Origin of the sequence: Aeromicrobium sp. Root344 (assembly GCF_001425755.1) — a bacterium.
GTDB lineage: Bacteria > Actinomycetota > Actinomycetes > Propionibacteriales > Nocardioidaceae > Aeromicrobium.
Genome location: NZ_LMDH01000001.1, coordinates 3,693,614 through 3,748,278 on the forward strand (window position 1 = coordinate 3,693,614; position 54,665 = coordinate 3,748,278).

Below are 54,665 nucleotides of genomic sequence, written 5' to 3' on the forward strand. Positions count from 1 at the left end.
GGGCCGCTCGTCGGCAGCGTGCTCGGCAACATCAGCTGGCGCGGCCCGTTCTACGGCGTCTCGGCGCTCATGGCGATCGCCCTGGTCGCCACCGTGTTCCTGCTGCCGGCCACGCCCAAGCCCGAGCACCGGACGTCGCTCAGCGCGCCGCTGAGGGCTCTCGGGCATCGCGGCCTGCTCACGATGAGCATCACGGCGCTGCTCTACAACTGGGGCTTCTTCACGATGCTCGGCTACGCCCCGTTCCCGATGGGCCTGTCGATCACGGCGCTCGGCTGGGTGTTCTTCTGCTGGGGAGTCTTGGTCGCGTTCTTCTCCGTCATCGGGGCGCCGTGGCTGCAGCGGCGATTCGGCACGGCCGCCTCGCTCTACGGCTCGCTCGGCCTGTTCGCGATCGACCTCGCAGTCATGGCGATCAGCCCGACGAGCCAGGTGCTGATGATCGGCTGCGTCATCGCCGCAGGCATCTTCATCGGCATCAACAACACCTTGATGACACAGGCCGTCATGACGGTCTCTCCCGTCGAGCGTCCGGTGGCGTCAGCCGCCTACGGCTTCGTCCGCTTCATCGGCGGCGGCCTGGCCCCGTTCGCCGCCGGCAAGCTCGTGGAGCACTTCAACGTGCACGTGCCGTTCGCCATCGGCGCGATCACGGTGCTCGTCGCGATCGCCGTGCTCGCCTCCGGGCGCCGGCTGCTCGCCGAGGCGGACGCCAGCCTCGCAGGTCACGACGACGTCAGCGGCGAGGTCGCCGACGAGTTCGGCGGCGCCTCGGGTGCCATCGACGAGGTCGTACGCACCCACTGAGCTGCCGCGGCGCCCCCTTCCCAGGTCAGAGCGGGCGCCGCGGCTCCATGCGGGCACAGTGAGGGGCGCGCACCCCCTGATGCGCGCCCCTCAGTCTGTGGCTCCTCAGATCAGTTGAACCTGACCTTCAGCGAGGTGCCGTCCTCCTCGAGGACCTTCACCTTGACGCCCACCGCCGGCAGCTTCACGCCGTGGCTCGGCAGCTCGGCGTACCAGTACTTCTTGGTGTCGTCGAACAGCGGCTTGGCCGCCTGCCCACGGATGTAGCTCGGGACGCCGTTGGTGTGCAACGTCATCGAGTCCGCCGTGTGCAGCGAGAACGGTGCGTCGTAGACCTGGATCCGAGGACGCCACGGTGCACCCGTTGCGAGGTTGATGATCGGCCTCGGGTTGGCGTCGATCGGCAGGTTGCGGCCCGATCCCGGGTGAAGGCTCGTGTTGTTGTCCTTCATCGAGGTGTCCCAGTACGAGATCAGCAGGCCGTGACCGTACTTGTAGTGCTCGACCCAGTCCGGCTTCGTGTTGGTGAAGCCGAAGTTGTACGGGCCGGTCAACAGGTACTTGTCGTAGCCCGCGTAGGAGCGGTGACCCATGACGTAGTAGTTGTCGGCGAGGCTCGACGTGGTGGCTCCCACGATCGAGAACCCGTCGAACGTCCACGCCGGTCCACCGGCCTCCGCGCCGTCGGTCAGCAGCGTCTCGCTGCCGGCCTTGATCGCGATGTCGTCGACAAAGAGACCCGCCTTGGCCAGACCGCCATCGGTCTTGTAGTAGAACCGCAGCTTGATCTTCTGGCCGTCGTAGGCCCCGAGCGGGACGTTGAGGTCCGCCCAGGCGGCCTGGTCACCGCTCAGACCCGGGTTGCCCGACGTGTCGTCGCCGATCGCCGTGCCACCGACCGTGCCGTCGAGTGACTTCCACGTGTCGCCGCCGTCGGTCGAGGCCTGCACGTACGCATAGTCGTAGCCGAGCTCGATCGAGTAGCGGACCTTGGCCGTCAGCACTCCGCCGGACTTGCCGGTGAGGTCGACGTCGGTGGTCAACGAGTTCGCCAGGTCATCGCCCGAACCGGAGAAGAACTGCTTGGCACCGGACGCCGGAGCGCCGTTGTCCGTGATGACGGTCTTCTTCGGCAGGACCACGACCGCGCCCTGAGCCTTGCTGGTGTTGTACTCCTGCGGGCCCATCGCCAGCGTGCGCTTCTCCTTGGCGCCGATCGCCTCGTAGTCGAGCCAGCCGAGCTGCAACTTCTCCCACGCGCCGAGGTCGCCCGGTCGCATGCCGAGCGGCTCGCCCTTGGCGTTCAGACGGCTCTGTGCCATGAGGGTCCAGTACTCGTTGGAGTTGTCCCCACCGCCCTGGGTCGCGTACGCGTCCGGCAGGCCGAGGTCGTGTCCGTACTCGTGGACGAAGACCGAGAGGCCGCCGTTCTCCGGCTGCACCGTGTAGTCGGAGATCCAGATGCCGGTGTCGCCGATCTGCGTGCCGCCGAGGCGGTTGTAGGCCGGGCCGGTGATGCCGGCGTCGGTCAGGAAGGCGTTCCAGCGGTGCGACCAGATGGCGTCCTCACCCTGCTGCGGGTCACCGTCGGCCTCGTCGCCGCCGGCGTGCACGATCTGGAAGTGATCGATGTAGCCGTCGGGCTCGTTGAAGTCGCCGTCACCGTCGTAGTCGTAGCGGTCGTACTGGTCGTACGCCTGCAGCGCCGTCTTGATCTGGGCATCCGTCTTGCCGCCGGCCTTCTGCTCGGCGATCCAGGCGGTCACCGCGTCCTGGATGAGGTACCAGGTGCCGGAGTCCTCGCGGCCGTAGCGCGCCTCGTTGTAGGGCACCTTGACCCAGTCCGAGACCGTGCCGTCGACCGAGTAGCGGCCTGACGACTGCACACGGTAGTAGGTCTTGAGCGACTCGGCGTCCGTCTTGAAGTACATGTCCTGGTAGTGCTGGCGGTTGAAGTCCGCCTGCCAGACCGTCGAGTTGTCCTTGGTGCGGTCAGGCGCAGGGATCTTGTTGTGCAGCGGGCCCTCGAACGTCGTGGGCCCAGGGGTGTCGGGGTCGGTGTCGACGTCCGGGTAGTCCGGGTGCCGCTGGTTGCCGAACTCAGCGAGGATCACGAAGATCTTGTCGGCGCGCTCCTGCGAGAGCTCGACGTACTGGTCCTGCTGCTTGGCTCCGGCGCGCGCCTGGAAGTTCTTGCGGAACTTCTTGTTGCCTGCGCGAGCGGCGTCGGCCGGGCTGGTGCCCCGACCGACCTTGACCACGGTGCTGCCGTCCTTCTGGACCGGCTTGAGATCACCGTTGAGCACGCCGGTGATCGCGGACTCGCGCAGCTCGCGGCGCTTGTCCTCCATCGGGCTCTTCAGCTCGTCCTGCTTGTTGGTGACTCGATCGCTGCCGGCGACCGGCGGTGCTGCTGACGCGGAGCTGGGAGCCGTATAGGCCGTCCCGAATGCTGCCGCGAGTGCGAGGCCGACTAGGCCTGACGTCACACGCTTCACTGTTCCCCTCGTTCCCTTTGATGGAGCAGCCGGGTGGTTTGCCCGGCCTGCGGTGCGTACGCCCTCGTGAGGCGCCCTGCACAACGGGGTCAACTTAGGTAATTTTCAGGTAGAAAGGCAGTCTTGACATTTAGCCCGAGCTGACTATAAGGGCCTAGTCCTTCAGGACTAGGCCCTGCACTTCGGGGTTCTGCCTCCCCGCTCCCCGCACCTGTCTTATGGTGTGGGTGGGAGGGAGAACCCATGAAGAAAATACTGAACCCGCGCGCTCTTGCGGGAGCTGTGGCAATGGTGCTGTTGGTCCTGGCGTCTGCACCGGCATCTGCCGTGACGTCGACGACGTACGAGAGTGACGTCATCAAGTGGACCAACGTCAAGCGAGTCGACCGGGACAAGGTCGCAGTGAAGTCCCAGTCGTGCGTCGACCGCTATGCGGAGAAGCAGGCCGCATGGATGGCCAGTCACGGCGAGCTCAAGCACCAGAGCATGTCAACCATCCTCAACGCCTGCGGCCTGTCGCTGGTGTCGGAGAACATCGCGTACGGCTACGGGACCGGTGGTCGCGTCGTCAGTGCGTGGATGAGGTCGCCGGGACACCGGGCCAACCTGCTGAACTCCAAGGTCCGCTGGATCGGCGTCGGCGCCGTCCAGGACGACGACGGAGTGTGGTGGGTGTCGCAGGTGTTCGGTCGAAAGCAGTGACCGTTTCCGGGTGGTGAATTTTTCAACTCACCACCCGGAAGGCTTTCCCTTTGGGGTTCGCTGTGCCCTAGGCTTGTCGGCAGTTGCACGACGTTGGGCCGTAAGAATGAATGAGTTCCTCTCGGGGTGTCTAGTTCTTCTCGAAGGTTGGATGTACGTCGCGACAGTCATTCGCGAAAGTCGTGAATGAACTCGCCAAGAGGAGTTAGACATGGCAACAGGAACCGTCAAGTGGTTCAACGCTGACAAGGGCTTCGGATTCATCGCCCCTGACGACGGCAGCGAAGACGTCTTCGCGCACTTCAGCGCGATCCAGTCGAGCGGCTACCGCTCGCTGAACGAGAACCAGAAGGTCGAGTTCGACGTCGAGCAGGGCCAGAAGGGCCTGCAGGCCGCGAACATCCGGCCCCTTTAAACAGGTCGAAGAGCTCGCGAGAGCAGAGTTGAAGAGCAGAACGCCACGACCCTCGGGTCGTGGCGTTCTGTCGTTCAGGCGTACGTCAGAGGTGGCCGCACTCGTCCCACGCGTGCCGGCCGTACTCGGCGCTCGGCGCGTTCTCGAGATAGCTGACGTCGGTGTCGGGCTTGGCGTGCCGCGGGGCAAGGCGATGAGCCGGGAACCTGGCCGAGGCCTCGGCCACCTGCTGCGAATCGATCTCGAACGTGGACTCGTCCATGGGGCTCTCCTCTGCTCACGGGCGTTGACCTGAGGATATCCTCATGTTTGCCCGCCGGGTAACCCTTACGCCCCGGTAGCTTCAGAGCGTCACGCGCAGGATCCGGTCGTCGCGGTCGCGCAGGTCTCCGCGGCCGTCGGTGTTGCTGGTGGTCACCCACAGAGCGCCGTCCGGAGCGGTCACGATCGTGCGGATGCGCCCATGGTCGCCGCTGAAGTACGCCTTGGGCTTGCCCGCCTCGGTCCCGTCGAGCGGTACCGCGAACATGCACTCACCCTGCAGTGCGCCGAGGAATGCGGTCGACCGGGTGATGGTGACGCCTGCTGGGGAGCACTCGTCGGTGCCCCAGGTGACCTTGGGGTTGACGAGGTCGTCGTTCTCGGACGTGCCCTCGACCTCTGGCCAGCCGTAGTTGCTACCCGGCTCGATGAGGTTGAGCTCATCCTTCGCCTTGTCGCCGAACTCGGTGGCCCACAGCCGGCCGTCCGCGTCGTAGGCGAGGCCCTCGATGTTGCGGTGGCCGTACGACCACGTGCGGTTGTCGAACGGGTTGTCGGCGGCTGCCTTGCCGTCCCGGGTGATGCGCAGGACCTTGCCGTTGAGCGAGTCCCTGTCCTGGGCCAGTGCGCCGTCACCGGCGTCGCCGGTCGAGACGAACAGGTTGCCGTCGCCGTCGAACAACAGGCGGCCACCGTGGTGCCGGGCGCCGATCGCGATGCCGGTCAGGATCGGCTTCTGCGAGGCGATCGACCCGCCCTTGAGCGTGAGACGTACGACCCGGTTGTCCGTGTCGGTCGTGACGAAGGCGAACAGCGTCGACTCGTCGTCTGGCGCCAGGGCGAGCCCCAGGAGGCCACCCTCTCCCCCGGCGCCGCCCGTGGCGCCGGCGACGTCGCCGACCTTGGAGACCTCGCCCGACGTCGAGATGCGGACGATTGATCCCTCGTCGCGCTGCGAGACGAGGGCGTCACCGCTCTCGAGGAACACGATGTCCCATGGCACATTGAGCCCGGACGCGATCGTGGAGGCGATCTTGGGTGCGACGCTGGTGGGGGTCGCGGTCGTGGTGGGACGCGCGGTCGGCGTACGTGTGGGGCTCGGCTTCTCGCCGTCACTGCCGCATCCCACAAGGGTCGCGGCACCGATCGCGGCGAGTCCGGTCAACAGGCTTCGGCGTTCCATGCACCGATCATGCCGGTCCCGGCCCGACTGCGACAGCCCGTCCGCGCATCCTCGAGATGTAGGTCGTGGGATACGCCTCTAATCTGGAGAAATGCCACCTCTCCTCGGCGGTCGATACCGTCTCGACAAGCTCATCGGTGGCGGCGGCATGGGCGAGGTCTGGCAGGGCCATGACGAAGTCCTCGACCGCTCCGTGGCCATCAAGATCATCCGCCCGCACCTCGCCGACGACGAGAACGTACGCGCGCGGCTGCGGGTCGAGGCGCAGCTGGCCGGCAAGCTGCACCATCCGGGCATCGTCGACGTGTTCGACTACGGCGAGGACGAGGAGGACGGCAAGCCGGTGCCGTTCCTGGTGATGCCGCTGATCGACGGCGCTCCCCTGTCGGCCCTGCTGGCCGAGCGCGGCGAGCTCTCGACCGGCGAGACGATGGCCATCGTGTCCGGCATCGCGGCCGCCTTGGAGGTGGCGCACGAGGCCGGCATCGTGCACCGCGACCTCAAGCCGGGCAACATCCTGGTGACGCCTGACGGACGGGTCATGCTCGTGGACTTCGGCATCGCGCACGCCGCCGGCGGCGAGCCACTGACCCAGACCGGCGCGCTGGTCGGCACTGCGGACTACCTGAGCCCGGAGCAGGCTGCCGGACGTACGGCGACCTCGGTGTCAGACCTCTACTCGCTCGGCGTCGTGGCGTACGCGTGTCTCACCGGAGGCCTGCCGTTCCACCGCGACAGCGACATCGCGACGGCGCTCGCCCACCTCCAGGACGACGTTCCCGACCTGCCGGAGACCGTGCCCGACGACGCCAGGACCCTCGTCGACGCGTTGCTGGCCAAGGAGCCCACCGCGCGACCGTCCTCCGCCCATGCGGTGTCCGTGGCGGCAGCCGCCATGGCCACGTCGATCCCCGCTCCCCCGGGTCATGCGCCCGAGATGAGTGGCGAGCCCACCATGCCCGACGCTGCGGCCCGGCCAGGCGGCACGCTGCCGGGCATCGTCGAGCGTCCGGTGAGCGTCGGCGCACCGGCCGACGACCCGGCAACGCTTGTGACACCGCCGACCAGTGGCAGCGTCGTGGCCGCGGAGCACGAGCGCCGTCGTCGCCCGCGTCGCATGGTCCTGCTCAGCTCGGCACTCATCGTCCTGGTCGCCGCCGCTCTCGGCTGGATGCTTCTCGGCGGTGGCGCCGACACGGTGACCGTGCCCAATGTGGACGGGAAGTCCCAGGGCGCAGCCACGGCGCTGCTCGAGAAGGCTGGGCTCGACGTCGACATCCACAAGGTCAACGTCGCGCATGCCAAAGCCGGAGAAGTCGTCCGCCAGACGCCGACGGCGGGCACCGACGTCGACAAGGGCGCGACCATCACCCTGTCGGTCGCCACCGGACGCGTACGCATACCGGTCGACCAGCTCAAGAGATCCACGTACGACGAGGCCGTGGCGATCCTCGACAAGCTCGGGCTCGAGGCTGAGCCCACCTATGCCACGGACGACGCAGCCGCCGGCACCGTGATCGCGGTCGACCCGAGCGGCACCGCCAAGATCGGGTCGACCGTGATGCTGACGGTCTCCAACGGGTTCGGCGCACCGAAATCGTCCGATGAGGACAAGGGGAAGGGCAAGGGCAAGGACCCGAAGGACGAGAAGAAGCCGCCGGCCAAGGACACCAAGGGGTCGACGAAGCCCACCAAGGAGCCGCCCTCCCCCGCGCCCACGACGACGCCCACCGAGGAGCCGTCCACCGCCCCGTGAGGCAGTCGGGGAATGCCCACCAACCTCGTACCGTTGAACATGACGTACGGAGTTTTCCTATGAGAGGCAGTCATGAGCACCGTCACCCTGACCAAGGACACCATCGACGACGTCATCGGCGCTGAGGGCATCACCCTCGTCGACTGGTGGGCCGAATGGTGCGGACCCTGCAAGCAGTTCGGCCCGGTCTTCGAAGCCGCCAGCGAGCAGCACACCGACGTCGTCTTCGGCAAGATCGACACCGAGGACCAGCGTGAGCTCGCCGCTGCCGCCCAGATCACCTCGATCCCGACGCTGATGGCATTCCGTGACGGCGTCCTGGTCTTCTCGCAGCCCGGTGCGCTTCCGGCGGCCGGCCTCGAGCAGATCATCACCGCGGTCAAGGACCTCGACATGGACGACGTGCGCCGTCAGATCGCCGCCCAGGAGGCCGAAGCGCCCGAGGCTCAGCAAGCCTGACGGCTAGGCGCCTATTTCTTCTCGCACGCGATCCCGTCCTTGTCGCGGTCGCGCTTGGTGTTCTTGTTGTAGACCGCCTTGTTGCGGGTGAAGTTGGTGACGGGAGTCCCCGACGTGTGGTCGTGGGCCCCGGGCTTGCCGACGCCGTGCTTGTAGTCCTTGTTGAGCTTCTTGCAGCTGCTGTAGGACTTGACCGCGGCCTCGGCCGGGTAGGACGTCGCGGCGACCACGCCCAAGCCAAGGGCAGTGGTGCAACACGCGACGACGAGCTTCTTGATGATCATGGGTTCCCTCCCGTGAAGACAGTGACTCTCGAATCCTCGGTCACGTCGCCGCGGCACGGGCGGGTTTGGTCAAAGATGGCTCCAACGGGCCATGCTCAGGCTACGACTGTCGTCGAAGCCCCCGGATCGACCCAGGTGACCCGATCGGCGTACGCCGAAGTGGCAAGCACCTGCTCCGCGACGTCGCGGCCCTGCTGGAAGTGCGACCACCCTTCGTAGTGCACGGGTACGACCGCGGCCGGCTTGACGAGGTCGAGCAGCTCGGCACCCTGCCGGGCGTCCATCGTGTAGCGGAACCACCCGGTGAGGTAGCGGAACCGCACCGAGCCGAGATGCATCAGCAGCGTGCCGATGTCGAGCCGCGACGCGACCTCGCGCAACCCGCGGTAGAGCACCGTGTCGCCGGTCATCCAGAACGCACCGTGCTGCTGACCCGCCCACTGCAGGGCGAAGCCGATGACGGGGCCGGTGATCGGGTTGAGGCCGACCGGACCGTGCTGGCACGGCGTCGCGGTGACGGTGATCGTCTCCTTGCCGGGCGCCTCCAGCGTCCAGGTGTCCCACGGTGCCAGGCCGATCGCGCCACCACCGAGCTTCTTGGCCGCCTTCGTGGTCGTCAGCACGGTGCCGAGCTGCGGCAGCATCGAGACGCCCGTGGGGTCGAGGTTGTCGGCGTGATGATGGTGGCTGATCAGCACGGCATCGATCGGGCCGAGCTCATCAGGTGTCACCGAGGGGCCGACGAGCTTGCTCGACATCGTGCCCCAGCCGAAGAAGTAGCGCCGCCCGGGCGGGTCGAACGTCGGATCGGTGAGGATGCGCCATCCGCCGAACTCGAGGAGGGCGGTCGGACCGCCGATGTGCGTGATGGTGACAGCTGTCATGACGGCTCCGTTCAGGTGCCGAACAGCATACGAGCCCCGCGCCGTCAGGCGGAGATGAACGACCTCATGCCGACCGAGCCCATGTCGATCGCCTCGTTGAAGAACTCGATGTCCTCGCCGTCCTCGAGCAGGCTCAGGGCCGCGACCATCGGGCGGTAGTGGTCGTCGGTCGGCACCGCGATGCGGGCCTCGGACCATGTCGCGTAGGGGTTGACGAGCTTGCCCACCTCGCGATCGCGCAGGGCTGCCGCGGTGTCGGCGTCGAACTGCTCGGCCCAGTCCCATGCGGAGCCGCCGTCCCACTTGACCCGGCCGAGCGCGTGCACGATGTTGCCGCTGCCGATGAACACGACCCCGCGACGGCGCATCGCGCGGAGCCGGCCGTAGAGCTGGTAGAGCTCGGGCAGGGGCATCGCGTAGTCGATGCTGATCTGCAGGATCGGCACCTCCGGCGTCGGTGCGAGGTGCTTGAGCACGCTCCACGTGCCGTGGTCGAGGCCCCACTGCTTGTCGAGCTCGGCCTCGTAGTCGACGAGCTGCTTGGCAAGGAGCCTTGCGACATCGGTGTCACCGACCGAGTCGTACTGGACGCGGTAGAGCTCGTCGGGGAACCCACCGAAGTCGTAGATGATCTTGTTCTTCGGCGCGTCGGTGATGTGGGTCTGGCCGGGGGTGAGCCAGTGGGCGCTGATCACGACGATCGCCTGCGCCTCGGGCAGGCCGCGGCCCACCTCGGTCCACTTCTGGGTGAACGAGTTGTCGGCGATGGCGTACATCGGGTTGCCGTGGCCCACGAAGAGCACGGGCATCAACGGGCTGGGCTGCAGCCGGTTGTCCAGGTCGGAGATCGAGTACGTCGCCATGATGCAATTCCTCTAGTAGTTGATGCTTCAACTATAGCATCACCACTGGGGCCCTGGCTCCTGCTTGAAGCGATCGGGCATTTGCTGCGCCCATGCGTCGGGCTCCTGCGCGGCTGAGCGCCTCGTGAGCTCGACGCGCGCGTGCTTGACCGCGGCTTCGGCATCCCAGAACGCACACGCGAAGAGGGAGAAGTCGATCAATCGCCTGCGGCTCAGGTGGCTGAGCAGCCGCGACACCAGGCTGATCTGCGTACGAGCCTCACCAAGGCTGTCGGGCAGCCATGGCTCCTGGAGGAAGCCCGGCAGCACGCAGACCAGCTCGTCGGGGCCGAACAGGTGCCAGAACGCCCCGCGCTCGTGGAACTCGCGCTCCGCCGACAGCACCGTGCCGGGGTCGGTGCCGAGCCACCGACCCATCTCGGCGGTGTCGAGGTAGTGGGTGAGACGGTCGCGCACGCGGACGTAGCGGCGCACGGTGGGCTCCGCGCGACCCGACGCCTCGCCGGCGAAGAAGTCGTCGATCAGCGGCCATCCGGGTTCGTCGGGATCCATGCCTCGACTCAAGCACCGGGGTCTGACAGTCAGCCGGGCCAGGCGTTGTCGGCGAGCAACTCGGTCAAGGGGCGTACGAAGGTCCAGCTCTCCTGCTCGAGCATCGGTCGAGGATAGAACTCGGTGACGGGTCCGAGGCACAGGATCGCGACGGGCTCGGCGCCGGCGGGCGCGCCGATCAGCTCGGCGACATGGTCGGGCACGAACAGCGACACCCAGCCCATGCCCAGCCCCTCGGCGCGTGCGGCCAGCCAGAGGTTCTGGATGGCGCAGGACACCGACGCCAGGTCCATGTGCGGCATCGTGCGACGCCCGAACACGTGCCGGTCACGGTCGTCGCCCAGGGCCACGACCAGCACCTCGGCGCAGTCGAGGATGCCCTGCACCTTGAGCCGCATGAACTCGTCGCCGCGCTCCCCCATCGCTGCGGCGGTGTGGCGACGCTCGATCTCGACGTGGTCGTGGAGCGATTGGCGCAACGCGGGATCGGTGACCCGGACGATGCGCCACGGCTGCATCAGTCCGACGCTCGGCGCCTGATGTGCGGCGGCGAGCATCCGGGCAAGCACGTCCTCGTCGACCGTGCCGCCGGCGAAGTGCCGCATGTCGCGCCGCTCGGCGATGACGCGATAGACCGCGTCGCGGTCCTCCTTGGCGTACGCGTGCTCGGTCACTCGGCTCCCTGCTTCCAGGCCTTGTCCGGGAACTCGGCGGGTGGTGGGCTGATCGTCAGCACTCCCCCACGATGTCAGACGCGGTGCAGCTCGGCGGCGCGGGCGAAGGCGTTGATCGTCAAAGCACTGTTCCTCACGCCGGAGACCGTCGCCTGGTGCCAGGCGAGCGGACTCGGGTGCGGTGCGGTCAGCACGTCGTAGCCTGGCGGATCTATGACCTGCCAGGCCCGCTGCGCCTGCTTGCCGAGCAGCAGGACGACCGAGACCTTCGGAAGCAGGTCGAGCAGGGCGTAGAAGTCATCCCGCACCCGCCGGGTCTGCGCCATGAGGGTCCGCGGGCCGCCCGAACGGCGGACGGACCGGTTGCGCACCCACCACGGGACGATGTTCCAGTGCACCGACACCTCGTACGGCAGTCCGCCGCTCGCATGCGCGATGGACGTGTGCTGAGCCGCCAGGTCGTTGTTGTCGATGCTGACGAACCCGGAGCCCTCCGAGGCCAGGCACCGCGGCTCCTCGCGCAGGACGAGCACCCTCGCCCCGGCACCTCCACTGCGCGGATCGAAGGACGGGACGGACTCCCCCGTGCGCGAGGCGAGCTCGCGGGCCCAGGCCTCGAGGTCTCGTACGTGTGATCGGTCGAGCTCGCTGCGTCGACGCGTGATCGATCCCGGCACGACGTCCTCGTCCAGCAACGTGCCCGCCTCGGCAGCGATCTTGTTGCGAACCCGCACGGCCTTCCTCCCCTCCTACCACCGAGCCCTGTCTGCCCCACAAGCGGCGCGTTGAATCGTCCGTGCAGCAACACGCGAGCCGCGGGGCACGCCGGACCGCATGACCGCAACTTGGAGGCGTGAGCGACAATGGAGGGATGCCCACGTCCACGGATCTGCGCCGGTTCCTGCGCTTCCCCGTGGAGTTCGTGGCGCGCGAGGATCCGGCCGAATCACGCTTCGTCTTCCACGCCCCGGACGGCGACCACGAGGCCACCGCCAACGAGTCGATCGGCGCGCTGAGCCAGGGCATCCGCGTCATGTCGGCGGACCCCTCCGTACGCGCATGGGCGACGCCGGCGATCCTCGCACTGCGCATCATGGCCCGTGGCGCCCTCGGGTCCCCCGACGCCGCCGAGCTCAACCAGCTGCAGAGCGCGGCCTCGTCGATCGGCCCCAACGCCGGCGCCGGGCAGGCCGCGATCAACGCGTTCCTCAAGGCGCTCGCGGTCGATGCGCCCGCTGCGGCGTCGACACCGCAGCGCCAGCCGTACGTGTCGCCCCAGGCGAAGCAGCCGCGCCAGCGCGAGACCACGTTCTCGTGGTCGCTGATGGTGTCGTTCCTCGAGCGCCCGACCGCCGACCAGGCCGCAGTCGTACGCCTGAGGGTCCAGCCCCGCTCGGGCTCGTGGGCCGCGTTCGACGCCGGCGACATGTTCGGCGGCACTGCGTCACACCCGCTCGCCCAGGACGCCAAGGAGCCGACCGCGGCGATGCTGCGCCGGCTTGAGCCGTGGTGGTCCCCCGCAGAGCGGTTGCGCGACCCGCACACCCGCGGGGCGGCGACCGTCAGTCCCGACGAGCTGGCCCGGCTCGGCGACCGCGCTCTCGCGCCGACGCTGATGGCCAACCGCATCGAGATCCGCTGGCCACCTGAGCTCGTCCGCGAGCTGTCGACGTCCGCTGTCGTACGTCGTGACGAGACGCCGCGATCGGACCGACCGTCGGCATTCACGCAGGGTCAGCTGTTCTCGTTCGACTGGCAGGTCGCACTCGGCGACGACGTGCTGTCGGCCGCCGAGCTCGACCAGCTGGCCCGGTCGCAGACGGGGCTGCTGCGCCTGCGCGACCGATGGGTCTTCGTCGACAAGTCGCGCCTGCAGCGCGTGCTCGACAGGCGTACGCGCGAGATCTCGCCACTCGAGGCGCTGCGGGCCACGGTCACCGGCGAGCTGGAGATCGACGGCCGGATGACCGAGGTCGACACGGTCGGCTGGCTCGAGGACGTCCGCAAGCGGCTCGCCGTGCAGGACCGCGACATCGCGCCGGCCGTGCAGCCGGACGGGCTCGAGGGCACGCTGCGCGACTACCAGCTGCAGGGCCTGCGCTGGATGACGCAGCTCGTCGACCTGGGCCTCGGCGGCATCCTCGCCGACGACATGGGCCTCGGCAAGACCGTCATGCTGATCGCCCTGCACCTGCAGCGCACCGCGATCTCCTCGTCGCCGACCCTCGTGGTGTGCCCCGCCTCCGTACTGGGCAACTGGGAGCGCGAGATCAAACGGTTCGCCCCGGGCGTCAACGTACGCCGCTATCACGGGCCCAAGCGGCGCCTCGACGGCGTGACCGACGGCTTCCTCGTGACGACGTACGCCACGATGCGCTCCGACGCGATCGAGCTGTCGGAGCACCAGCCGGGCTGGGGCCTGGTCGTCGCCGACGAGGCGCAGAACATCAAGAACCCCCACGCCCGTACGGCCCAGGCCATCCGCGGCATCCCCGCCAAGGCGCGGCTCGCACTGACCGGCACGCCCGTCGAGAACAACCTCGGCGAGCTCTGGGCGATCCTCGACTGGACCACGCCGGGGCTCCTCGGCACCTACCAGCAGTTCCGCAACACCTGGTCACGCGCGATCGAGTCGCGCCGCGACTCCGGCAAGGCGACCGGGTTGTCGCAGCTCATCCGGCCGTTCGTGCTGCGCCGCCGCAAGTCCGACCCCGGCATCGCGCCGGAGCTGCCGCCCAAGATCGAGACCGACCACCGCATCAACCTCACCCGCGAGCAGGTCGGGCTCTACGAGGCGGTCGTCCGCAGCACGATGGCGCAGATCGAGAACGCACAGGGCATCCAGCGCCGCGGACTCGTGGTCAAGCTGCTGACCCAGCTCAAGCAGATCTGCAACCACCCGGCGCAGTTCCTGCGCGAGCCCGACGGCCGGCTCGGTGGGCGTTCGGGCAAGCTCGGCGTGTTCGACGAGCTGGTCGAGGAGATCGTCGCCGAGGACGGCGCGACCCTGGTGTTCACGCAGTACGCCCAGATGGGCCGGCTGCTGACCCGGCACCTCGAGGAGAAGAAGATCGGCCACCAGTTCCTCCACGGCGCCACGACCGTACGCGCCCGCGAGAAGATGGTGCACAAGTTCCAGGGCGGCGAGATCCCGGTGTTCGTGCTCTCGCTCAAGGCAGCCGGTGTCGGCCTCAACCTGACCAAGGCCGACCACGTCATCCACTACGACCGCTGGTGGAACCCCGCCGTCGAGGACCAGGCCACCGACCGCGCGCACCGCATCGGCCAGACCAAGAACGTCCAGGTGCACCGCCTCATCAGCGAAGGCACGATCGAGGAGTCCATCGCCGAGCTGATCCGGTCCAAGCGCTCACTCGCCGACGCCGTCGTCAACGGCGGCGAGGGCGCGCTCACCGAGCTCTCCGACGCCGCACTGGCCGACCTCGTACGCCTGCGGAAGTAGGACCTTCGACGGGCTCAGGGAGGATCGCCCCCTGAGCCCGCCGAAAGCGGGCCGAGGTCAGGCCTGCGCACCCCCGCGTCGACGGATCAGCACGACACCGGCGAACGTGGCGAACCCGGCGACGAGCAGCAGCCACGGTGACGCCGGCGAACCGGTGTCGGGCAGCGCCTCGTCGCCGTCGTCGGAGTTGCCCCCGTCGCCGCTCTCGCAGGCGGTGACGTGGATCGTGACGGTGGCGGCGTTGGACACGACGCCTTGGGTCGCGAACGTGTAGGTGAAGGTGTCGTCACCCACGAAGTCGTCGTCCGGGTCGTAGATCAGCGCGCCTCCCGCGAGATCTTCGGGATAGGTCAGCGTGCCGTGCTCCGGCGGCGCGATGATCGTCGGGACCGACCCGAGTGGGTCGACGCCGGCATCGTTGGCGAGCGGGGTGAACGTGCGGTCATCGCACTGCTGCGCGCTGACCTCGTCGTCGACCGCAACCGGAGAGACCGTGATCGTCACGGTCGCGACGTTGCTGTCGAGCTCCGTGCTCTGGAACGAGTAGGAGAACGTGTCCACGCCCGCGAACCCCGCATCCGGCGTGTAGGTGAAGCTGCCGTCGTCGTTCAGGGTCAGCGTGCCGTCGTCGACATCGTCGGTCACGCTCGGAGTCCCACCGCTCGTCGGCGTGTCGTTGCCGAAGACACCGGGGGCGTTGACGTTCAGCGTCGACTCCGCATTCGTCTGGTACGCGTCGTCGGCCGCCACGGGAGTGACCCTGAGGGTCACCGTCGCGACGTCACTGAGCGTCGTCACCGGATCTGTGAACCGGTAGGTGAACGAGTCGACGCCGACGAAGTCCGCCGTCGGCGCGTAGTCGAACGAGCCATCCGTGTGGAGGTCGAGCGTCCCGTGGGAGACGTCACCGGTCACCGCGACGGTGCCCGTGCCGGTGTCGTTGTCCCTCACCCCCGGTGCCGTGACGTGCAATGCGGAATTCGCGGCGATCGAGTACGCGTCGTCCTCGGCCACCGGCGGCTCACCGACGATGATCGTCACTGTCGCGGTGTTGCTGTAGGGACCGAACGGCAGCGGCCGGTAGCGATAGGTGAACGTGTCGACGCCGACGAAGCCGGGATCGGGTGTGTACGTGAAGCCGCCCGACGGCAGGAAGCCGGGCTGAGTCAGCGTTCCGTGGTCGACGTTGTTGGTGACCTGAAAGCCGAGGTAGGCGATCTCGCTGTCGTTGGACGACACACCGGGGACGCTGACCTGCAGCGCCGTGTCCGGGGCGGTCACGTAGTGGTCGTCGGTCGCGATCAGTCCGCCGTTGCCGACCACGATCGTCACCGTCGCGGTGTTGCTCTCGCCGTCATCCGTCGCGTAGCGGTAGTCGAACGTGTCGGTTCCGCTGTAGCCGACCTCGGGGACGTAGTGGAATCCGCCATCACCGTTCAGGTCGAGCGTTCCGTGGTCGACGTCGTTCATCAGCACGATCGAGTTGGGGGTCTGGTCGCCGCCGGCGGTCGGTACGTCGTTGCGGTAGACGCCGATGATGCCCGGCCGCAGCAGTCCGATGTTGCTCGGGAAGGCACCCGTGTTGGTGACCACGCTGAACACGTCGTCGTTGGCGACCGGCGCGGCGAGAGCTGCGGCGATCTCGGCGACAAAGCCCTCGATCGCAGGCTTGGCCTTGACGGTGGCGTCACGTCCGGGCCGGTCGGCCGGCTTGGTCGGCTGGTCCGTCGGTTCGACGCCCGGCTCACCGGTCGGCGTGCCGTCGCTCGGCTTCGGCTCCGAAGGCGTGGGAGTCGTCTCGGTGGGCGTCGGCTCGGACGGTGAGGGCGTCGTCTCGGTGGGCGTCGGCGCCGGATCTGTCGGCTGGTCCGAAGGCTCGGGGGTCTGGCTGGTCTCTGGTGTCCCTCCCCCTGGATCGTCGTCGGCGTGGGCGGCCGTGAACGTCAAGGACAGGATGACTGCAAGGAGCAGGGCGAAGAGCCCCCGAACTGCGCGCATGGTGTGACTTTCCTCCGGGACCCCCTCCCAGCAGACACCTTAAAGCGATATGAGACGCGATGTGGCAAATCGCCGCAAAATGTCCCGGACGGGTGCCGGGCTCATGAGCCCACCGCCAGATGGATCTCCGTGTAGAGCTCGCCGTTGGAGAGGTTGAGCTCCTCATCGATCTCGAACGTGGTGTCCAGGAGCTTGATGACCCACACCCGCGCCAGGTCGAACGAGCGCCATGCCGGCGCCTCGAGCCCGGACGACGAGAACCCCGAGACCTGGACGGCGTGGAGCGACAGCGCGCCGGTCGAGGCGGTGAAGACCACGTGCGGGTTCACCACCCTGGGCCCGCGGGACTGGGGCCCGACGACGTACCGGATCTCCAGCTGGCGCCGGTGCTCGATCGCGTACGCGATCCGCTCGTCGATCATCACCTCGGACGTCATGGCTCAGAGCAGGCAGCGCTTCAGCGCCGAGACTCGGTAGAAGTAGGGGTCGAGGTCGGACGGCGTGCACGAGCTGTTGAGCCGTACGGGCTGCTCGTTGTAGCGCAGCGTGACCAGCACTCCGCCACTCCTGGGGTTGCGATAGGCGACCCACTCGATGTTGCCGGCCATGCGCCCGGCGACGAAGCCGCGCCACGCGTTGTTGCCGTACGAGTAGGGAGTGCCGGCCGACGCCTGCTTGGTGCTGCCGGGCATGCGCGTCAATGCGGCGAACGGCATCGTCGTCTCGCCGTGGGCCAGGCGGAACACCGCTGCGGTGCTGCCGCCCGCGATGCGCTTGTCGAGCTGGCTGAAGAAGTCCGTGAGGATCGGCCTGGCCTGCTTGTACGAGCTGGTCTCGCCCTTGACGCCGGGACCGTAACGGTAGAAGTTCTGCGCGTCCTTGGCGAAGCCCAGGTAGTGCGCGTCCGTCAGCGGGACGTAGCGGCTGAACGTCACGTCGGTGTCGTCCTGCATGCCGGCGGCGAGCGCGTACATGCCGTAGATGTCGAGCGCCTTGCCGACCGGGTCGCTGAGGCGGTCGACGTACGCCGCGGAGTAGAGCTTGCGCAGCACGTGCCGTGCCGCGGTCCGCACGTCGGTGCGTCGCAGCACGCTGGCGATGGCGGCGTTGCCCTTCGCGGTCGCGCCGTTGGTGATGAGCATCCGGTCGTCGACCGTCCGGTCCTTGAGGTCGATGCCCGGGATCGCGGCGTTGAGTCCGCCGCGCAGCGCGGTCGCGCTCTGCTGGGTGCGATAGATGCTGGTCGTCCGGAACCGGATGTCGTCGCCGTCGGCGGCGGCCTTGGTCAAGAAGTCGTGGTAGTTCGCCGCCGTACGCCGGCCGATCCCGGCCCACTCGGCGCGTCCGATCGTGCTGAGGTGCCCGTAGCCGATCGTCGTCTCGGCGGCCCGGAACGCCTTGAGGTCGTCGTCGAACTGCTTGCCGGCGGTCGTCAGCTGGCCCTGCTTGGCGGCCGCGTTCCACACCGCGAGGGCACGCTTCTCGCTGTCGCTGTTGGTCTGGCTGCGTGAGCCGTGCCGGCCGACGTTCTCAATGAAGAACGCCTCGTAGTTTGGCGGCGGCGTCCTGATGTTCGTCGTCGCCGGATTCCCGTATGGCGTCTGGTTGGCGTACGAGTGCGCGTCCGTGACGATGTCGGCCTGCGCCGGCCCGATGAGGGCAGCCAGCGAGACGAGGACGCTGATGAGCTTGAGCATGGTCTCCCCCGGGTGGTGGCGCTGCTCAGTCTAGGTGGCGGGCCGTGACCCTCAGGTGCGTTCGGCGGTGTTGGCCGGCCCGGCCCCGTTGCCCGACGGCGGGGCGTCGTTGTACATGTTCATGACCTTGTCCTCGACCTTGGACACGGCATCCTTGACCGTCGGGCTGCCGGCGAGCTTCTGGTACGCCTGCCGGATCTCCTCGTAGCGTTCCCGCCCGGCCTTGGCACCGAGCACGTATCCGGCCGCGAAGGCCCCTGCCACCATCAGCTTGCTCATGCCGCTGCCATACCCCGTCGCGCACGCGGCAAGCACAGATCTGACTTGCGGGCGGGTTCGTCGAAGTTGTCGCGAACCCCTCGCAACGGGCGTAGCGTTCGAGCCACAAGCCAGGTATCCGCGATGGCCTGTCCGTTGAGCTCACTCGAGACGACGGGCACGGCGTCAGGTGGGGTCGAGGATTTGCACCGCAAGCGATTGGGGCAAACATGTTCGGCTCACAAGCTCTTGAGACAGCTATCGGGCTCGCACTCCTCTTCTTCGTTCTGGCAACCGCGGCCTCCGCCATTGCCGAAGCGATCTCCCGAAAACTGCAGAAGCGGTCCACCGATCTCGAGAAGGCCATCATGGTCATGCTTGAGACAGGTGACCTGACTGCGGAAACCCGTGGCGTCACGCCTCGGGAAGTCCAGTCCTTGCTGCAGACAGCCGCGGGCAAGGCCAGCGCGACATACCTTTCGGCCAAGGCTTTTGCTGATGCCGCCACGCAGCTCGTGTCCAAGGGACAGAACATCGGGTTCCTTCGCGAGCGCATGGACGGACTGGCTCGCGAGACAAGAGCCGATCTCGTCGGCGTCAAGGCGGGACTCGAGAATTGGTTCGACGAGGCGATGTCCCAAGCTCAGGCCCAGTACAAGAAGTGGGCGGCTGCCATCCTGTTCTCCATCGGGCTGGTGTTGTCAGTCTCCCTCAATGCTTCGACGCTCAACGTGGCGCACGATCTGTGGAGCGGCGTTGTTGTCCGCGAAGCCGTGGTGGAGGCAGCAGGCAACGCCCAAGAATCCGCAGACGCCTGCAGCAAGGGCACCGATATCGAGCAGGCGTCGTGTGCCGTCGAAAACGTGTCGTCGTCCCAGCTCCCACTCGGCTGGCGCGACGCGCAGCGAGACGGCGCGTGGAACAACGGCACAGACGACGCGATCTTTTGGTGGTTGAGCCACGTCGTGGGGTGGTTGCTCACCGCTTGCCTGATCATGCTCGGTGCGCCGTTCTGGTTCGACCTCGTCGGACGCCTGGTGAACCTTCGTGCCGGAGGCAGACGACCGAAGCAGGCACCAGAGGACGAGGGTTCCAGCAACTACCTGATGAACATCACCGGCATGACTGACCCGCGTCCCTCGAAGTACTGGGTCCCAACCCTGGAGGTTGTCCACCAACGGGCTGTTGCTCGGGCGCCTCAGCGCAAGTACACCGACCGCACCACGTGGGAGCCTGGGGATCTCGATGCAGCTTCGAATCCTCGCGACGTCGACTGGCTGGCAACCGCGCTGAATCTCGGTGAGCCGTTGGATCGAACGACGAGGAGCTAGACCATCGCACAGCGAGAGGGACCCCGGCCGGGTGGCCGGGGTCCCTCTCGCTCATACCTGGGTCAGACGCGGGTCGTACGCCGTCCGGTCAACGCCGAGGCGATCATCACGAGCACAGCGGAGACCGCGATCGCGACGATCCAGCGGACCCAGTCGACACCGTCGCTGCCGTCGCCGCCGAACGCGCTGTAGATCCCCCAACCGATGAGCACGCCGCCGATGCCACACACGACGGTCAGCCAGATCGGGATGTTGTCCTTGTCACCGGGAGCGACCAGCTTGCCGAGTGCACCGATGATGATGCCCGCAATGATGACGCCGATGATCTCCATGAGGGTTCCTCTTTCGTGTTGCTGATGTCACGGCGGGTGCGCCGCAGGGCATGGATACCCAGCGGCCTGCGGTTGATGCGCGGTCAGAGCGCGAGGGGGTAGGCGACGAAGAGGATCGCCGCCGCGCCCGCGCCGCCCAGGTGGATCATCGCCAGCAGCAGCGACCCGAGCCGCATCCTCAGCCGCGACACGCCTCGCAGGACGAGCGCCACCGCTGCCGCGGGCATCAGCACCCAGGCCAGGTCCCAGCTGGAGCTGAACAGGTCGTCCGGCCACTGCACGCCGACGCCCTTGGCCAGCTGGGCGATCAGCGCGACGTACCAGGGGAACAGGATCGGCAGCGAGCCACGGGAGGCCGCACCAGCGGCGACCCGCAGTCCCGAGCGCATCGATCGGTCGACGACGCGGCCCGGTTGCGGCTGCCCGACCGCGGGGCCGCCGATCGAGGCGAGGAACGCCCGACGGCGTACGAGGAGGTAGACGCCGGCGATCGCGACAGCGAGTGTCCACCACGCCGTCGCGGTGTTGCTGTCCATCGCGGGTGGCCGGTAGTCCGGTGCCACGAGCTCGGTCACCAGCCACGCGAGTCCTGGCACGAGCGCGACGATGAACGCAGCCAGCGCGAGCCCCACGGCGTACGCCTTGAGCCGCGTCACTCGCGTCACGAGCGGCCCGGCGGGTGTCCTTTCGGCAGGCTCAAGGACCGAGTGGTTGCTTGCGCCGACCTCCTCGCCCCTTGAGCTTGTCGAAAGGGAGTCCAGCGCACCGAGATCCACCGCGGCGAGCGCCGACAGCATCTCGGTCACGCTCTGGTAGCGCGCCGAGGGGTCGATCGCCATCGCCCGCGCGACCACCGCGGCCAGCGCCGCCGGCACCTGCGGAGCTCGCGCACGAGGATCGGGACGCGGGTGGTTGCGGTGCGCCAGCAGCTGCGCGGCCATCGTGCCCTCGAACGGCGGCGTGCCGGTCAGGCACTCGTAGAGCAGGCACCCGACGGAGTAGATGTCGCTGCGCTCGTCGGCCTTGCCGTCGAACTGCTCCGGCGCCATGTAGTGCGGCGTGCCGGCCACGGTCGCGGTCGTGTCGGAGGCGGCGCGCGCGATGCCGAAGTCGACGATCTTGACTCCCCCGCGCTGCGTCACCAGGACGTTCGCGGGCTTGATGTCGAGGTGCAGGATGCCGGCCTGGTGGCACGCCGCGAGACCTTCGAGGACGCCGCGGACCACGAGCACCGAGCGCAGGCTGGGCCCGCTGGTCGCCAGCAGGTCACGCAGCGAGGTGCCCTCGACGAGCTCCATGACCAGGTGCGGGGTGACCTCGCCGTCGCCGTCGGTCATGTGCACGAGGTCGTGCACCGTCACGACGTTGGGGTGCGACACCCGGGCCAGCGTCGCGACCTCGCGGGTGATGCGGCGCATCGCACGCGGGTCGTCGGCGAGGAAGTGCGAGAACCGCTTGATCGCCACCTCACGCTGCAGCTGGCTGTCGCGCGCGCGGAACACGACGCCGTGGTTGCCCGCGCCGATGCGGCCCAGCAGCTCGAAGCGCTGCTCGACCGGAACGGTGCTGGGTGGGTTCGGCGACGTGGCGAGAGGATCCGGCATCAGCGGTCCTCCTGCTCCAGGTCGACGAGACGGTTCCCATGACGGTACGACGTGCACGTCCATTGTCCCTAGTGACTGGTCAGACCCTGCAGATGCACGGTTCCCGACGTGTCGGTCACGGCTGTCACGCGTACGCCGGCGAGCGCGATGACCGATCCGGTACGCACGTCGGTCCAGTCGTCGATGCGCCGTCCGTCGACCGTCGTGCCGTTGGTGCTGCCCAGGTCCTTGACCTGCCACTGGGTGCCGCTGCGGCGGATCGCCGCGTGGCGATAGGACACCTCGGGCTCCGCGAAGCGCACGGGGCTCTCGGGCAGGCGGCCCAGCACGGTGCCGCCGAGCGGGATCGGCGTCGCCCGGCCGTCGCGCTCCAGGCTCAGGCCCGCAGCGACGTTCATGGTCGGTGCGGTGTCCTCGAGGTCGGGCACGAGGGCGGGGAAGTTCATCGTCGCCTCGGGATCGGGCCTCGCCGGCGCCACCGGTTGCCTCGACACCACCGGCAGATCGTCGGGCACGATGTCCCACCCCACGGGCGTACGCAACGGCGCTGCGGCGGCAGGCTCGGCGCGGCCGCTCCCCCGTGCCGGCGGCACCCAGCCGGACCGCAATCCGGGGTCGACCTCGACGACGACCGTGACCTCGTCCGGCAGCGCCCAGCCGGAGCGTTCGGCGTGCGCCAGATAGAGCTTCGCCCCGTCGTCGCCGAGTCGCTCCAGGTCACCGTCGGGGTCGAGCTTGTCCAGGTCCTCCGGCGCCACGCGCACGGTCAGCTCGGCGAACGCCAGGCGCTCACCGCTCGGCATCACGACGTGCTGGCTCGTCAGCGCACGTACGAACCGGCGGCGCAGCACCGCAGCGGAGCCGGTCGGGTACGACACGAGCTTGGCAGCGATCTCGCCAGCGGCAGCACGCTTGGACTCGACGCCGAAGATGCTCTGCGCGATCCGCAGGCCGGCCCAGACGACCACGACGAAGAGGACGAGGATCAACAGGTTGGAGGCGAGCGCCGACAGAGTCCCATACATGGCATCATCTTCAGGGTCGCGCGCCGCCGAGGTCGAGCCGCGGCGGAACGCATTCCACGAAGGAGCTCCGGTGCTGCACATCGCCTGGTCGGCCGGCGAGCAGTACGCGGGCGAGGCGCAGCTCGAGGCGGGTTCGGCCTTCGTGCTGGCGCGACGGATGAACCTGCCGGAGCAGCAGCCCCTCGTCGCCGAGCGCATCGACGGGTCGGCGTACGTCTTCGTGAGGCTCCCGTACGTCAGCGATCCCGCGCTGGTCATCACCGCGACCGCCGGGCAGCCCGTCGTGCACCGCGGCCAGCGCGCCAACGGCGCAGTCGTGCAGCTCACCGGCCCGACCGGCGAGTCGACGACGCCGGCGCCGGGCCAGAAGATCTCGTTGACCCACAGTGGCACGCGCATCGAGCTGCGCTACCCCGACCTCACGTTCGCCGCCGTCGTCGAGTTCGACCTGCCGGCGCAGCAGCCGGCGGGCTCCGGCACGGTGCAGCTCGGCGTCGACTCGCTGCAGCACGAAGACGCCTGGCTGGTCGCGGCGATCGCCGTGGCGCTGTCGCCGGAGCACGGCGTGGTCGCGCACGGCGAGCTCAAGCGGGCGTTCGCGCTGTGGCGCGGCACCGAGGAGCACAGCGACGGTGCGTTCGACCGCAACGTGCTGCGCCCGGCGCTGGCGTCGCGTGGCCTCGAGATGCCCGGCCCGCGGCTCAACAAGATCGTCTACCTCGTGGAGCGCTGCCGGCGTACGTCGGAGTTCCCTTCGCGCCTGCTCGAGGACGTACGTGCGAGGCTGCGCGCCGTCGGCATGGACGTCGCCTAAGCGCCGCGGAGGTCCGCCTCGTACGCCAGCGGGACGGCGAACTTGCGGATGTCGCCGGGGTGGTACTCGCGCGCGCTCGGGCTGGTCAGGGCGTTGGTGACGACCGACAGCACCCAGTCGAGGTCGTGCCCGGCGGCCTGCAGCTCGGCCTGGGTGATCAGGACCTTGGGGACGGGACCCGAGACGCCCTTGACCTCGATGTGGCGCACGCGCGGGCCCTTGGTCGCGGTGATGTCCCACCCGAGGCCGAGCGCGCTGACGTCCTCGACGATCCAGCCGTCGACCGCGTACTGCCCGCACACGAAGCTCATCGCGATGATCTCGACCGCACGGCTCTCGGTGACGCCGGAGTAGCGCGCATCCAGTGACTCCCCCGTCGCCGGTTCGTCGGGGAGGTACGAGATCGGGTTGCGGCCGAGCGACTCCGGCGCGTGCTGGTTGACGAACCGGTCGTGGATCGGGTGACCCGCGGTCAGCACGCGTCCGTACACGACGCTGCGCATCGACCGCTTGGGCGCCGGCTCGATGCTGGAGATCTCAAGCGCCTGCCGCACGATGCCGTCATAGCTGAAGATCGCGTAGCGCTCGTCCTGGGCGCGCGGGCCCAGGCGCCAGCACCCGCGGTTGGCCTCGTAGACCTGTGCGTCGGTCATGCCTTCTCGATAACCGACGTGTGTGCGACCGAGATCGTCACTCATCGGGTCGACTGCGCGGAGCTCCCCCAAGCGAATGTGCAGCATCGGGTCAGGATAGGGCCCTCCGGAACAGCCCGTCACCCCGGGATGCCTGTCATCTCGGGAAAATACGTCGCCGGAGCGGTCAGCAGCCGTCGCGCATGAGGCCCGGCTGGGCGTTCTTGGTGATCTCGACGAACGTCACCGGATCGCTGTCCTTGAGCTGGTCCACCGTGGCGTCGAAGAGGTAGCCGATCCAGCCCCCGGTCTGCGGGTCGTACTCGTAGAGGCCGGACTGGCTGTAGCCCGCCTCGACCGGCTTGCCGTCCTCGATCGCGGCGCGCACCTCGCCGTACGTGCTGCCGACGCCGAGCCCGTCCTCGGTGCGCGGTGCCTTGTCGCGGATGCCGATCGAGGAGATCTCGCCGTTGCCGAGCGTCCCCACGTCGACCAGGTCGCCGTACGTCTTCTTCCACGTCAGCGGCAGGACCGGGCAGCCGTCGACCGGCGGCGGGGTGTCGGCGTCGAACAGGCCGGTCGCCAACGCCTCCTTCTTGCTCATGCCGATGCGGACATCGCCGAGACGGCCGGGCGAGATGACCATGTCCTTGAGCGTGGCCGGCGCGGCCCTGGTGGGCGGGGTCGCAATGGTCTTGTACGTCCCTTTGTCGTCGTCGGCCGCGGCGGCTGGGGTGTTGGTGGTGAGGGCGTTGGCCAGCACGCCGGCGCCAATGCCACCTGCGACACTGACGCCCAGCACGAGGGCGGCGATCTGCTTCTTCATCATGGTGTGGCTCCGATCATGGACGACGTGTCACAGATCAGATGCACGAAGTGCGGAAATAGTTGCCGCCGACGGCTCCAGCGACTCGCGGATGTGCCGGCGGGCGGTGTGAATGCGCGCCTTCACGGTGCCGACCGGCGTCTCGGTGAGCGCCGCGATCTCGTCGTACGGCAGCGACCCCAGGTCGCGCAGCACGAACGCCTGGACCGCCGCGGGGTGGTCGCGTTCGAGCTGCTCGAGGGCGTCGAGCAGGTCGAGCCGGGTGCCGGCGATGACGCTCGTCGTGCGGGGGTCGGGCGGATCGGCGACCACGTCCGGGGTGGTGTCGGTGAACCGGCGGCGCATCGAGCGATAAGTCATCCGCGCCGAGTTCGTGGCGATCACGGTGACCCAGCCGGCGAACGAGCCGCGGCCCGTGAAGTCACCCAGGCGCGTGGCGATCGTCATGAGCGCCTCCTGCGTCGCCTCCTCGGCGTCCTGCCGGTAGGGCAGGAACTTCGCGCAGCGCCGCAGCACCAGCGGACGTACGGCGGCGAGCAGGTCATCCATGGCGTACGCCTCGCCGGCGCGTGCCCGCGCGACGAGATCGTCCCACCCGCTCGTGTCCATGCTCACCGCTTCCTGTGCGTCGTCCATACTTTCGGTGATGAAGCACATCGGACGCTACCGCCTGGATCGCATCCATGGCTCCGGCGCGTTCGCCACAGTGTGGCAGGGGTTCGACACCGAGCTCGAGATCACCGTCGCCGTCAAGGTGCTGGCCGAGAACTGGGCGCACCAGGTCGACGTACGGGAGCGGTTCCTCGACGAGGCCAGGCTGCTGCGGAGGCTCAGCAGTGATCGTGTGGTGCGCGTGTACGACGTCGGTACGCACGACGGTCAGCCGTTCTTCGTCATGGACTTCGCCACCGGCGGCACACTCGCCGACCGCGTCGACGGCTCCCTGGCGCCCGATCGCGCGCTCGACCTCGCCGCCCAGTCGGCCCGCTCGGTGCAGGTGCTGCACGACGCCGGCGTCATCCACCGCGACATCAAGCCCAGCAACCTGCTGGTCGACATCGACCGCGACGGCCACGAGCGCGTCGTGGTCGCCGACCTCGGCAGCGCCAAGCGACTCGCCGAGGCCAGCGGCATCACCGTCACGACCGGCACGCCGTCCTACATGGCGCCGGAGCAGGCCCTCGGTCGCGGCATCGACGAGCGAAGCGACATCTATGCGCTCGGTGTCGTCACGTACGTCCTACTGACCGGCACGCTCCCCTATGACATCAGCGACCCGATCGCGCTCATCACGCGCAAGGCGTCGGACCGTCCCGGCCGGCTGCCGGCGGAGCACCGGGAAGCCCTCAACTCGGTCCTCGCCCGAGCCATGGCGCTCGAGCCCGACGGTCGGCCGCGGAGCGCCGAGGAGCTGGCCTCCGCGCTCGACCGCGTCGCCGCTGGTGAGGGCGACATCGGCGCGGCTTCTGGTTGGCCGACTCGGGTCATCGTCGCGCTGTCGGCGGGACTGTTCGTCGCCTGCGGCGCGGTGACCTGGCTCGTGGTGCGCTGAGCCTCAGCGCTTGCGGTCGGCGACGATCGCGGCGACGTTGAGCGCGGCCCAGCCGACGGTGACTGCGAGCACCTTGGCCTTGCGGGCCGTGGACGTCGCCTCGTTGGTGAACAGCGCCGAGTCGGTCAGGTCGAACACGACGCGGCCCATCATCGCTTGCTCGCGGGCCTGCGCCGTCGGAGCCGCCAGCGCCAGCCCGCTGACGACCAAGTCGCGTACGCCGAACGTACGCGCGGCGATGTCGTAGTCGGGCTGCTTCAGCGGGCTCGCGGTGATCGCGTTGCCGAGGTGGCGGGGCTTGGCGAGCGCGAACACGGAGTAGGCGGCGGTGGCGACGGAGATCAGGGCGCTGTAGCTCGGCTTCTTCATGCCCCGACGCTAGGCGAGGCGAACCGGGCTCGCACGGTGAGTTCGTGTGGGAGGGTCACAGAGCTCGTTGAGCCACTCCGATCCAAGAACGAGGCCCGCTATCGTCCCGCATATGACGGTGAGTTGGGGAATCGACATGAGCACGGCCCTGCCTAGCGTGGGCGTTGCCTCATTGACGTGGCACACCGCCGCCCCAGCTACATTGAGCGTTCACACGGTCACAAAAAACGACGGCGTCGCCGAATATCTGTCTCAGGCCCTGGCAGACCCGACAGCCGTCGTCGCGGTGGACGTTCCGTTCGGCTGGCCTAGCGGATTTGCGAAGTTCCTCGCCTTGCATGCACAAGGCCCGACGCCTTTGCCAGAACCCAACGGACGTTCCGCCTGGAGTGCGCTCGCCGGTAGGGAGACCGACCGTCAGGTGCGTGAAGCCGTCAAGATTCAGGGCTTGAGCGTCTCGTTCGACAAGCTCGGTGCCACAGCCGCCATGTGGTCCGAGATCGAGTTCGGCCTCCTAGCGACGATGGGACATCGATTGGATCGCTCCGGCATCACAGGACCCATCGTCGAGACGTGGCCACGAGCCGCCTGGAGCCGGTTCGTAGGCAGAAGCGAGAATCCCGCAAAACTCACCCCTACCAAGTTTGAAGAAGCGCTCGAGCACGTCGTGGATTTCAAGTCACCGTCGTGGCGCGCCTATCCTGAGGCGCGACGCGAGCACGCCCAAGACGCGATCGTCTGCGCACTTGTCGCCCGGGCAAGACAGCTCGACCAAACAGATCTGCCGAAGACCATGGACACAACCACTCTCGCCCGGTCAGAGGGTTGGATTCATATTGCGAAATTGGGCATATCGCTATCCGCCCTCATCCCAGAATGAGGATTCGATGACGGACCCGAGAGGGGAGTCGATGGACTGGACAGTAGGCGCGCTTCAGGCGGCCGGGTTCGAAGGATTCGTTCCGCTCCTAACGCTGAATCTCCCTGAGGTGCCAGACGAGCCGGGGGTCTACTGCGTCGTGCGCCCCGATTCAGATGCTGTCCAGTTTCTCGAAGAGTCTGTCGCTGGTTGGTGGAAAGACAGAGACCCGAGCGTGACCGCACAAGTTCTGGAAGAGGCGTGGATTGAGGGGCCCGCCGTCGTATACATCGGCAAGGCTTCAGCCTCTCTGCGTCAACGATTGCGGCCATACCGAAGGATCGGGGAAGGCTACAAAGCCGCTCATTGGGGCGGGCGATACATCTGGCAGCTCGCTGACCACCGATCGCTGCTGGTTTGTTGGCGAACCGAAGCCGATGATGCCGCCGTGGTGGAGTCTCGATTGATCGCAGAGTTCCGGACCGCATATGGAGACCGACCGTTCGCGAATCTCGTCAAGTGAACCTCGAGCAGTTTTCACGTCTGGCAGGCTTTGCACGTGAATCAGCCGAAACTTGAGACCGGCCGTGCATTTTGGGCTGCCGCCGTTGTACTCGCACTCACACTCATCCAACTTCTCGTGGGTACGTTCGCCGGGCTCGACCAGTTCGACGGCAAGGGATTCGGCTATCGGCTGCTCGCCTATCCCCTGCTGATGGTGATCGTCCCCGCCGTGTGGATCTGGCGGCGGCAAAAGTCCTTGATCCCCGAGTCCCGGTCCTTGAGCCTGTCGAAAGGACGCTCACCTGAGGACATCCCTTGGGGCGCGTTTGCCCTGATCATGGCGCCGTTCCTCGTCGACGTCTCCGGCAACACCGTCGACCTCTATGACTCGGTGGACTGGTGGGACAACGCCAACCACTTCTTCAACTGGATGCTGCTGCTCTGGGGCTGCGGCCTGCTGCTGCGCCTCGTCTGGACCGGTCCGGCGTGGGGCCTCATCCTCACGATCACCGGGCTCGGCGCGATCCTGGCTGTCGGCTGGGAGCTCGGCGAGTGGTACACCTTCATCCGCCGAGGCACCGAGCTCGACGGCGCGTACGAGGACACGCTCAGCGACGAGCTGCTGGGCACGCTCGGCGCTCTGGTCGCGGCACTGATCGTCGGCCGCAAGCACAAGGCGGACCAGCACGTCGAGGACGTCGCGTCCGTCGTCTGACGACAAGCCCGCGTCCGGGCATGCCGAATGGGCCCGGCGAGACGGGCTCAGGCGGCGGTTGAGGTGGAGAAGTCGGCGCGGAATCGTGAGTTCCGCAATGGCCTTCGCCTAGGGTCGATCGACGCTGGTGGGATGTATTCGGGATAGCCGTCTTCGGCGAACCTGATCTCCCATTCGTCAGCGTGCACCACCCGATGGTGATGAGCGCAGATCAGGACGATGTCACCCAGATCGGTGGCGCCACCCTTGGCCCAGTGCTTGCGGGCGTGGTGACCGACGCACCATGACGGCGGCCGATCGCACCCAGGGAAGCTGCAGCCACGATCGCGCTTCTCGGCGGCGCGTCGCTGGGCCCGGTTGAACAGACGCTGCTCCCGACCACAGTCGAGCGGCAGAGGCTTGCCGTTGAAGACCATCGGCAGCAGCCCGTGCTCGCATGCCATCCGGCGAGCCTCGAAGACCGAGATCCGGCAGCCGGTGGAGAGCGTGCCTGCCTTGAGTCCGTCGATCAGGCTCTTGAGGTCGATGTTGACCGTCACGGTCACGCCAACACCGGCAGTGTCGGGAAGCTTGTCGGCCGGCAGGTGCTCGATCAGGGTGCAGAACGCACTCGCCATCTGCTGACCATAGGTCGGCTTGTCGTCGAGGACCGCCATCGCCGGGTCGTCCTCGGCCTTCTTGATCTGCGGCGCGTTGAGTGCCTCCAGCGCGTTCTTGAGCATCTCGCCCTGCGCCTCGGGGATGACGAACTCGCCCTTGTAGGTGCCGTCCTTACGGTCGGCCATCCAGAAGTAGGAGTTCTTGCGTGCCCTGGCCTCGCGCTGCGCGAGGGTCTCGTTCTCGTGCGCATCGACATCGTCGGGTGCGAAGGTCTCGGTGATGCGGTCGGCCCGGCGACTCAGATCCTTCAGGCTGAGCTTCTTGGCGTCGTCGAGCAGCTGCGTCTCGCATCCCTCTCGCTGCGCGTCGGTCGGGTCGCCGGGCAAGTCCTTGACCTTGTCGGCGATCAGCTCAGCCTGCGCGAGCGACACCTCGCCACGGGCCAGCGCCTGCTGGGTCGCCGACACGTCCTCGAGCTTCTTGGCCTGCTTGAGCAGCCTGGCCGCTGCAGTGGGATCGCCGCCGAAGCCGTTGGCGATCATCGCGCCGGTCGATGTCGCGCCGATCGTCGACGCCGCCTCCGAGCGGTCCGCCGCCGCGGCCGCTGCCAGCTGGTGCGCCTTGACCCGCGACTCCAACCGGCCGAGCGCCTCGCACGCGGCAATCTGCTCGCGAGGGCTCATGTTGTCGTAGGTGTCGAGATCGATCGCATCCAGCAGCCGCGCGACATCCGCGAGGGTGGGAGAGATCGACTCGAACATGTGTTCTAGTCAATCAGAAACCGGGCGATCTGGCAAGATCTTCGACCATACTTTTTCGCTGCCATTGCAGTCGAAATCAGACGTCAAACTCTGCCCAGTCCCAGCCTACAGAACGCCTGCGACACCCCGACAAACCACACCACTGAGCTGTGGAAAAGGGCCCCAACGCGGGCCGAGACCATGGCCGTACGCAACCCGGCCGCGCACCCCCGAGGAGCGCACGGCCGGACAGGCGTACTGCGGATCAGTGGATCCAGTCGTTGACGTTCTTGCTGGTGACCGGGTTGTCGAAGTTGTCCTTCTGCACGTCGTCGCGGTTGACCGAGTTGTGCTCGATGGCGTCCTTCACGTCGAACGTGTCCTTGCCCTGACCGCCGACGAAGTTGTCGCGGACCGGCACGATCTCGTGCGAGACCATGGTGTCGTCGCCGAACTGGCCCTCGACCTGGTCATGGCCCTCGTACCCGTTGAGGAAGTCGTTGCCGTCGCCGCCGTACAGCTCGTCGTCGCCGTCGTTGCCGTTAGACCAGCTGTAGAGGATGTCGTGGCCCTCCTCGCCGCGGATGATGTCGTCGTTGGCGCCACCGTTGATGGTGTCGTTGTCGAAGCCACCCATGATGAAGTCTTCGCCCGCGTCGCCCTCGACCCGGTCGGCGCCGCTGCCGCTGAAGATGTCGTCGGCGCCGTCGCCGCCGTAGATGGTGTCGGCGCCGGTGCCGGTGTTGATCTCGTCGTCGCCGCCGAGGCCGTAGACGACGTCCTTGCCGGACGTGCCGATGATCTCGTCGTCGCAGGCGGTGCCGTACGTGGTGACACCGGGCTTGGCGAAGATCATCTGGCCGTCGGTGCATGGGGCAGCCTGGGCTGCGGTGCCGGTGGCCGTGAGGCCGACGACGGAGATGGCGCCGGCGAGGGCCAGCTTGGCGGCGATGCGGAAGGTGCGGTTCGTGGTCATGATCTGTCCTTGGAGGTCAGTTGTTTTCAGCTCCGGACCTTTGCCGGGCTCATGGGTAGGAGCCTTGACCCGACAGAACCTTGCAAGAATTACGAACTAATCCGATTACGACGACCATCGGCACTCCGCAGCGTCACCGTGAAGAAGGGCGCCGTCCTTGCCCACCTGACTACGTGCCGGCATGACGGTTCGGCCACAAACCAGGCGGAACCTCCTTTGGAGCGCCGTGTTGTCTGCGAAGCTCATCCCATGCAGTCGTATGGCGAGCTAGCGATGCGCCAGCTGATCATGGACCAGCTGGCGAAGCGCACAGCCGAATCTGTGACGCTTACCAGCGCGGAGCTCAGCGCCTTCAAAGTCGGAGACGAAACGATTCGTCTCATCGACCGCGGGCGTGGCATATGGAATCCCAGCGCTTTCGACGCGACGCTCACCATCATCTCCGACCCAAGCAGCGAATACGACGACGGCGAGATTGGCGACTCTCTTTACCGCTATAGCTATCAAAAGGGCACCGAGGAGGGCATCAACACCAAACTCCGCAAAGCCATCCGCCTAAAGGTCCCGATCATCATGTTCCGCAAGATTGCGACGAGCAATTTCGTGCCAGTCTTCCCTGTCTACGTGGTTGAGGATGACCGACCGAACAGACAGTTCATCCTTGCGCTCGATGAAAGCCTCCGTTTCCTGCCTAATCCGACAAGGCTCGATTCTGACCAGCGGCGGTACGCGGAGAGAGTCGTCCGGCAACGCCTTCATCAACCTGAGTTTCGTGCGAAGGTGTTGCTCGCGTATGACACTCAATGTGCCGTCTGCGTGCTGAAAAAGGGCCCGTTGCTAGACGCAGCGCACATCACCGGCGATACCGAATCGGACGGGCTACCGGTTGTGGCCAACGGCCTCGCTCTCTGCAAGATCCACCATTCCGCCTACGACGCCAATTTCCTGGGTATCTCGCCCGACTACGTCGTTCACATCAACGCAGAGTTGCTTCGCGAAGTTGATGGGCCGATGTTGAAGCACGGCATCCAAGAAATGGACAGCCGCAATATTGTCGTCCCGGCTCGGCTGACAGACCAACCAGATCGTGCGCGATTGGCGGCAAGGTATGAAGGATTCCTTGCCGCGGGTTGAAGCAACCAACAGCGGCCGCACCCGCGTCCCGCTCGCCGTGGTGGTACTCACCTTAGGATCGAGAGCCCTCGCGAATTGGTCCAGGCTGATGATCGCGTCGATCTCTGTACCCACTCGGCGTTTCGATCTTTCTAATCGGACCTGCCGCCTGAGAAATCGACATACCCTCGATCACGAATGTAGTGGAGGGGACCCGGATACATGGATCAGGCAACGAACCCGACGAGCCTTGAACGTCGCGGCAAGGCCATCGCACTCTTCGAGTTTTTGACTCAGTCTCAAATCCTCAAGGAGAAGCCGGTACGAACTATTGAGTCGTACGAGAAGGTCATCTGGTTGGCCGACGTCCCTGAACATCCTGCCGTCGAAGCCCTGTGGACCGGGGAAGAGCTCGACCCGTCGTCTCCGATTCTTTCGGCCGTCCGGGTTCCGGCGTCGCCCGCTCCACCTCTGCCTGCTGAACTACGCACTTGGGTCTCGGAATCAATCGAAGACCCCGCTGCGAGACCGAACTTGATCAGGCAACGTGAACTTCCGCACGAGGAATACGAAGAGCCTTCGACCGAGGATCTGCAGCCGGCAAATGAATTCGAGTTTGAACGTTGGGTCGAACTTTGGGATCAGTGGGCGCAGTCAGAGCTTGAGGATCGGCCAGCTCGAGAGTTCTACAAATCACTTTTCAGCTTGCACTTGGATTCATCCAATCGCCAAGAGGAATTTGAGCTCGTTCTGGGCGTGGGGTGTCTGTCATGGGAGCCAGCGAATCACGATCAGGTCCTGCGGCATGTCCTCACGACTCCGATCGAAATAGCCCTGGATGACGCAACGGGTCGCATTTCAGTCGGTCCGAGCGGCGAGACCTCTGGGAACAAAATCGAGCTCGAAATGCTGGATCCAGGAATGATCACGTCGCCGGACGCCATAAATGCCTTGAAGGACGAGGCTCGAGATTTCTCGTCGCAAACAACGGAACCGCGTACTCGACCGCATCGACTTCTACGTCAACAGAGCCGATTTTTCCAGCTGCTGCCAAGAGCCGTCGGCGGTCGCTTGATGCCGATGGTCGAGTTCCTTTCGCCAAGAGCGGAAAGAGAATCACGCCTCCAACCTTGGTGTGCTCCCACGCGACTCGTATCCATTGTGTGAGATCAGGGAAGTACCAAGGTGGGTCCAAAGCAGTGACCTCAAACCGTCCCTCGTGGCGAAATCTTTCAACTCTGCCCTGTGTCACTTGGTCAGAGCTGAGGCCGGGGAACCGTTTCAGGACGAATGGGCTCTGATCCACCAAATGGAATGTGTGGCTCGCGCAGGCTGCGGCAAGCGCGGGAGTCCCTAGGAACAATGCGGTCCTGTTCCCAATTCGCCCAGCAAGATATCGAATGGTGCTCTGACTGAAGTACCACTCGGAGTCTAAGATGTGGAGCTCCGGATTGTATCTCTGCGGGTCGTCATCCTGCACCCTGCTCATTGAGAGTTCACCACCCAGAATGCCCTTAGTGCGGCGAAGTCGCCTTGTCGGAAATGCTAACCGAGTTCAAGCCGCACGACGGCTATTCATGAGGGGTTGGCCAGCCGCGAGTCGGCGTCGCGCTGGCCAGCCCCTCAATCGCCGATGATCAGCTGCACCCGCTGGTGCTACCGCAGCCTTCGCAGACGTGGCACGAGCCGGCGGGGCGCATCTTGGTGCCGCAGGTCATGCAGAGCGGCGAGTCGACCGCGGAGCCGGTGAGGGTCTCCAGGAGCTCGGCGCTCGTGTGAGCCGTTGCCGGGGCGGGCTTGGACGTGATCGCGATGTGCTCGACCGGGTCCGTGTCGGCCTTGTCCTCGGCTTCGAGGTGACCCTTGGGCTCCGTCGACGTCGTTTCGACAGGCTCAACGACCGGGGTGTCAATCAGCTCGGCGGCGGTGGTGCCTCCGGTGTTGATCGGCTCGTACGAACCCGTGTCGAGGTAGCGCTGACGCTCTTCGGCCGAGTGGATGCCGAGGGCGGAGCGGGTCTCGAAGTCGAGGTAGTCCAGGGCCAGGCGGCGGAACGTGTAGTCCATGATCGACTGGCTCATGCGGACGTCCGGGTCGTCGGTCAGACCGGCCGGCTCGAACTTCATGTTGGTGAACTTCGAGACGAACGTCTCCAGCGGCACGCCGTACTGCAGCGAGATGCTGATGGCGATCGAGAACGCGTCCATCATGCCCGCGAGGGTCGAGCCCTGCTTGCCGAGCTTCATGAAGATCTCGCCGAGCGAGCCGTCGGGGTGAGCGCCCGAGGTCATGTAGCCCTCGGCACCGCCGACGGAGAACGACGTCGTGATCGACTGGCGCGACTTCGGCAGGCGGCGACGGATCGGCTTCTCGACGATGACTTCCTTGACCTCGACCTTGGTGTCACCCGAGGACTTGGCCTCCTTGCCGTCGCTGAGCGGCTGGCCGACCTTGCAGTTGTCGCGGTAGACCGCGAGCGCCTTGAGGCCGAGCTTCCAACCCTGGAAGTAGACGTCCTCGATCTCCTCGACCGTGGCGGTCTCGGGCAGGTTGACCGTCTTGGAGATCGCGCCGGACAGGAACGGCTGGCAGGCAGCCATCATCAGCACGTGGCCCATCGGCTTGATGGAGCGCTGACCCATCGCGGTGTCGAAGATCTCGTAGTGCTCGGTCTTGAGGCCGGGCGCGTCGACGACGTGGCCGTTCTCGGCGATGAACTCGACGATCGCCTCGATCGTCTCGCCCGTGTAGCCGAGCTTCTTGAGCGCCGCCGGGATCGTCTGGTTGACGATCTGCATCGAGCCGCCACCGACGAGCTTCTTGAACTTGACCAGCGAGAAGTCCGGCTCGATGCCGGTCGTGTCGCAGTCCATCATGAAGCCGATGGTGCCGGTCGGCGCGAGGACGGAGGCCTGGCTGTTGCGCCATCCGTTCTTCTGGCCGATCTCGAGGTTGAGCTTCCACTGCTTGGCAGCCTCACGGTGCACCGCAATGTCGATCGAGTGCATCGTGCGAATCTCGTCGTTGGCGGCCTGGTGCTTGCGCATGACGCGCTCGTGCGCCGAGGCGTTCTGGGCGAAGCCGTCGTAGGGACCGACGACGCCGGCGAGCTCGGCCGAGCGACGGTAGGACGTACCGGTCATCAGCGAGGTGATCGCACCGGCGAGGGCGCGGCCACCGTCGGAGTCGTAGGCCAGGCCCGACGCCATGAGCAGCGCGCCGAGGTTGGCGAAGCCAATGCCGAGCTGGCGGTAGGCACGCGTGGTGTCGCCGATCGCCTCGGTCGGGAAGTCCGCGAAGCAGATCGAGATGTCCATCGCGGTGATGATGAACTCGGTCGCCTTGACGAACGTCTCGGTGTCGAACGAGCCGTCGTCCTTGAGGAACTTCAGCAGGTTGAGGCTGGCGAGGTTGCACGACGAGTTGTCGAGGTGCATGTATTCCGAGCACGGGTTGGACGCCGTGATGCGGCCGGCCTCGGGCGAGGTGTGCCAGTCGTTGATCGTGCCGTCGTACTGGATGCCGGGGTCGGCGCACGCCCAGGCAGCCTGCGCGATGTCCTCCCACAGCTTGCGGGCGTCGACGGTCTCGATGACCTCGCCGGTCGTACGGGCGCGGAGCCCGAACTCGGTGCCCTGCTCGACGGCGCGCATGAACTCGTCGTTGACGCGGATCGAGTTGTTGGCGTTCTGGTACTGGACGCTCGTGATGTCGGCGCCGCCGAGGTCCATGTCGTAGCCGGCGTCACGGAGGACGCGGATCTTGTCCTCCTCGCGGGCCTTGGTCTCGACGAACTCCTGGATGTCGGGGTGATCGACGTCGAGCACGACCATCTTGGCCGCGCGACGCGTGGCGCCACCGGACTTGATCGTGCCGGCGGACGCGTCGGCGCCGCGCATGAACGAGACGGGGCCGGAGGCGGTGCCGCCCGAGGAGCGGAGCAGCTCCTTGGACGAGCGGATGCGGCTGAGGTTGAGGCCAGCACCGGAGCCACCCTTGAAGATCAGGCCCTCTTCCTTGTACCAGTTCAAGATGCTGTCCATCGAGTCATCCACCGCGAGGATGAAGCAGGCGCTGACCTGCTGCGGGCTCGACGTGCCGACGTTGAACCACACCGGGCTGTTGAAGCTGAAGACCTGGTGCAGGAGCATGTGCGTCAGCTCGTGCTCGAAGATCGTCGCGTCGTCCTCGGTCGCGAAGTAGCCGTGGTCGCGGCCGGCCTGCGTGTAGGTCAGGACGACGCGGTCGAGGAGCTGCTTGAGGCTCTGCTCACGCTCGGGCGAGCCGACGGCGCCACGGAAGTACTTGGTCGTGACGATCGTGGAGGCGTTGACGCTCCAGAAGTCGGGGAACTCCACACCGCGCTGCTCGAAGACGTTCTCGCCGGTCTTCCAGTTGGTCTGCACGACGTCGCGACGTTCCCAGGTGACGTTGTCGTACGGGTGCACCCCCTCGGTCGTGTAGACGCGCTGGATCTTGAGGGCGGCGTTGCCCTTCTTGCCAGCAGTCTTGCGCGAGGACCCCGAGGGTCCGCTGACCGTTTCCGTCATGAGAGTGCTCCTATTTCGCGGTGTGTGGGTGCTTCGGTGTTACGAAGATTGGTTGTTCTTGGCGGTGTGCTCGGCGAGCTCACCGTCGGCGCCGGCCGCCATGAGGCTGGCGATCTCGTCGGCGAAGTCATCGGCCGACTCGAACTGCTTGTAGACGCTGGCGAATCGCAGGTAGGCGACCTCGTCGAGGCTCTTGAGGGGCTCGAGGATGGCGAGGCCGACCTCGTGGGCCGGGACCTCCGCGCATCCGGAGTCGCGAAGCGTGTCCTCGACCTGCTGGCCGAGTCGCGCCAGGTCGTCGTCGTCGACCGGTCGGCCCTTGCAGGCCTTCCGGACACCGGCGATGGCCTTGTCACGGACGAAGGGCTCGGTGGCGCCGGAGCGCTTGACGACCGTGAGCTGCATCTGCTCGATCGTGGTGAACCGCTTCTCGCAGGCGGAGCAGACTCGGCGACGGCGGATGGCTCCACCTTCGTCGGCGACACGGCTGTCGAGAACCCGGGTGTCGGTGTTCTTGCAGAACGGACAATGCATGTCGGTCAACTCCTTCCCATACAAGGGGCTTGGCCCGAAAAGTTGTCCCCCGATGGGGACAAGTGGTGTGGAAGCCGTGTGGATTCCGCCGATTTTCGGTGCGTAACTCCCCACAACATGTGGAGAACTACATTGGTGTAACTACTAGATCTAGTGCCACTGTACGCCGGTGGTGGGGCCCGTGCAACACGATTCCGGGAACCTCGGACACTTTCTGGATGGGGCCGCGTCATTGCAGGTCAGACGCCATTTGGCCATCAGAATCACGGCGTGTCGAAACCCTCCAGACACACCTGTATCAACGCTTTTCGGCTCTCCCGTATGCCCTGGGGAGCCGCCACCACCCCTAGTGCTGGTGGGCCCAGCGGAGGAAGGCTGCGGCGTGGTGGAAGTCGGCGAAGTCGTCGCCGAGCAGCTCGACCAGCAGGTCGTTGCTCCACACGCCGAGACGGCCGATCGTCCACGACGTCAGGTCGACGTCGGCGAGCTCCAGGCCGTACAACGACTCGATGATCGCGCGCTTCTCGGCGTAGGTGACGATCGGCAGGAACCTGTCGGGATCGGCGACGGCGAGCGTCTTGGTGAGCAGCCCCTCGCCCCAGCCGGGCATCGAGAACCCGAAGCCCTGGTCGACGAGGTTGCTCAGCCGGTCCTCGAGCTCGCCGGGTCCGCGGAGCAGGTGGTTCGTCACCGAGCGGATGCGACGCGCGCCCTCGAGCTCACCGAGCAGGACCCACGCCTTGTCGAACTCCGTCGGGTCGCCCGTGCTCGCGCCGGTCGGGTCGTCGGCGAACAGCTTGAGGTCGTAGATCGTCGCCTTGTCGAGCCCGTCCTCAGAGAAGACCCACCGGAACTTGGCCCAGTGGCGGACGACCAGCGAATCTGGTTCGTACGGGGTCGCGAGGAACTCCTGCTTCAGCGCCTCGACGCGCTCCAGCGTCTCAGCCTCGACGTCGGCGGCCTTGGGGAACTGCGGCACCACGTACGCGATGGGCCGCGGCGCGACGACCGTACTCGCGGCGCGGCGGGTGCTCTTGCGCGCGGCGGCTGGCTTGGGCTCCGGCGTCGGCGAGCCGAAGGGGAACGTGAACTTGCAGTCCGTGCACTCGGCCTCCTTGCGCCCGTCGGGCAGGGTGCCAAGCACCACGACATCGTCCTCGCGGACGCACAACGGACACACGATCAAAGCCATGAGGACAAACGTATGCCGACGTGTGAGACCGGCTTCGATGGGTAGGCCTTGACCATGCCTACTTCAGCCCCGAAATACACGATTCCCGGACTCACCACCGCCGAGGGCGAGAAGCTCGCCGGCATCCTGCAGGAGCGCCTCAACGCGCTGATCGACCTGCACCTGACCCTGAAGCATGTGCACTGGAACGTCGTCGGCCCGCACTTCATCGCGGTGCACGAGATGATCGACCCGCACGTCGACGAGGTCATCGCGATGGTCGACGAGACCGCCGAGCGCATCGCGACCCTCGGCACCTCACCGCTGGGCACGCCCGGCGCCGTGGTCAACGGCCGCAGCTGGGACGACTACTCGCTGGGTCGCGCCACCACCAACGAGCACCTCGGCGCGCTCGACGAGGTGTATGTCCGGCTGATCGCCGATCACCGCAAGGCGCAGGAAGCCGTCGCCGACATCGACCCGATCACCGAGGACATGGTCATCGGCCAGGCGCGGCAGCTTGAGCTCTTCCACTGGTTCGTACGCGCGCACCTGGAGAACTCCGGTGGTGCGCTGTCGACCGAGGGCGCCCTGTCCGAGGCCGAAGCAGCGATCCAGGCCAGCGACGCCGCCGACGTCACGGAGTAGTCCTCACAGACCGAAGCCCCGGCGATGCCCAGGTCCGCCGGGGCTTCGTGACGCCTTGGCCGCGACTTTTGAAGCGTTGAGGCCCACAAAACGGCGCGAAGTGGTGCGCAAGTCTTCAAAAGTTGGAGGCGGGTGTCGATCTGGCCGTATGCCGTTCGTATACGGGGTGAGAGGCTGGCAACAGGCCGGCCGCACACAGGAGGCACCACCATGACGCAGTACGTGCTCAACGTCATCGAACCCGTGATGGAGCCGGGGTTCACTCCCCCTCCGGAGTTCCTCGAGCCGATCATGCGCAAGCTCGCGATCGTCAACGACGAGCTGCAGGCGTCCGGCCAGTGGGTGTTCGCCGGCGGACTCACCGGCCCTGACGCGACCACCGTCGTACGCCATCAGGACGGCGAGACGCTCATGACCGACGGGCCGTACGTCGAGGGCAAGGAGCACGTCGGCGGCTTCACGATCGTCGACTCGCCCGACCTCGACGCGGCACTGGAGTGGGCCGGCCGGTACGCCGAGGCGACCGGCCTGGCGATCGAAGTGCGTCCGTTCCGCCACTGACGTGACGCCCGACGACGCCGGCATCGCACGCGTGTTCCGCGAGGAGCACGGTCGCGCGGTGGCCGTCGTGGCCCGTGTCTTCGGCGATCTCGACATCGCTGAGGACGCGGTCCAGGAGGCATTCGCCATCGCCGTCGCACGGTGGCCCGCCGACGGCACACCGCCCAGCCCCAGCGGCTGGATCATCACGACGGCCCGCCGCCGGGCGATCGACCGTCTCCGCCGCGAGGCCAACCGCGACGACAAGCACGCCCAGGCAGCGCTGCTGCTCCAGCAGGACGCACCCAAGGAGGAGGGTCCCGTGGCCGACGACCGGCTCCGCCTCATCTTCACGTGCTGCCACCCTGCGCTCTCCCCCGCCGCCCGCGTCGCGCTGACGCTGCGGATGCTCGGCGGGCTCACCACACCGGAGATCGCCCGGGCGTTCCTCGTGCCGGAGCCGACGATGGCGCAGCGGCTCGTACGCGCCAAGGGCAAGATCCGCGCGGCGCACATCCCCTATCGCGTACCGCGCGACGCCGACCTGCCCGACCGGCTCCGTGGAGTGCTCGCGGTGGTCTACCTCGTCTTCAACGAGGGCTACACCGCCAGCTCCGGCGCCGACCTCGTGCGCGAGGACCTGTGCGCCGAGGCGATCCGGCTCGGCCGACTGCTGGTCGAGCTGATGCCCGACGAGCCCGAGGCCGCGGGCCTGCTCGCGCTGATGCTGCTCAACGACTCACGGCGGTCGGCCCGTACGTCCGACGGTGAGCTCGTGCTGCTCGCCGACCAGGACCGTACGCTCTGGGACCGCGAGCAGATCGCCGAGGGCCAGGACCTCGTGCGCCGATGCCTCCGTCGCGGGCAGCCAGGGCCGTACCAGCTGCAGGCCGCGATCGCCGCCGTGCACAGCGACGCCGCGACGGCCGCCGACACCGACTGGCGACAGATCGTGCAGCTCTACGACCACCTCATGCAGCTGGCGCCGAGCCCGGTCGCCGCGCTCAACCGCGCCGTCGCAGTGGCCGAGGTCGACGGGCCGGACCCGGGCCTCACGATCGTCGACGGGCTCGACCTCGACGGGTTCGGCCTGTTCCATGCGATCCGGGCCGACCTGCTGCGACGTGCCGGGCGTACGGACGAGGCCGCCACGGCGTACGAGCGGGCGATCGACCTGACCGAGAACGCCGTGGAGCGCGCGTTCCTGGCGCACCGGCGCGACGCGCTGCGCCCCTAATATGGGTGCATGACGAAGCCCCGGATCTTCCTCGGTTCCTCCGGCAAGCAGGCCAAGCTCCTCCAGTCATTGACTCGCGGGCTCGAGGACGTGGCCGACGTCGAGCCGTGGACGACGACGTTCAACCCCGGCACCTCGACCCTCGAACGGCTCGTCGAGCTGACGCACGAGGTCGACTTCGCCGCATTCGTGTTCGCCCAGGACGACTGGACCACCAACGAGCAGCCGGTGGCCGACCCGGACGCGCCCGCCCAGGCGTCGCCGCGCGACAACGTGGTGTTCGAGGCCGGCCTGTTCGGCGGGGTCCTGGGCTTGCGGCGCACATTCATCCTCCATGCCAACGGCGCCAAGCTGCCCAGCGACCTGCTCGGCCTCACCTGCGTGCGCTACGACGTGCCGACGACACCCGCCGAGACCAAGGCCATCAACCAGAAGATCCGCAAGGCCATCGAGGCTGAGGGGCGCATGGCGGCGATCGAGGGGCTGTGGTGGCAGTTCTCTCTGACCGCCCGCAGCGAGCTCGAGCCGTCGGCGATCAGCCTCCTGCGGGTCACCCGTGACCGCAGCGGCGGGCTGGAGGTCAAGGGCGACTCATGGCAGGCCGACGGCACGTTGTCGGCGCGCTACTGGAGCGAGGCGTCCAAGGAGAAGTCCGACCCCTCCGGCGTCCGCTACTTCTGGAAGGGCGAGCGGCCACGCGACCCCAACGCCCCGCAGCTCGAGGGCGCCGGCGAGATCCACCTCGAGAGCGCCGACCGCGCCGCCGGATTCTGGACGACCCGCTCGAGCACCGATCCGGCGCTCAACATGCGTACGTCAGGCGTCTACGTCCGCGCCGACGCCGCAGACCTCGCGGTGCTGGGCGGCACCGACGTGGCGCAGCGCGCAGCGTTGATCGCGCAGCGACTGGACGAGTGGAAGACGATCGCCAGCTCCTGAGCCGCACATGGGCGCGTGGCACCGGCCGTCAGATCACGGAGTGTTGTCGAGCACGGCCTTGGTGATCTCGATCGGTGAGAGCCCCGATCGCCCTCGGCGCTCCGGCGCTTGCGGGCGCCCGGCGTCCTCGACCAGGAGCGTGAGGAGGTAGTGGTCGAGGGACTGGCCCTGAGCGTAGGCGCGAGCCGCGAGTGCCTCTCGTACGTCGTCAGGAACATTGCGGATCTGCACCGAGTCAGCCATGCCGCAAGCGTATCGACGGAGGGGTTCAGCTCACCGGTTGCGCGGGTGTGACCTTGCCGTCCGCTCGTTGCCACGCTTGTAGTTGCCGGTGAGGCGGGCCATCAGCAGCTGCGGATCGCTCGACTCGGCATCGCGTACGAACTGGTGGGCCTTCTCACCACGCAGCACCGCCGCCACCCGGCCATGGTGCGAGATCACGACCTCCTTGCCACGGACCACCCACTCGAAGCCGCTGGGCCGGCCCTTCACGGGGTCACCCGCAGATAGGTGAGCGCCGAGTCGACGAGGACGTGGGCGAGGTTGCGGGTCGCCGCGGCATGCGCGTGTGCCTGGCGGACCAGGTCCTTGGTGTCGACGCCGACAGCGCCGTAGTAGCCCTCGTGCACCCATCGCTCGTACGTCGCCGCGGTGACCTCGGGGTGGAACTGCCACGCGATCGCGCGCGCACCGTGCGCCTCGTCGATGAAGCACTGCGGACCGCGCCACGACGTGCCGATGACGCTCGACGTCGGGCCGGGCGCGAACACGTCGCTGTGCATCTGCGCCCATGGGCCCTCGGGGCACAGGACGGGATCGATCGTGTCGACGCGCTGCCAGCCGAGCTCCGGTTGGTCGGCCCGCCAGGACGTGCCGCCAAGTGCTCGGGCCATGAGCTGGGCGCCGTAGCAGATGCCCATCACGGGGGTGCCGGCCCGCAGCGCCGCGCGGACGAAGCGCGACTCGGCCTCGACGACGTCCTTCCACTTCGGCTCGTGGGCGCCCTTGTCGGAGCCGAGCAGGAAGATCAGGTCGGTGTCACCGATCGTCGAGTACGCCGGAAGGTCGTCGCGATCGAGCTCGACGAGCTCACCGCCGAGCTGGAGCAGGCGCTCGTGGAAGTGCCCGCCGTCCTTGTCGGCCTCGTCGGCGACCACGTGAATGCGCATGAGGTCATTGTGCCGGTTGATCCGTCCGCGCACGGGCTCGGAGTGCGAGCCAGGTCGCCGCCGCTGCTGCGACGACGATCGGCGCGGCCCACGGCGCGAGCGACCGGGCATCCAGCGACGCTGCCGTGCGCCACACGTCGGCCGTGGCCGAGAGCTGGTCGCCCCACCGGTCTGCCACGCCCATGCCGGGACGAAGGAACACCTCCATGTAGCCGGCCGCGGTGATCGTCGGACCGATGAACCAGGCCAGCAGCACGATCCCGACCCAGGCCACCGCACGTACTCCCGGCACGAGACCGACGCAGAGCAACGCGCCGGCGAGCACGACGGCGCCGGACCACTCGCTGACCCGGTGCGCCACCTCGAGCCGACCGGTGGTGTCGACAAACTGGAACGCCATGAACACGGTCATGACCCAGTAGGGCGTTGCGCCGGCGAGGGCGCCGACCGCGAACCCGAGACCGCCGCGTCCGACCAGGCTCAGCAGCCCCAGACCAAGCCCGACGATCGTGGTGACCACGACGACGACCGTCAGACCGTTGGTGACCCGGCTGTCGAAAGCGGTGTCACTGACCCCGTTGCGGGTCTGGAGCAGCGTCACGAGCAGCGCGACGGCCACCCCAGCGGCGCAGGCACCCGCGCGCAGGGCTCGGCTGCCGTCACTCAGCAGCGAGGTGAGACCGGCCGCGACACCGCCGACGCCTGCACCGAGCACGAGCTGGCTCACGCCGCCGGACATCAGTGGCGGCAGCAGGAGGAAGCCGACTCCCCCCTCGCTGAGCACGTCGCGACCAGCGCCGTTGAGCAGCCACGGGAGGAAGCCGGCGAGCCACCACACCAACGCCGCGATCGGCACGAGCGCCCACTCCGGCACCCGCCTCCAGGTCGTACGTTCGACAGTCGGCGTCATCTCGATCGTCACTGGGCACTCCTCAGGAACTCTTCGAGCAGCGGTCCCGCCGTCCCCGAGCCGGAGTCGCCGTCGTCGACGAACACCGCGACCGCGAGGTCGCCCTGGGTCGCGATCATCCAGGCATGCGTACGCGGCGGGGTGTCGGTGCCGTACTCGGCCGTGCCGGTCTTGGCCGACACCGGCTTGCCGGGCAGGTCCAGCAGGAACCGGCCGCTGCCGCTGGTCACGACTCCGCGGAACAGCTCCTGGAGCTGCGTGGCCTCACCGCCGGTCAGTGGGTCGGCGGGCTTCGGCGCGGGCTTGGTCGGCGACTGGTCCAGCAGGGTCGGCGTGACCCGCGCGCCGTGGGCGATCGACGCGGCGACGACGGCCATGGCCAGCGGCGAGGCCTCGATCTTGCCCTGCCCGATCATCGACGCAGCGTGCTCGGTGCCCCCGGCCTTGCTGGGCACCGACCCGAGGTAGGCCGGATAGCCCAGGTCGAGGTCCGGCCCCAGGCCCAACGCGGCGGCCGCGGCTGCGAGCCTGCCCTGGGGCGCCTTGCCGCGGGTCGCGATCATCGCGGTGTTGCACGAGTTGGCGATCGCCGCGCTCAGCGGGATGTTGCCGATCGCGCTGCCCGGGTAGTCGGAGTAGTTCTTGAACCGGCGCCCCTCGACCGTCACGGTCGGCGTGCACGGCACGGTGCTGGACGGCTTGAGCCCTGAGCGCAGGAACGCCAGTGCGGTGACGAGCTTGAACGTCGATCCCGGCGCGTAGTGACCCGCCGCAGCGGTGTCCGCGCCCTTGCCACCCGGGCCGCTCGCGAGGGCGAGGATCTTGCCCGACGACGGGCGGATGGCGACGATCGCGCTGGCCGGCTTCACGTCCGAGAGGATCTCGTCGGCCGAGCCCTGCAGGTCGACGTCGATCGTCGTGCGCAGCGTCTTGCCGGGTCGCGGCGCGCTCGTGAACAGCTCACGCGTCTTGGAGCCGGCCACCGCCTCGACCGTGACGCCGGGGTTGCCGCGCAGCTGGCTGTCGTAGCGCTGCTCCAGACCCGTCAGGCCGACCAGGTCGCCCGGGCCGACGGAGCCCTTGGACTTGGCGACGACCTCGGCCGTCGCCTCGCCGACGACCCCGAGCAGGGGCTGGCCGAACCCCTTGGTCGGCGCCAGCGGCAGCACGGCGCCGAGCTGGGCCGCGCCGGGGATCGAGGCGATCTGCGCGTCACTGAGCGTGTCGTCGGAGTCCGCGCGCACCACGAGGCCGACCACGAATGCCTGCGGGCCCGCCGCCTTGACCGCCTTGGCGAACCGGTCGGCGTCGATGTCGATCAGCCTGGCCAGCGCTCGCGCCGAGCCGTCCGCCTCGGCTGCCTTGATGCGGGACTTGTCGATGCCGATCCGTTCGACGGGCCGCTCGATCACGAGGCCCTTGCCGCCGGCGCCGACGATGTCACCGCGGTCGGCCGGCGACGTACGCATCCGCAGCGCCTCGTTGGCGGTCAGCTGGGGCGCGACGATCGCCGGGCTCCACCTCACCCGCCACTCGTCGTCCTCGTACGCCAGCTTGGCCGGGGTCTCGTAGGTCCAGTCGGCACCCTTGAACGTCCAGCTCGTCTTGAGCGTCGCCGTCGCGCTGTCGCCGTCCTTCTCGATCTCACCGACCGTCACCGTGGCCCGGGCGGAGCCCATGCCTGCGACGATCCGCTTGAGGTCGGCCTGCGGGATCCGGCCACCCTCGACCGCGGGTATGCCCTTGAGGTCCTGCTTCGCGAGTCCGGCGGCCAGCGCCTCGGCGGACTCGCGAGGGTCGGGCGGCCCTCCCGTGCACGCGCTCAGGAGGGCTGCCATCACCGCTGCTGCGCTCATCATCGCCACCATCCGTCGGCTGGGCGCAGCAGGTGCCGTCACAGGGTTCCTCTCGGAAAAGTGTCAGGCTTTCGCCCGTACGCAGAAGCTGCAGTCAAACAGGTGACGGGCGCATGGTCAACGAGACACACGAAGGCGCCCGCGGCACCCCTTCCCCAAGGTGCACCGCGGACGCCGGTGGGTGGGTGTTGGTCACCTTCCCTTGTGACCTCACGTGGCTTCGACTAGCTGACGCCTACGGCGTGCCCCGGCTCAACCTGGCCGGGCGTTCGCTCGCAGAGCTCGCTCAGCCCGTCTCAGTGATAGACGGGAACCGCGATCTCCGAGCCCAGCTGCAGCGCCGAGGCGTTCGGAAGCGAGTTGAGCCGGACGATCTCGTCGACGGTCTTGCGGATGTCGCCGTTGGGGTTGGCCTGGCTGGCGATCTGCCACAGCGTCTGACCGGGAAGGACGCGGACCGACGTCGTCTCGGGCGGCGTGCCGGCCCGGTCACCGGCGAACGACGAGGAGCCGAACATGATCACGAGCAGGGCGACGACGGCGACGGCCGCGGTGAGCACGACGATCTTGCCCCGACGGGTCAGACGCACGTGCGGAGCGGGCCTGGCGTCGGGCACGGCGCGCAAGTGGCGAACCGGACGGACGGAGTGGTCGTGATGACCGAGTGCGATGCTGCTCATGATGGCCTCCAAGGGGGAAGTGAGGGCTGGATCTGATGTTGTGGTGTGGTCGATCAAACGCTGTTCTCGATGTCATTCGATGGTGCGAACAGGCGTTCGATCGAACACATGTACGACGATAGGGGACGCCTCTGACAAAAGGAAGCACCTGTCGAACACAATTTCGATAGGCGATGCATCTTCGCTGCAATTCCAGGCAGAATCGCCCGCCATATTTCTTCGAGCATGATCGACGCCACACCCGTCGGGAGGCGTTCGATGCGCTCCCGCACTACCGTCGAGGCATGACTTCTCCGCGCACGAGCGTCATCACGGCCTGGAAGCAGGCCTCCTCCCGACAGGCCCCGCTGCTGGCCGCCGGCGTCGCGTTCTATGCCTTCCTGTCGCTGTTCCCGGCGATGATCGCGGCCGTCATGACGTACGGTCTGATCGCCTCTCCGGAGACCGTCGCCAACCAGTCCGCAGACGTCGCAGAGGCCCTGCCCGCCGACGCTGCCTCAGTCGTCACGGGACAGATGGACTCGCTCATCAAGACCTCGGACGGGTCGCTCGGCATCGGCCTGGCGATCGCGCTGGTGCTCGCGATCTACGGCGCCGCGGGCGGGGTCGGCAACCTCGTCACGGCGATCAACGCGATGTTCGGCCTGGGCGAGACCCGGGGGTTCCTCAAGCGCAGGGCACTCTCGCTGCTGCTGACGCTCGGCGCGATCGTGTTCGTCGTGCTCGTGGTGGCGCTCGTCGCGGTCGCCCCTGCCGTCCTCGACGAGGTCGACATCGTGCCGGGCGTGCGCGCGGCGTTCGAGGCCGGCCGCTGGGTCCTGCTGCTCGCCGCCGTCACGGTGGCCATCGGCGTGCTGTTCCGGCTCGCGCCGAACCGCACCGCCACCGGCTCTTTGGTCTCCAAGGGCGTGCTCGTCGCAACAGCCCTGTGGTTGCTGGTGTCGGTCGGCTTCTCGCTGTACGTCGACAACTTCGGCAGCTACGGCAAGACGTACGGCGCGCTGGCCGGCGTCGTCGTCCTGCTGCTGTGGCTGTGGATCGGCATCTACGCGATCCTGCTCGGCGCCTGTGTCGAGGCGGTCCGCGAGGACGTGGTCACCCCGGAGACGGTCGAAGAGGACAACGAGATCGCGGAGTGGCGTACGTCCGAGGCTGCTGGCGAGACGGTCCCCGTCGAGGTCGTCGACGAGCCCGAGCCGGAGCCTGCGTCGACGTCCCGGTTCGGCTCGCTGTTCAAGCGCAAGCGCCACGCCCGACAGCACTGAGCGGTGACGCCTATCGCGTGCCGGCCTTCTTGAGCCTGCGGGCGCCGAGGCGGCGGATCCAGGGATCGACGTGAACCGCCGCACGTGGGGCGAGTGATGCCGTACGACCGACGACCCCGCGCCACGCCGGGAGCGTCTTGTAGACCCGCCCCGTGCCGAACATGTCGACCAGCTCGCGAGCGACCTGCGGCGGCGTGAGGAGCACGCCGGCAGCCAGTGCAGCGCGTACGTCACCGTGCGCGTCCATCGAGTGCACCATCGCGGTGTCGACCCCGTCGGGGCACACCGCGTGGACCTTGACCTTGTCGCGGTGCAGCTCGGAGGCGAGGGACGTGGTCAGCGACAGCACGGCCGCCTTGGTCGCGGCATACACGCTGAGGGCGGGCACCGGGGCGAGGGCGCTGAGCGACGCGACGATGCCGATGTCGCCGCCCTTGACGCCGTGCTGGTCCCGGAACGCGTCGGCGGCTGCGCGTACGCCCCAGATCACCCCGAGCACGTTGACGTCGACCATCGCGCGCACCTGCCCCACCGACAGCGCCGTCACGTCGCCTTCGGCCAGCACGCCTGCGTTGCAGACCCAGGCACCCAACGGAGCGAGCTCGCGGGCACGGGCGGCGATGTCGCGGTTGGCATCGGGATCGGTCACGTCGAGGCCGAGCCCCATCGCCGCCCCGATCTCCTTGGCGGCGATCTCGGCGGCGGCGGCGTCGAGATCGGTCACGACGACCTGATATCCCCGACCCACCAGCTCGAGCGCGATGGCCCGTCCGATGCCCCTGCCCGCCCCGGTGACGACGGCTGAACGGGGGCTTCCGGGCTTCACGAGGGTCTTCGGCACCGCCCCAACGTAGACGTCACGGCTCGCGACACGCCATCGAACATATGTTTGAACTGGCCCGGTGTTCCGGGTTACCCTTCCGGCATGACCGAAGACCGCAACGCCGACGTCACCGAGCTACCCGACGGGCCCGCAGACTCCTCCGGGCTGACCGCACGGCAGCGCAAGGTGCTCGAGTTCCTGCGCGACGAGATCGAGAAGCGGGGCTACCCGCCCAGCATGCGCGAGATCGGTGCGGCGGTCGGGTTGACCAGCACCTCCTCGGTCGCTCACCAACTTCGCGCCCTCGAGGCGCTCGGCTACGTCAAGCGCGACCCCAACCGGCCGCGGGCGCTCGAGATCTTCCTGCCCGACGTCATGGCGGCCCGCCGCTCGATGAGCAGCGCGGTCGAGAGCACGTTCGACGAGACCGGCATCGGCGACGCACTCCCCCAGGCCACCAACGTCCCGCTGGTCGGCCGCATCGCCGCCGGTGGTCCGATCCTGGCCACCGAGCAGGTCGAGGAGATCTTCCCGCTGCCCAAGTCGCTCGTCGGCGAGGGCACGCTGTTCCTGCTCGAGGTGTCGGGTGACTCGATGATCGACGCGGCGATCTGCCACGGCGACTACGTCGTGATCCGCCAGGAGCAGACCGCCAACAACGGCGACATCGTCGCTGCCCTGCTCGACGGCGAGGCCACGGTCAAGACGTTCCAGCGCAAGGACGGCCAGGTCTGGCTGCTGCCCCACAACGAGGCGTACGACCCGATCGACGGCACGCACGCCTCGATCCTCGGTATCGTCACCGCCGTCCTGCGCCGCGTCTGAGCGAACGTCGCTTAGTCAGTCCTTAACCTTCTGGGTCTCGCCTGGACAAGGCAACGCGAGTAGCGTCGTTGCGTCAGGCAACTGCTTCGTCCCGGGGGGACCCCATGATCTCGATTCGTACGCTCGCGGCCGTCGCCGTGACCTCGGCGCTCGTCCTCACCGGAGGACCCGCCCAAGCCAAGGGCCACCACGGCCACCACCCGAAGCTGAGCCCGCGCACGCATTTCGTCATGCAGCCCGACGGCTCCAGCGGACTCAAGGCCGACGGCGCCGGCATCCCCAACATCGACTCGGTCAAGAAGACGATCGCTGCCTACTACGGGGACCCCGGCACGGGCATCGCCGACAAGGCGTCGTCGCCCTACATCTCCGAGATGGACCGCATCGTCGCGCGGGCCACCAAGAACCTGCAAGCCACGTACGACCGCGAGATCAGGCAGGGCAAGAAGCCGGCGATCGTGTTCGACGCGGACGACACGACCCTGTGGACGTACGACATGGAGGTCGCCGGCATGCACTTCACGTTCGACCCGNTCTGCAGGACGTCTACGTGCAGGGTCAGAAGTTCCCCGCCACCCCGGCGATGGTCGGCTTCGTCGACAAGGCCGCCGACATCGGCTACACGATCTTCGGGCTCACCGGGCGCAACGACAACCAGAAGGCCGCGACGCTCGGCAACCTCGACAAGGTCGGCTACGACGCGTTCACGGCCGACCGCTTCTACACCAAGTGGACCGGCGTCGGCTCGTCACAGCAGCCCTCCTACATCTCGTGCGCCGCCGCCAAGTGCACGACCGTCGAATACAAGGCGGGCACGCGCAAGCACATCGAGTCGCTCGGCTACGACATCACGCTCAACGTCGGCGACCAGTGGTCCGACCTGCAGGGCGGGTACGCCGACAGCACCCTCAAGCTGCCCAACCCGACCTACTACCTGCCGTCGGCCAACCTGCCGGGCGTGCACGAGTCGGAGCTGTCGCCGCGTACGCACTTCACCATGAAGCCCGACGGGTCCAGCGGGCTGAAGGGCGACGGCGAGGGCATCCCCAACATCGACTCGGTCAAGAGCACGATCTACGCCTACTACGGTGACCACGGCACCGGCACCGCTGACAAGGAGAGCTCGCCCTACATCCGCGAGATGGCGAAGCTGACCCGCTCGTTCGCCCCGTCGGTGCTGGCTCAGTGCCGCGCCGGCGTCAAGCGCCACACCAAGCCGGCGATCGTCCTCGACGCCGACGACACGACCCTGTGGACGTACGACATGGAGGTCGCCGGCATGCACTTCACGTTCGACCCGNCCTGCAGGACGTCTACGTCCAGGGCCAGAAGTTCCCGGCCACCCCGTCGATGGTCTCGTTCGTCAACGCCGCCGACCGGGCAGGGTGCACGATCATCGGCCTGACCGGGCGCAACGACAACCAGAAGGCCGCGACGATCGGCAACCTCCAGAAGGTCGGCTACCAAGGCTTCACCGCCGCCAACTACTACACCAAGTGGACCGGTGTCGGCTCGTCACAGCAGCCGTCCTACGTGACCTGCGCGACCGCCAAGTGCACCACGATCGAGTACAAGTCGCAGACCCGCGCGCACGTCGAGTCACCCAGCGGCGGCGGCTACGAGATCGTGGCCAACTTCGGTGACCAGTTCAGCGACCTGATCGGCGGGCACGGCAAGGCGTACAAGCTGCCCAACCCGACCTACTACCTGCCGTAGCCCCACGCTTCGTGACGGAAGTCGTCACTCCCTGACCGGGGGTGACGACTTCCGTCACAAAACTCGGGGTCAGACGGGGTGGTTCTGACGGGCCTGCCAGGCGCTGCTGACCATGTCGGCCAGCGAGTGGCGCATCGCCCAGTCGAGGTCGCGCCTGGCGAGCTCTCCCGAGGCGACGATGCGGGCGGGATCGCCGGGCCGGCGGTCACTGATCTCCGGCTCGAAATCGATGCCGGTCGCGTCGGCGACCGCCGTCATGATCTCGCGCACCGACACGCCGTCACCGCTGCCGAGGTTGTAGACCGGCTCGAGCTGGGTGCCGGCGAGGAGCTTCTGGGCGGCGACCACGTGGGCGTCGGCGAGGTCGGCGACGTGGATGTAGTCGCGCACGCACGTGCCGTCCGGCGTCGGGTAGTCGTCGCCGAAGATCCGCGGCGTACGGCCCTCGAGCAGCGCCTCGATGACGAGCGGAAAGAGGTTGTGCGGGCTCGTGTCGTAGAGGTCCGGCACGGCCGAGCCGACGACGTTGAAGTAGCGCAGCGACGTGTGGTGCATCGGGAACGCGCGGGCCGCATCGCGCAGGAGCCATTCACCGATCAGCTTGCTCTCGCCGTAGGGGGACTCCGGGGCCGTCGCGGTCGTCTCGGTCACGATGTCGACGTCGGGCGTGCCGTAGACCGCGGCGCTCGAGGAGAACACGATCTTGTCGACGTCGGCCTCGTGCATGGCCTGCAGCAGGCTGACGGTGCCCTGGACGTTCTGCTCGTACGTGTGCAGGGGGCGCTGGACGGACACGCCGGCGTACTTGAACCCGGCGAGGTGCACGACCGCCTCGACCTCGTGCTCGACCATCGCCTTGGCGACGAGCGTGCTGTCGAGGATGTTGGTGTCGATGAACTCGACTCCGTCCGGCACGAACTCGCGATGGCCGCTCGAGAGGTCGTCGACGACGACGCAGTCGAGCCCGGCGAGGCGGAACGCGCGGACGATGTGCGAGCCGATGTAGCCGGCGCCGCCGGTGACGAGAACGGTCATGACGACCAGCCTGTCAGAGCCCCGGTCACCCCTTGAAGTAGAGGGTGCCGGCGCTGTAGGTGTGACCCGACGTGACGCTGATCGAGTGCTTGCCCGTGAACGTACGACCGATGCCACGCCACGAGTCGGAGTTGACCGAGATCGTCCACCTGCCCGACGGCAGGCCGGCCACGTAGAAGTTGCCCTTGCTGTCGGTCACGTCGGTGCGGATGACGCGAATGCCGTCGGATGACGACAGCCGCACCATGATCTCCTTGTTGGTCTTGCCGCCGGCCCGCTTCACGTGACCCTTGACGATCGCGCCCTTGCGGATGGTGGAGACCTGCTCCGTGGTGGACTGATCGAAGCCCCGGATGCGGGCGGTGTTGTTGTAGGTGCCCGTGCCCAGCGCCTTGCAGTAGCCGCGATACATCCAGCCCTTGTATCCGCTCGGCGGGGTCTTGCGGACGTAGCCCATCGCGAGGGACTTGGAGTACTCCTCGTACTTGCCGGCGACGGTCTTCCAGCGCTCCGCGCCACGGTCGGCGCCGCTGAAGTAGGCGTCGTTGTTGGGGAACACGCTCGGGTACCAGGCGGAGCAGCTCGTCCTGCGCCCGACCTCTACCCAGTACTTGCCGGGCGGGAGGTTCTTGATCGTGTTGTCACCATTGGCGTTGCCGTTGCTGTTGGTGTGTCCTCGCGCGACCACCGGCGCGGAGAGCACCGGGAGGCCCGGGATCTTCTCGCGGATCGTGACGGTCTGGTCGCTCGCGGTGGGTGAGAACCCGGAGAACGCACCGTCAATCAACAGGTCGTTGGAGCTGCGACGGACCTGGACGTTGTAGCCCGACAGGATCCCACCAGCAGGGATGGCCAGGAGGTTGGCGGTCGAACGCTCATAGTCCATGACGTCGAAGCAGCTGCCGAAGCCGGTGCCACTGCCCGTCCGCGCATTCCACGTCCTCACGGCCCCGTAGGAGGCGCGGACCATGTAGCGCTGGGTGCCGGTGTAGACCGGCAGGAAGTCGACCGAGTAGGCGCCACCGTTGGCCGCGTCGGTCGAACCGTAGACGTTGCCGCAGTAGGGGAAGTCGTACTCGCGGCGCGTCTTGGAGTTGGAGGAGTAGGTCCGCGGCGGCGCGGCAACCGTGATGTCGACGCGCCCGTTGGGCGGGACACTGTTGGTGACCTGGCCGGTGATCGAGCCATAGGTGAAGTTGGCGTTGTAGTCGCCCATCTTGGTGGCCCGCAGCGTGGTGCCCTCGTCGAGATAGCGACCGCCGCCGCCGGTCGTGCTGCCGTCGCTGCCTCGCCAGTACCAGCTGCGGGTCGTGCCGTTGTCGGCGTTGTCCACGTGGCCGCTGATCCGCAGCTTGTAGGGACCCGAGGCGGAGTTGTTGGTCCCCAGGGAAACGGTGAACTTGTAGATGCCGCCGTTGGTCGGAACCTCGGCGTAGCGCACGACCTGCGTGCCACCGCCGCGCAGGCTGCGCACCAGCTCGACCTTGATGTCGCTGGCGGTGTGACCGGCCGGGCCCTGGACCACACCGGTGATCTGCTGTGCGGTCAGGAGCGTCTCGGTCTGGACGTTGTAGGTCCGGGTCTTGTTGCGCGGGTAGTCCTGGTTGACCACCAGCACGGCGTCCTTGTAGTAGACGTCGCCGCGCTTGATGCCGCCGTTGGCCGCATAAGGGTAGGCCGGCTCGGTCGTGCGTACGGCCACCTGCATCGTGCGGGACGAGTGCGCCGGGACGCTGTAGTCACGGACCCGAGTGCTGGAGTTGGTGAAGCTCAGCTTGCCCTTGCACGTCTTGGACGCAAAGCACTGCACCGTCACCTTGCCGAGCCCGCTCGTGGAGATCGCAATGTTGCGCGTCGGCACGGCCGCGTCATAGGTCATGGCCTCCGCGGGCATCGCCACGAGGGCCCCGGAAACCACCGCCGGAACGGCGAGAAGCATGGCAATGAGACGCAGTTTCATGGAATCCCCGGGACGTCGGCGAATGGAGAGAATCTGCGACAGGTTATCAAACTTCAGGGGT

The 54,665-nt window shown here is 67.5% G+C and carries 58 protein-coding genes (2 of these 58 running past the window's edge); 23 read left to right on the forward strand and 35 right to left on the reverse strand.

Annotated features, from left to right (window positions below; all coding sequences use genetic code 11):
• On the forward strand, positions 1–807 hold the 3' portion of the coding sequence (locus ASC61_RS18315) for an MFS transporter (protein ID WP_056214565.1). The gene continues 453 nt to the left of window position 1, outside the view; 807 of the gene's 1,260 nt are visible here — the last part of the coding sequence; the start codon falls outside the window, past its left edge; its stop codon occupies positions 805–807.
• A 110-nt stretch (positions 808–917) separates the two neighbouring features.
• Here the strand turns inward: ASC61_RS18315 and ASC61_RS18320 are convergent, their stop codons facing one another.
• Entirely contained in the window at positions 918–3,296 is a 2,379-nt protein-coding gene (locus tag ASC61_RS18320) for an immune inhibitor A domain-containing protein (RefSeq protein ID WP_235503593.1), read from the reverse strand.
• Positions 3,297–3,548: 252 nt separating this feature from the next.
• Between ASC61_RS18320 and ASC61_RS18325 the strand changes: the two genes are divergently transcribed.
• Together ASC61_RS18325 and cspE are read left to right on the forward strand one after the other, a co-directional pair.
• Positions 3,549–4,007: a CAP domain-containing protein gene (locus ASC61_RS18325; RefSeq protein ID WP_082530759.1), complete on the forward strand. Its 459-nt coding sequence runs from the start codon at positions 3,549–3,551 to the stop codon at positions 4,005–4,007.
• Between the two features lie 211 nt (positions 4,008–4,218).
• A complete protein-coding gene (gene cspE, locus ASC61_RS18330; RefSeq protein ID WP_056214575.1) occupies positions 4,219–4,422 on the forward strand; it encodes a transcription antiterminator/RNA stability regulator CspE in 204 nt (67 codons plus the stop codon).
• Between the two features lie 85 nt (positions 4,423–4,507).
• Here the strand turns inward: cspE and ASC61_RS19860 are convergent, their stop codons facing one another.
• Positions 4,508–4,684 carry a hypothetical protein gene (locus tag ASC61_RS19860; protein WP_157439555.1) on the reverse strand — a complete coding sequence of 59 codons (177 nt, stop codon included), beginning with the start codon at positions 4,682–4,684 and terminating at the stop codon, positions 4,508–4,510.
• A gap of 81 nt (positions 4,685–4,765) precedes the next feature.
• Entirely contained in the window at positions 4,766–5,866 is a 1,101-nt protein-coding gene (locus ASC61_RS18335) for a PQQ-dependent sugar dehydrogenase (RefSeq protein ID WP_056214578.1), read from the reverse strand.
• Positions 5,867–5,957: 91 nt separating this feature from the next.
• Between ASC61_RS18335 and ASC61_RS18340 the strand changes: the two genes are divergently transcribed.
• Positions 5,958–7,622: a protein kinase domain-containing protein gene (locus ASC61_RS18340; RefSeq protein ID WP_056214581.1), complete on the forward strand. Its 1,665-nt coding sequence runs from the start codon at positions 5,958–5,960 to the stop codon at positions 7,620–7,622.
• Between the two features lie 72 nt (positions 7,623–7,694).
• Positions 7,695–8,081, forward strand: coding sequence for a thioredoxin family protein (locus ASC61_RS18345; protein WP_056214585.1), 387 nt, complete (start codon positions 7,695–7,697; stop codon positions 8,079–8,081).
• Between the two features lie 11 nt (positions 8,082–8,092).
• On the opposite strand, the gene ASC61_RS18350 is transcribed toward ASC61_RS18345, so the two are convergent.
• The 6 genes from ASC61_RS18350 to ASC61_RS18375 all read right to left on the reverse strand — a co-directional run bounded on the left by ASC61_RS18350 (position 8,093) and on the right by ASC61_RS18375 (position 12,072).
• Entirely contained in the window at positions 8,093–8,365 is a 273-nt protein-coding gene (locus tag ASC61_RS18350; RefSeq protein WP_056214589.1) for an excalibur calcium-binding domain-containing protein, read from the reverse strand.
• 95 nt (positions 8,366–8,460) lie between these two features.
• Complete coding sequence (locus ASC61_RS18355; protein WP_056214591.1) at positions 8,461–9,249, reverse strand: MBL fold metallo-hydrolase; 789 nt, start codon at positions 9,247–9,249, stop codon at positions 8,461–8,463.
• 44 nt (positions 9,250–9,293) lie between these two features.
• On the reverse strand, positions 9,294–10,112 hold the full coding sequence (locus ASC61_RS18360; RefSeq protein ID WP_056214594.1) for a dioxygenase family protein: 819 nt from the start codon (positions 10,110–10,112) through the stop codon (positions 9,294–9,296).
• A gap of 39 nt (positions 10,113–10,151) precedes the next feature.
• Entirely contained in the window at positions 10,152–10,664 is a 513-nt protein-coding gene (locus ASC61_RS18365) for a hypothetical protein (RefSeq protein WP_056214595.1), read from the reverse strand.
• A 29-nt stretch (positions 10,665–10,693) separates the two neighbouring features.
• Positions 10,694–11,338 carry a 5,6-dimethylbenzimidazole synthase gene (gene bluB / locus ASC61_RS18370; RefSeq protein ID WP_056214598.1) on the reverse strand — a complete coding sequence of 215 codons (645 nt, stop codon included), beginning with the start codon at positions 11,336–11,338 and terminating at the stop codon, positions 10,694–10,696.
• Positions 11,339–11,412: 74 nt separating this feature from the next.
• The gene (locus ASC61_RS18375; protein ID WP_056214600.1) at positions 11,413–12,072 is read right to left on the reverse strand and encodes a uracil-DNA glycosylase; all 660 of its coding nucleotides are present in this window, start codon (positions 12,070–12,072) and stop codon (positions 11,413–11,415) included.
• A gap of 137 nt (positions 12,073–12,209) precedes the next feature.
• Between ASC61_RS18375 and ASC61_RS18380 the strand changes: the two genes are divergently transcribed.
• Complete coding sequence (locus ASC61_RS18380; RefSeq protein WP_056214603.1) at positions 12,210–14,801, forward strand: DEAD/DEAH box helicase; 2,592 nt, start codon at positions 12,210–12,212, stop codon at positions 14,799–14,801.
• Positions 14,802–14,858: 57 nt separating this feature from the next.
• Here the strand turns inward: ASC61_RS18380 and ASC61_RS18385 are convergent, their stop codons facing one another.
• From ASC61_RS18385 to ASC61_RS18400, 4 genes are all read right to left on the reverse strand, one after another.
• Positions 14,859–16,799, reverse strand: a complete 1,941-nt coding sequence (locus ASC61_RS18385; protein WP_056214606.1) for an Ig-like domain-containing protein — start codon at positions 16,797–16,799, stop codon at positions 14,859–14,861.
• A 101-nt stretch (positions 16,800–16,900) separates the two neighbouring features.
• Complete coding sequence (locus ASC61_RS18390; RefSeq protein ID WP_056214609.1) at positions 16,901–17,236, reverse strand: WYL domain-containing protein; 336 nt, start codon at positions 17,234–17,236, stop codon at positions 16,901–16,903.
• Positions 17,237–17,239: 3 nt separating this feature from the next.
• Positions 17,240–18,496 (reverse strand): histidine-type phosphatase, encoded by a 1,257-nt coding sequence (locus ASC61_RS18395; protein WP_056214612.1) that lies wholly within the window; start codon positions 18,494–18,496, stop codon positions 17,240–17,242.
• 51 nt (positions 18,497–18,547) lie between these two features.
• Positions 18,548–18,775: a hypothetical protein gene (locus ASC61_RS18400; RefSeq protein ID WP_056214615.1), complete on the reverse strand. Its 228-nt coding sequence runs from the start codon at positions 18,773–18,775 to the stop codon at positions 18,548–18,550.
• Between the two features lie 209 nt (positions 18,776–18,984).
• Between ASC61_RS18400 and ASC61_RS18405 the strand changes: the two genes are divergently transcribed.
• A complete protein-coding gene (locus ASC61_RS18405) occupies positions 18,985–20,085 on the forward strand; it encodes a hypothetical protein (protein ID WP_056214618.1) in 1,101 nt (366 codons plus the stop codon).
• 62 nt (positions 20,086–20,147) lie between these two features.
• Here ASC61_RS18405 and ASC61_RS18410 read toward each other — a convergent pair whose 3' ends face one another.
• The 3 genes from ASC61_RS18410 to ASC61_RS18420 all read right to left on the reverse strand — a co-directional run bounded on the left by ASC61_RS18410 (position 20,148) and on the right by ASC61_RS18420 (position 23,046).
• Positions 20,148–20,417: a GlsB/YeaQ/YmgE family stress response membrane protein gene (locus ASC61_RS18410; protein WP_056214621.1), complete on the reverse strand. Its 270-nt coding sequence runs from the start codon at positions 20,415–20,417 to the stop codon at positions 20,148–20,150.
• An 83-nt stretch (positions 20,418–20,500) separates the two neighbouring features.
• Complete coding sequence (locus ASC61_RS18415; RefSeq protein ID WP_056214624.1) at positions 20,501–22,021, reverse strand: serine/threonine-protein kinase; 1,521 nt, start codon at positions 22,019–22,021, stop codon at positions 20,501–20,503.
• Positions 22,022–22,089: 68 nt separating this feature from the next.
• Positions 22,090–23,046 carry an FHA domain-containing protein gene (locus tag ASC61_RS18420; protein ID WP_056214626.1) on the reverse strand — a complete coding sequence of 319 codons (957 nt, stop codon included), beginning with the start codon at positions 23,044–23,046 and terminating at the stop codon, positions 22,090–22,092.
• On the opposite strand from ASC61_RS18420, the gene ASC61_RS19980 reads away from it, so the two are divergent.
• Positions 23,045–23,860 (forward strand): hypothetical protein, encoded by an 816-nt coding sequence (locus ASC61_RS19980; protein WP_162243686.1) that lies wholly within the window; start codon positions 23,045–23,047, stop codon positions 23,858–23,860. The two genes, ASC61_RS18420 and ASC61_RS19980, sit on opposite strands and share 2 nt — an antisense overlap.
• Here ASC61_RS19980 and ASC61_RS18430 read toward each other — a convergent pair.
• The 3 genes from ASC61_RS18430 to ASC61_RS18440 all read right to left on the reverse strand — a co-directional run bounded on the left by ASC61_RS18430 (position 23,857) and on the right by ASC61_RS18440 (position 25,927).
• Positions 23,857–24,513: a protein NO VEIN domain-containing protein gene (locus ASC61_RS18430; protein WP_056214631.1), complete on the reverse strand. Its 657-nt coding sequence runs from the start codon at positions 24,511–24,513 to the stop codon at positions 23,857–23,859. The genes ASC61_RS19980 and ASC61_RS18430 overlap by 4 nt on opposite strands.
• A gap of 166 nt (positions 24,514–24,679) precedes the next feature.
• Positions 24,680–25,321, reverse strand: a complete 642-nt coding sequence (locus tag ASC61_RS18435) for a hypothetical protein (protein ID WP_056214633.1) — start codon at positions 25,319–25,321, stop codon at positions 24,680–24,682.
• 27 nt (positions 25,322–25,348) lie between these two features.
• Positions 25,349–25,927: an RNA polymerase sigma factor gene (locus ASC61_RS18440; RefSeq protein ID WP_082530874.1), complete on the reverse strand. Its 579-nt coding sequence runs from the start codon at positions 25,925–25,927 to the stop codon at positions 25,349–25,351.
• Positions 25,928–25,964: 37 nt separating this feature from the next.
• On the opposite strand from ASC61_RS18440, the gene ASC61_RS18445 reads away from it, so the two are divergent.
• On the forward strand, positions 25,965–26,870 hold the full coding sequence (locus ASC61_RS18445; RefSeq protein WP_056214640.1) for a serine/threonine-protein kinase: 906 nt from the start codon (positions 25,965–25,967) through the stop codon (positions 26,868–26,870).
• A gap of 3 nt (positions 26,871–26,873) precedes the next feature.
• Here the strand turns inward: ASC61_RS18445 and ASC61_RS18450 are convergent, their stop codons facing one another.
• A complete protein-coding gene (locus ASC61_RS18450; RefSeq protein ID WP_056214642.1) occupies positions 26,874–27,239 on the reverse strand; it encodes a hypothetical protein in 366 nt (121 codons plus the stop codon).
• Positions 27,240–27,375: 136 nt separating this feature from the next.
• Between ASC61_RS18450 and ASC61_RS18455 the strand changes: the two genes are divergently transcribed.
• The 3 genes from ASC61_RS18455 to ASC61_RS18460 all read left to right on the forward strand — a co-directional run bounded on the left by ASC61_RS18455 (position 27,376) and on the right by ASC61_RS18460 (position 29,317).
• Positions 27,376–28,119 (forward strand): DUF429 domain-containing protein, encoded by a 744-nt coding sequence (locus ASC61_RS18455; RefSeq protein WP_162243687.1) that lies wholly within the window; start codon positions 27,376–27,378, stop codon positions 28,117–28,119.
• 31 nt (positions 28,120–28,150) lie between these two features.
• Positions 28,151–28,621 carry a hypothetical protein gene (locus ASC61_RS19505; protein ID WP_157439557.1) on the forward strand — a complete coding sequence of 157 codons (471 nt, stop codon included), beginning with the start codon at positions 28,151–28,153 and terminating at the stop codon, positions 28,619–28,621.
• Positions 28,622–28,738: 117 nt separating this feature from the next.
• A complete protein-coding gene (locus tag ASC61_RS18460; RefSeq protein ID WP_235503594.1) occupies positions 28,739–29,317 on the forward strand; it encodes a hypothetical protein in 579 nt (192 codons plus the stop codon).
• 47 nt (positions 29,318–29,364) lie between these two features.
• Here ASC61_RS18460 and ASC61_RS18465 read toward each other — a convergent pair whose 3' ends face one another.
• Together ASC61_RS18465 and ASC61_RS18470 are read right to left on the reverse strand one after the other, a co-directional pair.
• Positions 29,365–30,678, reverse strand: coding sequence for an HNH endonuclease signature motif containing protein (locus ASC61_RS18465; RefSeq protein ID WP_056214650.1), 1,314 nt, complete (start codon positions 30,676–30,678; stop codon positions 29,365–29,367).
• Between the two features lie 244 nt (positions 30,679–30,922).
• Entirely contained in the window at positions 30,923–31,633 is a 711-nt protein-coding gene (locus tag ASC61_RS18470) for a calcium-binding protein (protein ID WP_056214653.1), read from the reverse strand.
• Positions 31,634–31,906: 273 nt separating this feature from the next.
• Between ASC61_RS18470 and ASC61_RS18475 the strand changes: the two genes are divergently transcribed.
• The gene (locus tag ASC61_RS18475; protein ID WP_200935483.1) at positions 31,907–32,767 is read left to right on the forward strand and encodes an HNH endonuclease; all 861 of its coding nucleotides are present in this window, start codon (positions 31,907–31,909) and stop codon (positions 32,765–32,767) included.
• A 201-nt stretch (positions 32,768–32,968) separates the two neighbouring features.
• Positions 32,969–33,913: a hypothetical protein gene (locus ASC61_RS19865; protein ID WP_157439558.1), complete on the forward strand. Its 945-nt coding sequence runs from the start codon at positions 32,969–32,971 to the stop codon at positions 33,911–33,913.
• A 470-nt stretch (positions 33,914–34,383) separates the two neighbouring features.
• Here ASC61_RS19865 and ASC61_RS18480 read toward each other — a convergent pair whose 3' ends face one another.
• The 3 genes from ASC61_RS18480 to ASC61_RS18490 all read right to left on the reverse strand — a co-directional run bounded on the left by ASC61_RS18480 (position 34,384) and on the right by ASC61_RS18490 (position 39,022).
• The gene (locus tag ASC61_RS18480) at positions 34,384–37,296 is read right to left on the reverse strand and encodes a vitamin B12-dependent ribonucleotide reductase (RefSeq protein ID WP_056214658.1); all 2,913 of its coding nucleotides are present in this window, start codon (positions 37,294–37,296) and stop codon (positions 34,384–34,386) included.
• Positions 37,297–37,335: 39 nt separating this feature from the next.
• Complete coding sequence (gene nrdR, locus ASC61_RS18485) at positions 37,336–37,830, reverse strand: transcriptional regulator NrdR (RefSeq protein WP_056214660.1); 495 nt, start codon at positions 37,828–37,830, stop codon at positions 37,336–37,338.
• Positions 37,831–38,176: 346 nt separating this feature from the next.
• The gene (locus tag ASC61_RS18490) at positions 38,177–39,022 is read right to left on the reverse strand and encodes a hypothetical protein (protein WP_056214663.1); all 846 of its coding nucleotides are present in this window, start codon (positions 39,020–39,022) and stop codon (positions 38,177–38,179) included.
• Between the two features lie 54 nt (positions 39,023–39,076).
• Here ASC61_RS18490 and ASC61_RS18495 point away from each other — a divergent pair, with 54 nt between their 5' ends.
• The 4 genes from ASC61_RS18495 to ASC61_RS18510 all read left to right on the forward strand — a co-directional run bounded on the left by ASC61_RS18495 (position 39,077) and on the right by ASC61_RS18510 (position 42,365).
• A complete protein-coding gene (locus tag ASC61_RS18495; RefSeq protein WP_056214666.1) occupies positions 39,077–39,649 on the forward strand; it encodes a Dps family protein in 573 nt (190 codons plus the stop codon).
• A 210-nt stretch (positions 39,650–39,859) separates the two neighbouring features.
• Entirely contained in the window at positions 39,860–40,210 is a 351-nt protein-coding gene (locus ASC61_RS18500) for a YciI family protein (protein ID WP_056214669.1), read from the forward strand.
• A 1-nt stretch (position 40,211) separates the two neighbouring features.
• Positions 40,212–41,426: an RNA polymerase sigma factor gene (locus ASC61_RS18505; protein ID WP_056214672.1), complete on the forward strand. Its 1,215-nt coding sequence runs from the start codon at positions 40,212–40,214 to the stop codon at positions 41,424–41,426.
• 9 nt (positions 41,427–41,435) lie between these two features.
• On the forward strand, positions 41,436–42,365 hold the full coding sequence (locus tag ASC61_RS18510) for a TIR domain-containing protein (protein ID WP_056214675.1): 930 nt from the start codon (positions 41,436–41,438) through the stop codon (positions 42,363–42,365).
• Positions 42,366–42,398: 33 nt separating this feature from the next.
• Here the strand turns inward: ASC61_RS18510 and ASC61_RS18515 are convergent, their stop codons facing one another.
• The 6 genes from ASC61_RS18515 to ASC61_RS18540 form a co-directional block, all read right to left on the reverse strand.
• Positions 42,399–42,608, reverse strand: a complete 210-nt coding sequence (locus ASC61_RS18515) for a FitA-like ribbon-helix-helix domain-containing protein (protein ID WP_056214677.1) — start codon at positions 42,606–42,608, stop codon at positions 42,399–42,401.
• Positions 42,609–42,638: 30 nt separating this feature from the next.
• Positions 42,639–42,857, reverse strand: coding sequence for a hypothetical protein (locus ASC61_RS18520; RefSeq protein WP_056214680.1), 219 nt, complete (start codon positions 42,855–42,857; stop codon positions 42,639–42,641).
• The gene (locus tag ASC61_RS18525; protein ID WP_056214683.1) at positions 42,854–43,534 is read right to left on the reverse strand and encodes a type 1 glutamine amidotransferase; all 681 of its coding nucleotides are present in this window, start codon (positions 43,532–43,534) and stop codon (positions 42,854–42,856) included. The genes ASC61_RS18520 and ASC61_RS18525 overlap by 4 nt, the downstream gene beginning before the upstream one ends.
• Positions 43,535–43,538: 4 nt before the next feature.
• The gene (locus ASC61_RS18530; RefSeq protein WP_056214686.1) at positions 43,539–44,456 is read right to left on the reverse strand and encodes a hypothetical protein; all 918 of its coding nucleotides are present in this window, start codon (positions 44,454–44,456) and stop codon (positions 43,539–43,541) included.
• Positions 44,453–46,303 carry a penicillin-binding transpeptidase domain-containing protein gene (locus ASC61_RS18535; RefSeq protein ID WP_200935484.1) on the reverse strand — a complete coding sequence of 617 codons (1,851 nt, stop codon included), beginning with the start codon at positions 46,301–46,303 and terminating at the stop codon, positions 44,453–44,455. The genes ASC61_RS18530 and ASC61_RS18535 overlap by 4 nt, the downstream gene beginning before the upstream one ends.
• A 293-nt stretch (positions 46,304–46,596) precedes the next feature.
• The gene (locus ASC61_RS18540) at positions 46,597–46,980 is read right to left on the reverse strand and encodes a LysM peptidoglycan-binding domain-containing protein (RefSeq protein ID WP_082530766.1); all 384 of its coding nucleotides are present in this window, start codon (positions 46,978–46,980) and stop codon (positions 46,597–46,599) included.
• A gap of 284 nt (positions 46,981–47,264) precedes the next feature.
• Here ASC61_RS18540 and ASC61_RS18545 point away from each other — a divergent pair, with 284 nt between their 5' ends.
• On the forward strand, positions 47,265–48,245 hold the full coding sequence (locus ASC61_RS18545) for a YihY/virulence factor BrkB family protein (RefSeq protein WP_056214691.1): 981 nt from the start codon (positions 47,265–47,267) through the stop codon (positions 48,243–48,245).
• Between the two features lie 10 nt (positions 48,246–48,255).
• On the opposite strand, the gene ASC61_RS18550 is transcribed toward ASC61_RS18545, so the two are convergent.
• On the reverse strand, positions 48,256–49,086 hold the full coding sequence (locus tag ASC61_RS18550) for an SDR family NAD(P)-dependent oxidoreductase (RefSeq protein ID WP_056214694.1): 831 nt from the start codon (positions 49,084–49,086) through the stop codon (positions 48,256–48,258).
• Between the two features lie 84 nt (positions 49,087–49,170).
• Here ASC61_RS18550 and lexA point away from each other — a divergent pair, with 84 nt between their 5' ends.
• From lexA to ASC61_RS20495, 4 genes are all read left to right on the forward strand, one after another.
• Positions 49,171–49,893: a transcriptional repressor LexA gene (gene lexA / locus ASC61_RS18555; protein ID WP_056214695.1), complete on the forward strand. Its 723-nt coding sequence runs from the start codon at positions 49,171–49,173 to the stop codon at positions 49,891–49,893.
• Positions 49,894–49,997: 104 nt separating this feature from the next.
• The coding region (locus tag ASC61_RS20315) for a hypothetical protein (protein ID WP_235503595.1) at positions 49,998–50,426 on the forward strand (429 nt) is incomplete at its 3' end.
• Positions 50,427–50,443: 17 nt separating this feature from the next.
• Positions 50,444–51,193, forward strand: a 750-nt coding sequence (locus tag ASC61_RS20490; RefSeq protein ID WP_442854223.1) for an HAD family acid phosphatase, incomplete at its 3' end; no start/stop codon positions are given.
• Between the two features lie 2 nt (positions 51,194–51,195).
• The gene (locus ASC61_RS20495; protein WP_442854214.1) at positions 51,196–51,609 is read left to right on the forward strand and encodes an HAD family acid phosphatase; all 414 of its coding nucleotides are present in this window, start codon (positions 51,196–51,198) and stop codon (positions 51,607–51,609) included.
• Between the two features lie 69 nt (positions 51,610–51,678).
• Here ASC61_RS20495 and galE read toward each other — a convergent pair whose 3' ends face one another.
• The 3 genes in view from galE to ASC61_RS18575 are tightly spaced (at most 46 nt apart) and all read right to left on the reverse strand, a layout consistent with a single transcriptional unit that may run on beyond the window.
• On the reverse strand, positions 51,679–52,644 hold the full coding sequence (galE, locus tag ASC61_RS18565) for a UDP-glucose 4-epimerase GalE (protein ID WP_056214698.1): 966 nt from the start codon (positions 52,642–52,644) through the stop codon (positions 51,679–51,681).
• A gap of 25 nt (positions 52,645–52,669) precedes the next feature.
• Entirely contained in the window at positions 52,670–54,604 is a 1,935-nt protein-coding gene (locus ASC61_RS18570) for a hypothetical protein (RefSeq protein ID WP_157439559.1), read from the reverse strand.
• Between the two features lie 46 nt (positions 54,605–54,650).
• On the reverse strand, positions 54,651–54,665 hold the 3' portion of the coding sequence (locus ASC61_RS18575) for an ATP-dependent DNA helicase (RefSeq protein ID WP_056214710.1). 1,941 nt of this gene lie beyond the right edge of the window; 15 of the gene's 1,956 nt are visible here — the last part of the coding sequence; the start codon falls outside the window, past its right edge; it ends in the stop codon at positions 54,651–54,653.

What these genes read in the sequence shown, in the direction of transcription:
- ASC61_RS18390 (WP_056214609.1), bottom strand. Translation starts at nt 17,236, where the DNA reads ATGACGTCCGAGGTGATGATCGACGAGCGGATCGCGTACGCGATCGAG.
- ASC61_RS19865 (WP_157439558.1), top strand. Translation starts at nt 32,969, where the DNA reads ATGGATCAGGCAACGAACCCGACGAGCCTTGAACGTCGCGGCAAGGCC.
- ASC61_RS18440 (WP_082530874.1), bottom strand. Translation starts at nt 25,927, where the DNA reads ATGGACACGAGCGGGTGGGACGATCTCGTCGCGCGGGCACGCGCCGGC.
- ASC61_RS18415 (WP_056214624.1), bottom strand. Translation starts at nt 22,021, where the DNA reads ATGCCGGATCCTCTCGCCACGTCGCCGAACCCACCCAGCACCGTTCCG.
- ASC61_RS18540 (WP_082530766.1), bottom strand. Translation starts at nt 46,980, where the DNA reads ATGAGCAGCATCGCACTCGGTCATCACGACCACTCCGTCCGTCCGGTT.
- ASC61_RS18545 (WP_056214691.1), top strand. Translation starts at nt 47,265, where the DNA reads ATGACTTCTCCGCGCACGAGCGTCATCACGGCCTGGAAGCAGGCCTCC.
- ASC61_RS18515 (WP_056214677.1), bottom strand. Translation starts at nt 42,608, where the DNA reads ATGGCTGACTCGGTGCAGATCCGCAATGTTCCTGACGACGTACGAGAG.
- ASC61_RS18410 (WP_056214621.1), bottom strand. Translation starts at nt 20,417, where the DNA reads ATGGAGATCATCGGCGTCATCATTGCGGGCATCATCATCGGTGCACTC.
- galE (WP_056214698.1), bottom strand. Translation starts at nt 52,644, where the DNA reads ATGACCGTTCTCGTCACCGGCGGCGCCGGCTACATCGGCTCGCACATC.
- lexA (WP_056214695.1), top strand. Translation starts at nt 49,171, where the DNA reads ATGACCGAAGACCGCAACGCCGACGTCACCGAGCTACCCGACGGGCCC.
- ASC61_RS18400 (WP_056214615.1), bottom strand. Translation starts at nt 18,775, where the DNA reads ATGAGCAAGCTGATGGTGGCAGGGGCCTTCGCGGCCGGATACGTGCTC.
- ASC61_RS18350 (WP_056214589.1), bottom strand. Translation starts at nt 8,365, where the DNA reads ATGATCATCAAGAAGCTCGTCGTCGCGTGTTGCACCACTGCCCTTGGC.
- ASC61_RS18325 (WP_082530759.1), top strand. Translation starts at nt 3,549, where the DNA reads ATGAAGAAAATACTGAACCCGCGCGCTCTTGCGGGAGCTGTGGCAATG.
- ASC61_RS18360 (WP_056214594.1), bottom strand. Translation starts at nt 10,112, where the DNA reads ATGGCGACGTACTCGATCTCCGACCTGGACAACCGGCTGCAGCCCAGC.
- ASC61_RS18535 (WP_200935484.1), bottom strand. Translation starts at nt 46,303, where the DNA reads ATGATGAGCGCAGCAGCGGTGATGGCAGCCCTCCTGAGCGCGTGCACG.
- ASC61_RS18365 (WP_056214595.1), bottom strand. Translation starts at nt 10,664, where the DNA reads ATGGATCCCGACGAACCCGGATGGCCGCTGATCGACGACTTCTTCGCC.
- ASC61_RS18345 (WP_056214585.1), top strand. Translation starts at nt 7,695, where the DNA reads ATGAGCACCGTCACCCTGACCAAGGACACCATCGACGACGTCATCGGC.
- ASC61_RS19860 (WP_157439555.1), bottom strand. Translation starts at nt 4,684, where the DNA reads ATGGACGAGTCCACGTTCGAGATCGATTCGCAGCAGGTGGCCGAGGCC.
- ASC61_RS18385 (WP_056214606.1), bottom strand. Translation starts at nt 16,799, where the DNA reads ATGCGCGCAGTTCGGGGGCTCTTCGCCCTGCTCCTTGCAGTCATCCTG.
- ASC61_RS18430 (WP_056214631.1), bottom strand. Translation starts at nt 24,513, where the DNA reads ATGACCGACGCACAGGTCTACGAGGCCAACCGCGGGTGCTGGCGCCTG.
- ASC61_RS18435 (WP_056214633.1), bottom strand. Translation starts at nt 25,321, where the DNA reads ATGATGAAGAAGCAGATCGCCGCCCTCGTGCTGGGCGTCAGTGTCGCA.
- nrdR (WP_056214660.1), bottom strand. Translation starts at nt 37,830, where the DNA reads ATGCATTGTCCGTTCTGCAAGAACACCGACACCCGGGTTCTCGACAGC.
- ASC61_RS18395 (WP_056214612.1), bottom strand. Translation starts at nt 18,496, where the DNA reads ATGCTCAAGCTCATCAGCGTCCTCGTCTCGCTGGCTGCCCTCATCGGG.
- ASC61_RS18495 (WP_056214666.1), top strand. Translation starts at nt 39,077, where the DNA reads ATGCCTACTTCAGCCCCGAAATACACGATTCCCGGACTCACCACCGCC.
- ASC61_RS18420 (WP_056214626.1), bottom strand. Translation starts at nt 23,046, where the DNA reads ATGTATGGGACTCTGTCGGCGCTCGCCTCCAACCTGTTGATCCTCGTC.
- ASC61_RS18525 (WP_056214683.1), bottom strand. Translation starts at nt 43,534, where the DNA reads ATGCGCATTCACGTGGTCGCCGACGAGGCCGACAAGGACGGCGGGCAC.
- ASC61_RS18510 (WP_056214675.1), top strand. Translation starts at nt 41,436, where the DNA reads ATGACGAAGCCCCGGATCTTCCTCGGTTCCTCCGGCAAGCAGGCCAAG.
- ASC61_RS18465 (WP_056214650.1), bottom strand. Translation starts at nt 30,678, where the DNA reads ATGTTCGAGTCGATCTCTCCCACCCTCGCGGATGTCGCGCGGCTGCTG.
- ASC61_RS18355 (WP_056214591.1), bottom strand. Translation starts at nt 9,249, where the DNA reads ATGACAGCTGTCACCATCACGCACATCGGCGGTCCGACCGCCCTCCTC.
- ASC61_RS19980 (WP_162243686.1), top strand. Translation starts at nt 23,045, where the DNA reads ATGGCATCATCTTCAGGGTCGCGCGCCGCCGAGGTCGAGCCGCGGCGG.
- ASC61_RS18470 (WP_056214653.1), bottom strand. Translation starts at nt 31,633, where the DNA reads ATGACCACGAACCGCACCTTCCGCATCGCCGCCAAGCTGGCCCTCGCC.
- ASC61_RS18490 (WP_056214663.1), bottom strand. Translation starts at nt 39,022, where the DNA reads ATGGCTTTGATCGTGTGTCCGTTGTGCGTCCGCGAGGACGATGTCGTG.
- ASC61_RS19505 (WP_157439557.1), top strand. Translation starts at nt 28,151, where the DNA reads ATGGACTGGACAGTAGGCGCGCTTCAGGCGGCCGGGTTCGAAGGATTC.
- ASC61_RS18405 (WP_056214618.1), top strand. Translation starts at nt 18,985, where the DNA reads ATGTTCGGCTCACAAGCTCTTGAGACAGCTATCGGGCTCGCACTCCTC.
- ASC61_RS18500 (WP_056214669.1), top strand. Translation starts at nt 39,860, where the DNA reads ATGACGCAGTACGTGCTCAACGTCATCGAACCCGTGATGGAGCCGGGG.
- ASC61_RS18475 (WP_200935483.1), top strand. Translation starts at nt 31,907, where the DNA reads ATGCGCCAGCTGATCATGGACCAGCTGGCGAAGCGCACAGCCGAATCT.
- ASC61_RS18445 (WP_056214640.1), top strand. Translation starts at nt 25,965, where the DNA reads ATGAAGCACATCGGACGCTACCGCCTGGATCGCATCCATGGCTCCGGC.
- ASC61_RS18455 (WP_162243687.1), top strand. Translation starts at nt 27,376, where the DNA reads ATGAGCACGGCCCTGCCTAGCGTGGGCGTTGCCTCATTGACGTGGCAC.
- ASC61_RS18480 (WP_056214658.1), bottom strand. Translation starts at nt 37,296, where the DNA reads ATGACGGAAACGGTCAGCGGACCCTCGGGGTCCTCGCGCAAGACTGCT.
- ASC61_RS18380 (WP_056214603.1), top strand. Translation starts at nt 12,210, where the DNA reads ATGCCCACGTCCACGGATCTGCGCCGGTTCCTGCGCTTCCCCGTGGAG.
- ASC61_RS18340 (WP_056214581.1), top strand. Translation starts at nt 5,958, where the DNA reads ATGCCACCTCTCCTCGGCGGTCGATACCGTCTCGACAAGCTCATCGGT.
- ASC61_RS18450 (WP_056214642.1), bottom strand. Translation starts at nt 27,239, where the DNA reads ATGAAGAAGCCGAGCTACAGCGCCCTGATCTCCGTCGCCACCGCCGCC.
- cspE (WP_056214575.1), top strand. Translation starts at nt 4,219, where the DNA reads ATGGCAACAGGAACCGTCAAGTGGTTCAACGCTGACAAGGGCTTCGGA.
- ASC61_RS18570 (WP_157439559.1), bottom strand. Translation starts at nt 54,604, where the DNA reads ATGAAACTGCGTCTCATTGCCATGCTTCTCGCCGTTCCGGCGGTGGTT.
- ASC61_RS18335 (WP_056214578.1), bottom strand. Translation starts at nt 5,866, where the DNA reads ATGGAACGCCGAAGCCTGTTGACCGGACTCGCCGCGATCGGTGCCGCG.